The 56,877-nt window shown below is 69.5% G+C and carries 52 protein-coding genes and 9 pseudogenes (2 of these 61 running past the window's edge); 24 read left to right on the plus strand and 37 right to left on the minus strand.

Annotation, left to right across the window (positions count from 1 at the left end):
* Window positions 1-1,008, plus strand: partial view of an FAD-dependent oxidoreductase gene (locus tag B085_RS41145; RefSeq protein WP_018557303.1) — the 3' portion only. The gene continues 390 nt to the left of window position 1, outside the view; 1,008 of the gene's 1,398 nt are visible here — the last part of the coding sequence; its start codon lies beyond the left edge, outside the window; it ends in the stop codon at window positions 1,006-1,008.
* A gap of 107 nt (window positions 1,009-1,115) precedes the next feature.
* On the opposite strand, the gene B085_RS0104190 is transcribed toward B085_RS41145, so the two are convergent.
* From B085_RS0104190 to B085_RS0104200, 3 genes are read right to left on the minus strand one after another with little or no spacing between them, the layout of a single operon-like run.
* Complete coding sequence (locus B085_RS0104190) at window positions 1,116-2,183, minus strand: ArsO family NAD(P)H-dependent flavin-containing monooxygenase (protein WP_026250658.1); 1,068 nt, start codon at window positions 2,181-2,183, stop codon at window positions 1,116-1,118.
* The gene (locus B085_RS0104195) at window positions 2,180-2,929 is read right to left on the minus strand and encodes an aquaporin (RefSeq protein ID WP_018557305.1); all 750 of its coding nucleotides are present in this window, start codon (window positions 2,927-2,929) and stop codon (window positions 2,180-2,182) included. The genes B085_RS0104190 and B085_RS0104195 overlap by 4 nt, the downstream gene beginning before the upstream one ends.
* Before the next feature lie 35 nt (window positions 2,930-2,964).
* Entirely contained in the window at window positions 2,965-3,279 is a 315-nt protein-coding gene (locus tag B085_RS0104200; protein ID WP_018557306.1) for an ArsR/SmtB family transcription factor, read from the minus strand.
* Between the two features lie 71 nt (window positions 3,280-3,350).
* Here B085_RS0104200 and B085_RS0104205 point away from each other — a divergent pair, with 71 nt between their 5' ends.
* Genes B085_RS0104205 through trxA form a run of 3 tightly spaced genes read left to right on the plus strand, consistent with a single transcriptional unit; the run spans window position 3,351 to window position 5,084 of the window.
* Window positions 3,351-3,764: an arsenate reductase ArsC gene (locus tag B085_RS0104205; RefSeq protein ID WP_018557307.1), complete on the plus strand. Its 414-nt coding sequence runs from the start codon at window positions 3,351-3,353 to the stop codon at window positions 3,762-3,764.
* A complete protein-coding gene (trxB, locus tag B085_RS0104210) occupies window positions 3,761-4,711 on the plus strand; it encodes a thioredoxin-disulfide reductase (protein WP_018557308.1) in 951 nt (316 codons plus the stop codon). The genes B085_RS0104205 and trxB overlap by 4 nt, the downstream gene beginning before the upstream one ends.
* Before the next feature lie 43 nt (window positions 4,712-4,754).
* Window positions 4,755-5,084 carry a thioredoxin gene (gene trxA, locus B085_RS0104215; RefSeq protein WP_018557309.1) on the plus strand — a complete coding sequence of 110 codons (330 nt, stop codon included), beginning with the start codon at window positions 4,755-4,757 and terminating at the stop codon, window positions 5,082-5,084.
* A 116-nt stretch (window positions 5,085-5,200) separates the two neighbouring features.
* Here trxA and B085_RS0104220 read toward each other — a convergent pair whose 3' ends face one another.
* On the minus strand, window positions 5,201-5,551 hold the full coding sequence (locus tag B085_RS0104220) for an ArsR/SmtB family transcription factor (RefSeq protein ID WP_018557310.1): 351 nt from the start codon (window positions 5,549-5,551) through the stop codon (window positions 5,201-5,203).
* A gap of 203 nt (window positions 5,552-5,754) precedes the next feature.
* Here B085_RS0104220 and B085_RS0104225 point away from each other — a divergent pair, with 203 nt between their 5' ends.
* Entirely contained in the window at window positions 5,755-6,459 is a 705-nt protein-coding gene (locus B085_RS0104225) for a three-helix bundle dimerization domain-containing protein (RefSeq protein WP_018557311.1), read from the plus strand.
* Window positions 6,460-6,503: 44 nt separating this feature from the next.
* Window positions 6,504-7,208, plus strand: coding sequence for an HNH endonuclease (locus B085_RS0104230; RefSeq protein ID WP_018557312.1), 705 nt, complete (start codon window positions 6,504-6,506; stop codon window positions 7,206-7,208).
* Between the two features lie 259 nt (window positions 7,209-7,467).
* Here B085_RS0104230 and B085_RS0104235 read toward each other — a convergent pair whose 3' ends face one another.
* Both B085_RS0104235 and B085_RS45420 read right to left on the minus strand, forming a co-directional pair.
* Complete coding sequence (locus B085_RS0104235) at window positions 7,468-9,090, minus strand: sugar transferase (RefSeq protein WP_078619786.1); 1,623 nt, start codon at window positions 9,088-9,090, stop codon at window positions 7,468-7,470.
* A gap of 62 nt (window positions 9,091-9,152) precedes the next feature.
* Entirely contained in the window at window positions 9,153-9,722 is a 570-nt protein-coding gene (locus B085_RS45420; RefSeq protein WP_018557314.1) for an RNA polymerase sigma factor, read from the minus strand.
* 756 nt (window positions 9,723-10,478) lie between these two features.
* Here B085_RS45420 and B085_RS51830 point away from each other — a divergent pair.
* A pseudogene (locus B085_RS51830) lies at window positions 10,479-10,640 on the plus strand (IS256 family transposase); the annotation flags it as partial.
* 44 nt (window positions 10,641-10,684) lie between these two features.
* The gene (locus tag B085_RS41160; RefSeq protein ID WP_202470454.1) at window positions 10,685-11,323 is read left to right on the plus strand and encodes a TetR/AcrR family transcriptional regulator; all 639 of its coding nucleotides are present in this window, start codon (window positions 10,685-10,687) and stop codon (window positions 11,321-11,323) included.
* Between the two features lie 37 nt (window positions 11,324-11,360).
* Here the strand turns inward: B085_RS41160 and B085_RS0104255 are convergent, their stop codons facing one another.
* The 7 genes and pseudogenes from B085_RS0104255 to B085_RS41165 form a co-directional block, all read right to left on the minus strand.
* Window positions 11,361-11,747 (minus strand): carboxymuconolactone decarboxylase family protein, encoded by a 387-nt coding sequence (locus B085_RS0104255; RefSeq protein ID WP_018557317.1) that lies wholly within the window; start codon window positions 11,745-11,747, stop codon window positions 11,361-11,363.
* 283 nt (window positions 11,748-12,030) lie between these two features.
* The gene (locus B085_RS49105) at window positions 12,031-12,270 is read right to left on the minus strand and encodes a hypothetical protein (protein ID WP_158689652.1); all 240 of its coding nucleotides are present in this window, start codon (window positions 12,268-12,270) and stop codon (window positions 12,031-12,033) included.
* Window positions 12,271-12,669: 399 nt separating this feature from the next.
* A complete protein-coding gene (locus tag B085_RS0104260) occupies window positions 12,670-14,121 on the minus strand; it encodes an aldehyde dehydrogenase (RefSeq protein WP_018557318.1) in 1,452 nt (483 codons plus the stop codon).
* Window positions 14,122-14,388: 267 nt separating this feature from the next.
* Entirely contained in the window at window positions 14,389-15,270 is an 882-nt protein-coding gene (locus B085_RS0104265) for an SDR family NAD(P)-dependent oxidoreductase (RefSeq protein ID WP_018557319.1), read from the minus strand.
* Window positions 15,271-15,384: 114 nt separating this feature from the next.
* Entirely contained in the window at window positions 15,385-16,224 is an 840-nt protein-coding gene (locus tag B085_RS0104270) for an oxidoreductase (RefSeq protein ID WP_018557320.1), read from the minus strand.
* 154 nt (window positions 16,225-16,378) lie between these two features.
* Window positions 16,379-16,663 (minus strand): annotated as a pseudogene (locus B085_RS50415) (transposase); the annotation flags it as partial.
* Window positions 16,654-17,543, minus strand: a pseudogene (locus B085_RS41165) (phage/plasmid primase, P4 family); the annotation flags it as partial. The pseudogenes B085_RS50415 and B085_RS41165, both read right to left, overlap by 10 nt.
* A 264-nt stretch (window positions 17,544-17,807) precedes the next feature.
* Between B085_RS41165 and B085_RS46485 the strand changes: the two are divergent.
* The 3 genes and pseudogenes from B085_RS46485 to B085_RS0104290 all read left to right on the plus strand — a co-directional run.
* Window positions 17,808-18,522, plus strand: a pseudogene (locus B085_RS46485) (IS110 family transposase); the annotation flags it as partial.
* Between the two features lie 167 nt (window positions 18,523-18,689).
* Window positions 18,690-19,148: a nuclear transport factor 2 family protein gene (locus B085_RS0104285; protein ID WP_018557322.1), complete on the plus strand. Its 459-nt coding sequence runs from the start codon at window positions 18,690-18,692 to the stop codon at window positions 19,146-19,148.
* Between the two features lie 66 nt (window positions 19,149-19,214).
* A complete protein-coding gene (locus tag B085_RS0104290; protein ID WP_018557323.1) occupies window positions 19,215-20,450 on the plus strand; it encodes an epoxide hydrolase family protein in 1,236 nt (411 codons plus the stop codon).
* A gap of 346 nt (window positions 20,451-20,796) precedes the next feature.
* Here B085_RS0104290 and B085_RS0104295 read toward each other — a convergent pair whose 3' ends face one another.
* The 7 genes and pseudogenes from B085_RS0104295 to B085_RS41175 all read right to left on the minus strand — a co-directional run bounded on the left by B085_RS0104295 (window position 20,797) and on the right by B085_RS41175 (window position 23,644).
* Window positions 20,797-21,234, minus strand: coding sequence for a glutaredoxin domain-containing protein (locus tag B085_RS0104295; protein WP_026250660.1), 438 nt, complete (start codon window positions 21,232-21,234; stop codon window positions 20,797-20,799).
* A 154-nt stretch (window positions 21,235-21,388) separates the two neighbouring features.
* A complete protein-coding gene (locus tag B085_RS49900) occupies window positions 21,389-21,592 on the minus strand; it encodes a hypothetical protein (protein ID WP_018557325.1) in 204 nt (67 codons plus the stop codon).
* 27 nt (window positions 21,593-21,619) lie between these two features.
* Window positions 21,620-21,812, minus strand: a pseudogene (locus B085_RS51580) (transposase); the annotation flags it as partial.
* A 67-nt stretch (window positions 21,813-21,879) separates the two neighbouring features.
* A complete protein-coding gene (locus B085_RS0104305) occupies window positions 21,880-22,203 on the minus strand; it encodes a hypothetical protein (RefSeq protein WP_018557327.1) in 324 nt (107 codons plus the stop codon).
* Complete coding sequence (locus B085_RS0104310) at window positions 22,200-22,565, minus strand: DUF6247 family protein (protein WP_018557328.1); 366 nt, start codon at window positions 22,563-22,565, stop codon at window positions 22,200-22,202. Before B085_RS0104310 ends, B085_RS0104305 begins: the two co-directional genes overlap by 4 nt.
* A gap of 34 nt (window positions 22,566-22,599) precedes the next feature.
* Entirely contained in the window at window positions 22,600-22,797 is a 198-nt protein-coding gene (locus B085_RS0104315; protein WP_037731284.1) for a type II toxin-antitoxin system Phd/YefM family antitoxin, read from the minus strand.
* 308 nt (window positions 22,798-23,105) lie between these two features.
* Window positions 23,106-23,644, minus strand: a pseudogene (locus B085_RS41175) (hypothetical protein).
* An 18-nt stretch (window positions 23,645-23,662) separates the two neighbouring features.
* On the opposite strand from B085_RS41175, the gene tgmC reads away from it, so the two are divergent.
* Window positions 23,663-24,610 (plus strand): ATP-grasp peptide maturase system methyltransferase, encoded by a 948-nt coding sequence (gene tgmC / locus B085_RS41180; RefSeq protein WP_018557331.1) that lies wholly within the window; start codon window positions 23,663-23,665, stop codon window positions 24,608-24,610.
* Between the two features lie 62 nt (window positions 24,611-24,672).
* On the opposite strand, the pseudogene B085_RS0104330 reads toward tgmC, so the two are convergent.
* From B085_RS0104330 to B085_RS0104340, 3 genes and pseudogenes are all read right to left on the minus strand, one after another.
* Window positions 24,673-25,329, minus strand: a pseudogene (locus B085_RS0104330) (TerD family protein); the annotation flags it as partial.
* Between the two features lie 327 nt (window positions 25,330-25,656).
* Window positions 25,657-26,460, minus strand: a complete 804-nt coding sequence (locus tag B085_RS0104335; RefSeq protein WP_018557333.1) for a phosphatidate cytidylyltransferase — start codon at window positions 26,458-26,460, stop codon at window positions 25,657-25,659.
* Complete coding sequence (locus B085_RS0104340) at window positions 26,457-28,220, minus strand: pyridoxal phosphate-dependent aminotransferase (RefSeq protein WP_018557334.1); 1,764 nt, start codon at window positions 28,218-28,220, stop codon at window positions 26,457-26,459. The genes B085_RS0104335 and B085_RS0104340 overlap by 4 nt, the downstream gene beginning before the upstream one ends.
* A 684-nt stretch (window positions 28,221-28,904) precedes the next feature.
* Between B085_RS0104340 and B085_RS0104350 the strand changes: the two genes are divergently transcribed.
* Genes B085_RS0104350 through B085_RS0104365 form a run of 4 tightly spaced genes read left to right on the plus strand, consistent with a single transcriptional unit; the run spans window position 28,905 to window position 33,737 of the window.
* Window positions 28,905-31,217 carry a xanthine dehydrogenase family protein molybdopterin-binding subunit gene (locus tag B085_RS0104350; RefSeq protein WP_086020666.1) on the plus strand — a complete coding sequence of 771 codons (2,313 nt, stop codon included), beginning with the start codon at window positions 28,905-28,907 and terminating at the stop codon, window positions 31,215-31,217.
* Window positions 31,214-32,146, plus strand: coding sequence for an FAD binding domain-containing protein (locus B085_RS0104355; RefSeq protein ID WP_018557337.1), 933 nt, complete (start codon window positions 31,214-31,216; stop codon window positions 32,144-32,146). Before B085_RS0104350 ends, B085_RS0104355 begins: the two co-directional genes overlap by 4 nt.
* On the plus strand, window positions 32,143-32,625 hold the full coding sequence (locus B085_RS0104360) for a (2Fe-2S)-binding protein (protein ID WP_018557338.1): 483 nt from the start codon (window positions 32,143-32,145) through the stop codon (window positions 32,623-32,625). The genes B085_RS0104355 and B085_RS0104360 overlap by 4 nt, the downstream gene beginning before the upstream one ends.
* Before the next feature lie 38 nt (window positions 32,626-32,663).
* Window positions 32,664-33,737: an amidohydrolase family protein gene (locus B085_RS0104365; RefSeq protein WP_018557339.1), complete on the plus strand. Its 1,074-nt coding sequence runs from the start codon at window positions 32,664-32,666 to the stop codon at window positions 33,735-33,737.
* Here the strand turns inward: B085_RS0104365 and B085_RS46495 are convergent.
* Window positions 33,650-34,141: pseudogene (locus B085_RS46495) on the minus strand (sigma factor-like helix-turn-helix DNA-binding protein); the annotation flags it as partial. The gene B085_RS0104365 and the pseudogene B085_RS46495 sit on opposite strands and share 88 nt — an antisense overlap.
* 494 nt (window positions 34,142-34,635) lie before the next feature.
* Between B085_RS46495 and B085_RS49110 the strand changes: the two are divergent.
* Entirely contained in the window at window positions 34,636-35,013 is a 378-nt protein-coding gene (locus B085_RS49110) for a hypothetical protein (protein WP_158689653.1), read from the plus strand.
* Window positions 35,014-35,179: 166 nt separating this feature from the next.
* Here the strand turns inward: B085_RS49110 and B085_RS0104380 are convergent, their stop codons facing one another.
* From B085_RS0104380 to B085_RS51840, 3 genes and pseudogenes are all read right to left on the minus strand, one after another.
* Window positions 35,180-35,611 (minus strand): FAD-dependent oxidoreductase, encoded by a 432-nt coding sequence (locus tag B085_RS0104380; protein ID WP_018557342.1) that lies wholly within the window; start codon window positions 35,609-35,611, stop codon window positions 35,180-35,182.
* 165 nt (window positions 35,612-35,776) lie between these two features.
* A complete protein-coding gene (locus B085_RS51835; RefSeq protein ID WP_420706582.1) occupies window positions 35,777-36,844 on the minus strand; it encodes a GlxA family transcriptional regulator in 1,068 nt (355 codons plus the stop codon).
* A gap of 63 nt (window positions 36,845-36,907) precedes the next feature.
* Window positions 36,908-38,065: pseudogene (locus tag B085_RS51840) on the minus strand (PP2C family protein-serine/threonine phosphatase); the annotation flags it as partial.
* 641 nt (window positions 38,066-38,706) lie between these two features.
* Here B085_RS51840 and B085_RS0104390 point away from each other — a divergent pair.
* Window positions 38,707-38,949: a hypothetical protein gene (locus B085_RS0104390; protein WP_018557344.1), complete on the plus strand. Its 243-nt coding sequence runs from the start codon at window positions 38,707-38,709 to the stop codon at window positions 38,947-38,949.
* Between the two features lie 2 nt (window positions 38,950-38,951).
* Window positions 38,952-39,338, plus strand: coding sequence for a hypothetical protein (locus B085_RS0104395; protein WP_018557345.1), 387 nt, complete (start codon window positions 38,952-38,954; stop codon window positions 39,336-39,338).
* A gap of 227 nt (window positions 39,339-39,565) precedes the next feature.
* On the opposite strand, the gene B085_RS0104400 is transcribed toward B085_RS0104395, so the two are convergent.
* Complete coding sequence (locus tag B085_RS0104400) at window positions 39,566-39,817, minus strand: hypothetical protein (RefSeq protein WP_018557346.1); 252 nt, start codon at window positions 39,815-39,817, stop codon at window positions 39,566-39,568.
* Window positions 39,818-40,214: 397 nt separating this feature from the next.
* Between B085_RS0104400 and B085_RS41190 the strand changes: the two genes are divergently transcribed.
* Window positions 40,215-42,941 carry a carbohydrate-binding protein gene (locus B085_RS41190; RefSeq protein WP_158689654.1) on the plus strand — a complete coding sequence of 909 codons (2,727 nt, stop codon included), beginning with the start codon at window positions 40,215-40,217 and terminating at the stop codon, window positions 42,939-42,941.
* Between the two features lie 416 nt (window positions 42,942-43,357).
* On the opposite strand, the gene B085_RS0104415 is transcribed toward B085_RS41190, so the two are convergent.
* From B085_RS0104415 to B085_RS0104450, 8 genes are all read right to left on the minus strand, one after another.
* Window positions 43,358-43,675, minus strand: coding sequence for a hypothetical protein (locus tag B085_RS0104415; RefSeq protein ID WP_018557349.1), 318 nt, complete (start codon window positions 43,673-43,675; stop codon window positions 43,358-43,360).
* Window positions 43,676-43,743: 68 nt separating this feature from the next.
* A complete protein-coding gene (locus B085_RS45435; RefSeq protein ID WP_018557350.1) occupies window positions 43,744-44,580 on the minus strand; it encodes an amidohydrolase family protein in 837 nt (278 codons plus the stop codon).
* Complete coding sequence (locus B085_RS0104425) at window positions 44,577-45,497, minus strand: aldo/keto reductase (RefSeq protein WP_051101970.1); 921 nt, start codon at window positions 45,495-45,497, stop codon at window positions 44,577-44,579. Before B085_RS0104425 ends, B085_RS45435 begins: the two co-directional genes overlap by 4 nt.
* A complete protein-coding gene (locus B085_RS0104430) occupies window positions 45,494-46,330 on the minus strand; it encodes a demethylmenaquinone methyltransferase (RefSeq protein ID WP_018557352.1) in 837 nt (278 codons plus the stop codon). Before B085_RS0104430 ends, B085_RS0104425 begins: the two co-directional genes overlap by 4 nt.
* Complete coding sequence (locus B085_RS0104435) at window positions 46,327-48,312, minus strand: hypothetical protein (RefSeq protein ID WP_051101947.1); 1,986 nt, start codon at window positions 48,310-48,312, stop codon at window positions 46,327-46,329. The genes B085_RS0104430 and B085_RS0104435 overlap by 4 nt, the downstream gene beginning before the upstream one ends.
* Before the next feature lies 1 nt (window position 48,313).
* Entirely contained in the window at window positions 48,314-49,090 is a 777-nt protein-coding gene (locus B085_RS0104440) for a carbohydrate ABC transporter permease (RefSeq protein WP_202470458.1), read from the minus strand.
* A gap of 194 nt (window positions 49,091-49,284) precedes the next feature.
* The gene (locus tag B085_RS0104445; RefSeq protein WP_018557355.1) at window positions 49,285-50,217 is read right to left on the minus strand and encodes a carbohydrate ABC transporter permease; all 933 of its coding nucleotides are present in this window, start codon (window positions 50,215-50,217) and stop codon (window positions 49,285-49,287) included.
* The gene (locus tag B085_RS0104450) at window positions 50,214-51,515 is read right to left on the minus strand and encodes an ABC transporter substrate-binding protein (RefSeq protein ID WP_086020667.1); all 1,302 of its coding nucleotides are present in this window, start codon (window positions 51,513-51,515) and stop codon (window positions 50,214-50,216) included. Before B085_RS0104450 ends, B085_RS0104445 begins: the two co-directional genes overlap by 4 nt.
* Before the next feature lie 129 nt (window positions 51,516-51,644).
* Here B085_RS0104450 and B085_RS0104455 point away from each other — a divergent pair, with 129 nt between their 5' ends.
* Window positions 51,645-52,301: a GntR family transcriptional regulator gene (locus B085_RS0104455; RefSeq protein ID WP_018557357.1), complete on the plus strand. Its 657-nt coding sequence runs from the start codon at window positions 51,645-51,647 to the stop codon at window positions 52,299-52,301.
* 90 nt (window positions 52,302-52,391) lie between these two features.
* On the opposite strand, the gene B085_RS0104460 is transcribed toward B085_RS0104455, so the two are convergent.
* On the minus strand, window positions 52,392-53,330 hold the full coding sequence (locus tag B085_RS0104460) for an SDR family oxidoreductase (protein ID WP_018557358.1): 939 nt from the start codon (window positions 53,328-53,330) through the stop codon (window positions 52,392-52,394).
* A 424-nt stretch (window positions 53,331-53,754) separates the two neighbouring features.
* On the opposite strand from B085_RS0104460, the gene B085_RS0104470 reads away from it, so the two are divergent.
* The 3 genes from B085_RS0104470 to B085_RS0104480 all read left to right on the plus strand — a co-directional run.
* Window positions 53,755-54,771 (plus strand): LacI family DNA-binding transcriptional regulator, encoded by a 1,017-nt coding sequence (locus B085_RS0104470; RefSeq protein ID WP_018557359.1) that lies wholly within the window; start codon window positions 53,755-53,757, stop codon window positions 54,769-54,771.
* Window positions 54,772-54,963: 192 nt separating this feature from the next.
* Complete coding sequence (locus B085_RS0104475; protein ID WP_018557360.1) at window positions 54,964-56,211, plus strand: sugar ABC transporter substrate-binding protein; 1,248 nt, start codon at window positions 54,964-54,966, stop codon at window positions 56,209-56,211.
* 21 nt (window positions 56,212-56,232) lie between these two features.
* Window positions 56,233-56,877: the 5' portion of a carbohydrate ABC transporter permease gene (locus B085_RS0104480; protein WP_018557361.1), read on the plus strand. The gene runs 333 nt beyond the window's last position; the window shows 645 of its 978 coding nt (coding positions 1-645); its start codon is at window positions 56,233-56,235; its stop codon lies off the right edge, out of view.

A 56,877-nucleotide genomic window follows, 5' to 3' on the forward strand; every position in this document is an offset into this window, starting at 1 on the left:
GATGGGGTGCACCTGCTGCACACCATGGACGACACGTTCGCGCTGACCTCGACCCTCGAGCGCGCGCCGGCGTCCGCGGTGATCGTCGGAGCCGGTTACATCGGTCTGGAGATGGTCGAGGGCCTGACCACGCGGGGCGTTGACGTCACTCTGGTCGAGCAGTTGCCGCAGGTGCTGCCCACCGTGGACCCCGAACTCGGCGCCCTGGTCGCCGACGAACTGCTCGCTCGCGGCGTGTCGGTGCGCACCGGCACCCTGGTACAGCGCATTGAGCGCACCGGCGACCGGCTGACCGTCATCGGCAGCGACGGTTTCAAGCAGACCACCGACCTGGTGCTGGTGGTCGTCGGTGTGCGTCCCGACACCGCCTTGGCCGAGACCGCCGGGGTGAAGCTGGGGGCCCGGGGCGCGATCGCCGTGGACCGGGGCATGCGTACCAGCGTGGACGGCATCTTCGCCGCCGGGGACTGCGTGCAGACCTATCACCGGGTGCTGGACACCGACACGTATCTGCCGCTTGGCACCACCGCGCACAAGCAGGGCCGCGTCGCCGGCGAGAACGCCCTCGGCGGGTCGCGGGAGTTCGCCGGGTCGCTGGGCACGCAGGTGCTGAAGGTGTTCGACCTGGTCATCGCCCGCGCCGGGCTGCGCGACCACGAAGCAGTCGCCGGGGGCTTCACCCCGGTCACGGTGGCGACGGCCGCCGACGACCACAAGGCGTACTACCCGGGCTCCCGCACGATCCGCTCACGGATCACCGGCGACGCCGCTACCGGGCGGCTACTGGGCGCGCAGCTCGTCGGCCACCTGGACAGTGCCGTGCACAAGCGGGTCGACGTCTTGGCCACCGCCCTGTTCCACGGCATGGCCGTGGACGAGGTCGAGGACCTCGACCTGTCCTACACGCCTCCGCTGGGCAGCCCCTTCGACGCCGTGCAGGTGGCCACCCAGACCTGGGCACGCAGTCGTCACCTTTCTGACAGGCCAAGGACACCTGACGGGCATTGAAGGCTGGGGTTGCCGCCGATACGTTCACGATTAATAGACGGGCATCGATCTTTGGCTGTTCTGGCCCGCAGCCTCCACGTGAGATCGGCGCCCGTCTATTGCCGTCTTCAGGCGCTTGCGGGGCGCACCAGGGCGGCGATCTCGTGTGCCGCCTCGCGGGCGGGGCGTCCGACACCGATGAGGGTGGCGGAGGCGGGGCCGGTCCAGTCTCCGTAGCCGAGCAGGTGCAGGCGGGGTTCGGCCAGTGCGCGGGTGCCGGTGGTGGCGATGCGGCCTCGACGGTCGCGCAGCCGCAGGGGGGCGAGGTGTGCGAGGGCGGCGCGGAAGCCGGTGCACCAGATGACCGCGTCGGCGTGGGTGATGGTGCCGTCGGGCCACTGGGGTCCGGGGGCGGTGAGCCGGGTGAACATGGGTACCGCGTTGAGCAGGCGGGCGCCCCGGGCTGCGCGGACCGGGGGCACGGCGACGATGTCCCCGAGGGCGGCCACGCCGGCGGTGTCGGCCTGTCCGGTGTCGAGCGCGCGGCGGCGGGCGGTGGCCGCATCGAACAGGGCCCGGCCGTCGATGTCGTCGGCCAGGAAGCGCGGCGGGCGGGCAGTGGCCCAGGTGACGTCGGCATGGCCGGTGAGGTCCGCTGCGATCTGGGCTCCGGAGTTGCCGCCGCCGACCACGACGACGCGCCGACCGGCGAACTCGTTCGGAGCGCGGTAGTTGACCGTGTGGAACTGGCGACCGGTGAAAGCCCGGCGGCCGGGGACGGCGGGCACGAAGGGCCGCCTCCAGGTGCCGGTCGCGCTGATGACGGCCTGCGCAGGCCAGGTACCGGCGTCGGTGTGCACCTGCAGCAGCGGGCCGGCCCGGTGTACGCCGCGGACGTTCACGGGGCGGATGACCGGCAGCTCGTAGCGCTTCTCGTACTCGCTCAGGTACGCCACCACGTGGGCGGCGCCTGGGTAGATGGCGCCGGGCTGGTGCGGCATCGGCCGGCCGGGAAGGGAGGAGTACGGGGCGGGAGAGAACAGTTGGAGGGAGTCCCAGGCGTGCTGCCAGGCCCCTCCGGGGCTGTTCTGCGCGTCGAGGATGACGAAGTCCAGGCCAAGGCGGCGCAGGTGGTAGCCCGCGGCGAGGCCTGATTGGCCCCCGCCGATGACCACCACCTGCGTCGGTCGGTTCACTTCTCGGTGCGGGCGAAGATCAGCGCGACCAGGGCCAGGCCCACGACCCCGCCGACGAGTTGCATGCCGATGAAGCCTGGTACCGAACCGGGGGCGATGCCCGCGAAGGTGTCGGAGAAGGCCCGGCCGATGGTGACCGCGGGGTTCGCGAAGGAGGTGGAGGAAGTGAACCAGTAGGCGGCGCCGATGTAGGAGGCGACGGCGACTGGTGCGAAGTGCAGCCGCTGTGTGCGGGCCAGGCCGAAGATCAGCAGCACCAGGCCCGCGGTGGCGACGACCTCGCCGAGCAGCAGGTGCCCGGCCGAGCGGTCGTGGGTGGACCACTTCACCAGTGGCTCGGCGAACATGGCGTCGGCCAGGATCGCGCCGGCGATCGCCCCGGCGATCTGAGCCGGTATGTAGGCGGCGGCTTCGCGGGCCGTGACGCCGTCCCCGCCCTCACGGCGGGAGGTCCACCATTCGGCGAGGGTGACGACGGGGTTGAAGTGGGCGCCGGAGACCGGGCCGAGCAGGGCGATGAGCACGCCCAGGCCGAAGACGGTGGCGATGGCGTTGGCGAGCAGCTGGATGCCGACGTCCTTGCTGAGCTCGGTGGCCTGGATGCCGGAGCCGATCACCACGGCGACCAGCGCGGCGGTGCCGACCAGTTCGGCGGCGGCCTTGCGGGTCAGTGGGACACGCGGCGCGGGGACGACGGCGGGGGCGGATTCCGCCGTGATCTCGGGGGCGGTCTCGGTGGCGCTCAACGGGACTCCTGTCGGCGAAGCGCGAGGGGCGGGGATCAGGGGCAGGCGCGTTTGGTGTTGTTCTCGGCGGTGGTCCGGGCGGTGGCGGCCAGATCGGCAAAAGACCCGGCCAGGCTCTCGATGACTTCCGGCCGCAGCCGGTAGTACGTGAACCGGCCGCACGGCTCGGTCTCGACAACACCGGCTTCTCTGAGCACCTTCAGGTGGTTGGAGAGGTTGGTCTGACGGGCGCCCGTCTCCTCCACGAGATGCGTGGTGCACAGCGTCTCGCGGGCGAGCAGGCTCACGATCTGGAGCCTGAGCGGGTCCGCCAGAACCCGGATCAGATCAGTGTCGACTGACGTCAGCATGGGCTGATACTGTCACATCAGCCGGGGCTGATGCCAGCCCGGGCATTCCGTCGTAGACAAGAGAGACCACCATGTCCGACAAGCCCTCCGTGCTCTTCGTCTGTGTCCACAACGCCGGCCGCTCCCAGATGGCCGCCGCGTGGCTGACCCACCTCGCCGGGGACCGCGTGGAGGTCCGCTCGGCTGGCTCTGCCCCTGCCGACCAGGTCAACCCGGCCGTCGTCGAGGCGATGAAGGAGGTCGGCATCGACGTGTCGGCCGAGATCCCGAAGGTGCTGACCGTCGAGGCGGTCCAGGCCTCGGACGTGTGCATCACCATGGGCTGCGGCGACGCCTGCCCCGTCTTCCCCGGCAAGCGCTACCTGGACTGGACGCTGGAGGACCCGGCCGGTCAGGGCGTGGAGGCCGTCCGCCCGATCCGTGACGAGATCAAGGCCCGGATCGAGGGCCTGATCGCCGAGATCGCCCCGGAGCCGAAGGCATGAGCGGGCAGGTCCGCGACGTCATCGTCATCGGCTCCGGACCCGCCGGGTACACCGCCGCGCTCTACACCGCCCGCGCTTCGCTGAAGCCGCTGGTCTTCGAGGGCTCGGTCACCGCCGGCGGCGCGCTGATGCAGACCACCGAGGTCGAGAACTTCCCCGGCTTCCGCGACGGCATCATGGGCCCGGACCTGATGGACAACATGCGGGCCCAGGCCGAGCGATTCGGGGCCGAACTCGTCCCCGACGACGTAACCGCGGTCGACTTCAGCGAAAACATCAAGACCGTCACCGACTCCGAGGGCACCGTCCACCGGGCCAAGGCCGTGATCGTCGCCACCGGCTCCCAGCACCGCAAGCTCGGCCTGCCGAACGAGGACGAACTGTCCGGCCGGGGCGTGTCGTACTGCGCCACCTGCGACGGCTTCTTCTTCCGCGAGCACGACATCGCCGTCATCGGCGGCGGCGACACCGCCATCGAAGAAGCGACATTCCTGTCCCGCTTCGCCAAGACCGTCACCATCGTCCACCGCCGCGACACCCTGCGAGCCTCCAAGGCCATGCAAGCACGAGCCTTCGCCGACCCGAAGATCTCCTTCGCCTGGGACAGCGAGGTCGCCGCCATCCACGGCACCGACGGCAAGCTGTCGGGCCTGACGCTGAAGGACACCAAGACCGGCGACACCCGCGAACTGCCCGTGACCGGCCTGTTCGTGGCCATCGGCCACGACCCGCGCACCGAACTGTTCAAGGGCGTCCTCGACCTGGACGACGAGGGCTACCTCAAGGTCGCCTCCCCCAGCACCCGCACCACCATCCCCGGCATCTTCGCGGCCGGCGACGTGGTCGACCACACCTACCGCCAGGCCATCACCGCCGCCGGCACCGGCTGCGCGTCTGCCCTGGACGCCGAGCGCTACCTCGCAGGCCTGAACGACACCACCGCCTAGCAGACCGCGGCCGCCCGGCCGCAACCATCCCAAGGAGACTGCCGTGGCCGGCAACACCAAGCCCGTGACCGATGCGACCTTCGACGAGGAGGTCCTGTCCAGCGACAAGCCCGTCCTCGTCGACTTCTGGGCCGAGTGGTGCGGTCCGTGCCGCCAGATCGCCCCCTCCCTGGAGGCGATCGCCGCGGAGCACGGCGACCAGATCACCATCGTCAAGCTGAACATCGACGAGAACCCGGTCACCGCCGCCAAGTACGGCGTCATGTCGATCCCGACCATGAACGTCTACAAGGACGGCGAAGTCGTGAAGAGCATCGTCGGCGCCAAGCCGAAGGCCGCCATCGAGCGCGACCTGGCCGACTTCATCGGCTGAGGCCCGCGCAGCAGCACGCAGGCACACAAGGGTCCGCTCCCGAAAAGGAAGCGGACCCTACGGTCTGCCGCGCAGGCGCCGAGCCCTGCTTCCCCGCCCCGGGGAGTCAGTGAGGCTCAGCCGATGATCCGGCGTACGCGGTCGAGCCCCTCCTGGTTGACTGCGTACCAGACCCAGGTGCCCCGCCGCTCGCGGCTGAGCAGGCCCGCTGCCGTCATCGTCTTCAGGTGGTGGCTGATCGTGGGCTGCCGCAGCCCCAGGCACTCGGTGAGATCACACACGCAGGCCTCACCGCCGGGCGCGGACTGGATGAGTCGCAGCAGTTGGAGCCGGGTGGGGTCGGCGATGGCCTTGAGCATGCTGGCCAGCCGTTCGGCTTCCTGTCGTTCGATCAGCGAGCACGCCAGGGTCGGAGTGCAGGTCGGCGCCTCTTCCGCGATCGTCTCCGGGGAGGATGCGATGCTCATCCATCCAGCATACGAAGCGCATCTTCCCGGCTCCCGTTCGAAGAGGACAGACGGCTTCTGTTCATGTGCAGTTCGCTTGTGACCGCCGGACGCGATCCATGGCCCATTGATAGATGCAGATCTATACTTGCTGGGCGAGGTAGGCCCCGAGCATTCTCCTGCCGCGTGTCACCGCGTATGCCAAGCAGTTGCTTGGAGGTCTCATGCCGCCCGTGCCGCTCGGTCCCTCCACCCCGCCCCTGCGGAACACCGACCCTGTCCTGGTACGCATCACCCGCGACATGGCCCAGCGGTACACGGGCGTTTTCGCCCCTGAGACCGTGGCGTACTTCCTCGAGGAATCCCTCGAGTTGCTCTCCGCCCGGGCCGCCATCACGATCTACCTGCCGGTCATCGCCGAGCGCTTCGCCACCGAACGCCTGGACGCACTGGCGCGCAGCGAAGGCTTGGCTCTGAAGAGCGTGCCGGAGGTGCTCTTCGTCTGCACCGAGAACTCAGGCCGTTCCCAGTTGGCAGCAGCACTGTTGCGGCGCGGGGCCGCTGGCGCTGTATGCGTACACAGTGCCGGCACACTGCCCAGCGCCTGGATCGATCCCGTGGCACAGCGCCTACTCGATGAACTCGGCCTCTCCCCCGACGAGGAATTCCCCAAGCCCCTGACCCGCGAGGTCATCCGTGCCGCCGACATCGTGATCACCCTGGGCTGCGGCGACGCCTGCCCCGTGATCTCCGGCCGCCGTTACGTCGACTGGAACCTGCCTGACCTCAAAGGCCTCGATCTCGAGTCCGCACGCGCTGTGCGTGATGCACTCGCCCAGCGCATCGCCCGGCTGGCACAGTCTCTCGCTGAGGCTACTGGCATAACAGCCCCTCCTGCGGTGAGAGGGCTCAGTGAGCCACCGCCGTAACGCCCCGCCGACCGGTGAGATCACGCACGTCTTAGGATCGGCGGGTGCCTGAGAAGTTGTCCGCCGCGGAGCGGCTTGCCCTGTTCACTCACTGGGGTGAGCAGTGCGCTTGGTGCACAAGGCCGCTCTTCTTCAGCGAGTACGAGGTCGAGCACGTCATCCCCAAACATCTCAGGGCCAAGGCGGACGAGCGCGCTCGTGTCCTGAGGCACCACGGCCTTCCTGAGGACTTCGATCTCTACGGCTTTGAGAATCTCGTGCCGAGCTGCGGGCCGTGCAACCGCGGCAAGGGAACTCGACCGCCCGTACTCGCCCCAGCTATTGCATTGCTACTCGACAGAGCACGCAAGCGGGCACCACTCGTCCAGGCCTCGGCGGCCCGATACCTCCAGCGCAGTCAGCTGGAGAAGGCGATCACCGTCGTCGAGGCGGTTGCCGGCCAAGGTGACCTCGAGCCCGTTGTTCGGCAGCGGCTGGAGGAAGCAGCTGCGGTGATCACTCAGGCCGTTCAGCAGACCACGGGAAGCACCATCGTCAATGTCCACCGCGCGCTCGCCGGCTTGTACGACCGGGACCGCTGGCGCGAGGTTCATGCTCTGTCGGATGAAGTCGCCTTCGTCACCGACGGGAAGGGCGGGGGCGCAATCGGCACGCACTGGAGCTGGCTCTGCGATCACTGTGGGTCGAACGGCCCGTGGAATGGGGACGTCTGCCAAACCTGCCATCGGCGCAGCGTCCCGGATTGGTGATCCGCCGCAGAAGCGGCGGCGGATAGGCTCTAGGCCTCCACGCGAGCAGCGCGCTCGCCCTGCATCTCAGCTCACGGCCTGCAGAACCAAGCACCTGGTGGTTCAGCCGGGGCAGGTGGCGAGGTGCCGGCCCGGACTCCGTCAGTCGACTCACGGACCTTTCGCGACACCACAGCGGCCGTCCCCTTCCTGCAGGGACGGCCGCCGTTCCTCTCCGCGTGTGGGCTTCACTGAGGTCAGGTGCTCAGTTGCGCACCGCTCAATAGGCTCCGCGGCCGTCCACGACGGCCCGGGGCGTACGTGCCATGAGGTTGATGTCCCTGGCTAGGGTCCAGTTGTCGATGTATCGCAGATCAAGCTGGATGCTTTCGTCCCACGACAGGTCCGAGCGGCCGCTGACCTGCCACAGCCCGGTCAGTCCCGGCTTTACCGACAGTCGGCGTAGCTCGACTTCGTTGTAACGGGCTACCTCTTCCGGCAGTGGGGGACGCGGTCCGACCAGTGACATCTCACCACGCAGGATGTTGATGAGTTGGGGCAGCTCGTCCAGGGACCAGCGTCGCAGGAATCTGCCGACGCGGGTGACGCGTGGGTCGCGGCGCATCTTGAACATGAGGCCGTCGTTCTCGTTTGCTGATGCCAGCCCGGGCTTCCTGGCGTCCGCGTCAATCCTCATCGTGCGGAACTTCCACATGGTGAAGGGCGCGCCGTCCAGCCCGTGTCGGATCTGCTGATAGAAGGTGGGTCCCTTGGCCTCGATGCGGATGGCGGCCGCAATGAGCGCGAACAACGGGGCGAGCAGCAGCAGTCCGAGGGCTGCTCCCACGCGGTCCACAATCAACTTCAGGATCAGCTGAAAGCCGCGCCGCAGCGGTGGGCGGATGTTCAGTAGTGTCAGTCCTGCGGCAGAGGCGACTTCGACCCGGCTTGTAGAGACTTCGGTGATGCCGGGCATGACGGCCACCGGCGTTCCGCCGTCGTGCAGCGTCCAGGTCAGTCTGCGCAGCCGCTCTCCGGCCATGCCGGGGCTGGGGATGACGAGCACCAGGTCGGCGTCGAGCTGGCCGATCGCGGTCAGCACCGCGGCTGAATCGTCGCTTGGCCGCGTGGGAGTCATCGCCTTGAGGCGGGCGGCTACCGGGGCCCCGCATTCAAGGCGGCCGGGGCCGACCGGGACGGTGCCGACCACCGCGTAGTCGTGGTCGGTCCTGGCGGCCAGGTGTCTGACGACGTAGTCGGTCGCGTTCGGCTCGCCGACCACCAGGACCCGGCGGACCGAGCGGGCTTCGCGCTGGGAGCCGACCAGGTGGCGGTAGGTCAGTTTGTGGCAAGCGGTGGTCAAGAGCAGGCTCGGTGTGAGGGCGAGCAGCGCCGACCATGGATCCCCCGCATAGTCGAGCAGGGCACGTGCGATAGCGAGCACGCCAAGAAGGGCCATCCAGTCGTGCAGGACGGACATCGCGCTGTATGTCTTGCCCAAGGCGCTCTCGGTGTACCTGCGGCGGGTAGTCCGGACGGTCAGCCACGCGGTCGCGGCGGCGGCGGCACTCAGCACTGGGTGCTGCTGCAATGTCGCGTCGAGGACGAGGCCGACGGGCAGCGCAGCCCCGACCGCGTCTGTGGTCAGTGCGGCCGGCAGGTACCAGCGCGGCTTCACCGGCCTGGGCTGTCGGCGCGGAAGCGGCTTGAGTGCCGGTGCAGGGGCCTCGTCGTGATCCTCCTCAAGGAGGCTTGCGCCATGGCTTCCGACCAGAACGTGAACGGTGGCTTTGGCCGGTGCGGGCTGTCCCCCGGCGCGGCGTTGGACTTCTGCCAGGACGGCAGCGCGATGGGATCCGTCCGGGTCGGCAAGGCGCACCCGCAGGGCGTCCTCGGCGTGCATGAGGCGGGCCGTGATCCGCGTGTCGGGCTCGGTTGTTTCGTCTCGCCGGATTCGGAAGTACCTCACAGCGCCTCCCCTTCGTCGACGCTATCAAGATCGAAAATGTTCAGGGTTTCGCCGCGGACTCCGAAGACGCGGCGCATCGTGTTCTCCGCTCGCCTGATCTGTGTGCCCACGGTGCTGCACCTGATCTGCAGGTGCTCGGCGATGTCCTGCTGGGACCAGTCATGCAGCCACCACAGCACCGCGATCACGCGTTGCCGTGGCGGGAGCACCGTCAGCTGTCGCAGCACGCGGGCGGTGTCCTCCCGGCGCTCGGCCAGCAGCACCGGGTCAGCAATGCCATGACGATCCATTGCCCACAGCTGCCTGAGCCTGGTCTGATTTCTCCGGTGGGTCTTCCCTGCTTTGATGACCCGGCGCGAGATGACCGCCTTCATCCAGGTGTGCGGGTTCTCCACGTGCTCCCACCTCTTCAGGAGGACCACAAAGACGTCCGCGACGAGGTCGTCGGCCTGATGGACGTCCCCGGCCAGCATCATGGCCGTCATCCTCCGGAGCCGGTCGTACTCGGCATGGAAGAACTCCTCGAAGCTCGCTGGTGAGCCCGCTGGGGCAGGCGCCGTGGTCACGGGCGGGTTCCCGACCTGCGAGACTGCCCGCGGCGGCCCGATGGTCGCGGCGGCGATCCGCCGGCCGGGCGGACTCCCGCGCCGGAGCGGCGTCGTCGCGCGGGCGGTCGCGCAGGCTCTTCGCTCTGCTCGGGCGGGCCCGGGATGTGGACTTGCCAGCTCACCCGGCCGGCCCACCGGCGTTCGGTGACCGTGCCGCCGCTGGACAAGGCGTTCACCAGTGCACAGTGCAGGCGTTCACGGGAGCGGTCACGTACCCACTGCCCCACGAGGCCGATCACGGCTGTAGCTGCCGTGCACGTCAACGAGATATAGAGCGCCTGCACAGTAGTACCGCCTGGCCTAGTTCCGGTGATGCCCTGTCACATGTCCCGAAGCCGGACGGCACCCCTACAACGACACGCAAGCCAAAAATGTGATGCAGGTCTCACTAAACACCCCATGCCCGACAGAAACAGCTGAACCTGCAACTGGCGGGCGGGGGACTGTACAAAGAACGGCTCTGTCTCACATCCGGTGGTGACGCCTTGTGATATCGAATGCGCAAAGTAATAACCGCAGGTCGAACCGTAGGAGACACCCATGAGCCGCACGGAGCAGCTTCATGGTGGACGTCGCCCAGGACACTGGGAATGTCTCCTCCGGTCTGCAAGAGAGCACTTCAGGGTAGTCTCCGGCAGTATGACTCTGCGTTACCACCGAATGTGAGACAGAGCCCAAAGAACGGTGTAACTCCCGATCAAGGAAGAACACCTGATGAGCGACGTGACTGCCCGTGTTGAGGCGGTTGAAGAGGTCCGTCCGGTCGAGCTGTCGGCGGACGTCTTGGACGACCGGTTGATCGGACAGCTGGTCGACCGGGCCCGTGCGAGCGGGCTGCAGCTGACCGGTGAGGGCGGGCTGCTGCAGCAGCTGAGCGCGCCCGCCGGCCCGAGCAGAGAGAACAGCGGCGCCGCGTCATCCTGGACGCGACCGAGGAACTGCTGGGCGAGATCCCGATCGACGAGGTCAGCCTCCGTGAGCTGAGCAGGCGGCTGGGCACGTCGAAGACCAATGTGATCCGCTACTTCGAGACCCGTGAAGGCGTCCTGCTCGCGCTGCTCAACCGCAGCCGGGAGGCCTGGCTCGACACGCTGGAGGAACGGCTGTCGGCCGACGCCCCGACCGGTGAGGACGCGCTGCGCGTACTGGCCGAGTCCCTCGCCGAGCAGCCCCTGCTGTGCCAACTCTGGAGCCAGCTCCCCACCGTGCTGGAGCGGAACGTGTCCGCCGAGACCGTCCTGCCCTACAAGCTCGTGGACCTCGAGCACCGCAGGCGGCTTGCCCGGCTGATCAGACTCCGACTCCCGGCGCTCGGTGAGGACGCGGCCCTGCACCTCACCCGGCTGGCCGTGGTGGGGCTGGTCGGTCTCTGGCCCTTCTCCCACCCCTCGCCGAGCGTGGTCGAGGTGCTGTCCGACCCGCGTCTCGTCGATGCCGACATCGACTTCGCCACCGTGTACACCGACTTCCTGCGGATCTCGGCCGCCGGTCTGCTCGCCGGCGCCGGGGACCCCCTGAACACCGTACGGCCGCCCCGGGACAGGGGGCGGCCGGAGTGACGTTGCCGCCCGCCCGGGGCCGGCGGGCGGCACGGACTCAGGAGCCGGAGGGGTGCTCCGCGAACACCGCGACGGCCACCTGGTACATCTCGAAGGCGCGGGCGACTCCCGCGTAGACGGCCAGATGGATGAACAGGTCGACGACCTCTTCCTTGGTCACCCCGTTGTTGAGCGCGATGCGCAACTGGCCGCGCAGCGGCTCCTCCGCGCCCAGCGTCGCGGCGATCGCGACCGACACCAGCGACCGGTCATGCGTGGACAGTGCGGTGCGCGTCCAGGAGTCGGCGAAGGCGTGCACCGTCGCCACCTTGCGGAAGTCGGCCCCCGCCGCGGGCTCACCCGGTGCCAGCGGCAACTCGAGCCGCTGCCCCAGAAGTTCCCCGGCGGTCGCGAGCGCGGTCTCGTACTCCTCGTCGGCATTCATCCCGTACCTCTCCTCGATCGGGTTCTCCGGTGGGCCGTGCGGAAGCGGGTGCCCCGGCGTCCGGTACCGCCCGCACTCGCGATCGTTACCGCACCGAAGCCGCGCGCAACCGTCGCTCCGGGCCTCGGTGACTCCCGGCCTTCCGGGTGCCGGAAGGCCGGATCCGCAGTGCTGACACGCAGCGACGGCTCGGCTCTTGGTGCGCCACATCCCTCCCCCTCCCCCTCCCCCTCCCGGATGTCCGACGGAGCGCATCCGCTGCACGCCGCCTGCCTGGAGAGCCTCACCCGATCGAAGAAGCCTCGGGGAACGGCTGAGGTCCGTCGGGGAACGGGTCGGGGGTCGACAGCCCCGCCCGGCATGCGTGGCGTACGTCCGTCCCGCCCGCCGTGCCGCGCGTGGGCTTGTCACCGGCGCGGTGCCCGGAGTGCGGGTCGCCGGTGCGCGGGAGCGCCGGCAGGGACACGGTGCCGGGAAGACGAACGCGGCGCAGCCGTGGACGGCCGGGGGGTACGGACTGCATGGGGGTGGAATCCTCAGTCAGGGCCGCCCGGTGGACAGGGCGGTACGGTGGCGGGGCAACGGTCATGCGACAAGGCGTCAGCTGTTCGGGTGAGGCCGGCGGATCCTGTGGCGGACGGGGTGGTGACGGTCCGGCCGGCCGGGCGGGGCCGCCGGCCGGCGGCTCGGTGCCGCGTGCCAGGAGCGGCTCGTCCCATCGCATGCCCAGGGCGTGGAACCGCAGCTCACCGAGGACCCTCCGGCAGAGGAACCTCCCTCGGTCGGACACGGTCGTCTCCTTCGGGGGTAAGAGAGGCCTCCCGCGCACGCTGCGGCACGCGCGGGACGCCTTGGAGGGGTGGGGAGGGGCACCCGAGCCCCTCCCGGCGGACGCCGCCGCTCGACGTGGACGGCGCCGGTGTCACCGGTTGCGGGTGATGGTCTTGTGCTCGACGTAGCCGGTCAGGCCGACCTTGCCGTACTCACGGCCCAGACCGCTGGCCTTGAAGCCGCCGAAGGGACCGTCGAAGCTCATGGACGAGCCGTTGATGGTGACGGTGCCGGTGCGCAGGCGGCGGGCAACGGCCAGGGCGTGGTCCGGGTCGGCGCTCCAGACACCGCCGGAAAGGCCGTACTCCGAGTCGTTGGCGATACGGACGGCGTCGTCCTCGTCCTCGTAGGCGATGACCACGAGGACCGGGCCGAAGATCTCCTCCTGCGCGATGCGCATGGAGTTGTCGACATCGGCGAAGACGGTCGGGGTGACGTAGTTGCCCTTCTCCAGGCCCTCGGGGATCTGCGGGCCGCCGGTGACCAGGCGGGCGCCTTCCTCGATGCCGATGTTGATGTAGTCGATGACGCGCTGCTGCTGGTCGCGGCGGATCATCGGGCCGATGAAGGTGTCCGCGGCGGCCGGGTCGCCGACCTTGAGGGACTCGACCATCGTCTTGACGGCCTCGACGACCTCCTCGTACCGGCTGCGCGGGGCGAGGATGCGTGTCTGCAGGATGCAGGCCTCGCCGTTGTTGCCGAGCGAGCCGAAGCGCAGGCCGCCCATGGCGGCCTCCAAGTCGGCGTCCTCGAGGATGACGGCGGCGGACTTGCCGCCCAGCTCCAGGCCGACCCGCTTGAGGTGGTCACCGGCGATGGAACCGATGCGGCGGCCGGCGCCGGTGGAGCCGGTGAAGGAGATCTTGTCGATGCCGGGGTGGGAGACGAGGTACTCGCTGGTCTCACGGTCGGCGGGCAGGACGGAAAGGACGCCCTCGGGCAGACCGGCCTCGTGCCACAGGTCGGCGAGCAGCGCCATGCTGAGGGAGTTCTCCGGGGAGACCTTCAGCACCACGGTGTTGCCAGCCAGCAGGGCCGGGACCAACTTCGCGGTGGCGGCGGAGAACGGGGAGTTCCACGGGATGACGGCGGCGACGACGCCGATCGCCTCGCGGCGCACGATGGTGTCGAAGGCGACGGAGTCGTCGGAGGGCTCGACGATCTCCTCCCAGCCGAACTCCTCGGCCGCCTTCAGGTACGCCTTGACCTGGCGGCTCAGGAAGGGCTGGCCGACCTTGGTGAACCAGTGGGCCGAGCCGTTCTCGACGGAGATGGCGAGAGCGACCTCGTCGGCGCGGGCGGCGCGCAGCTCGTCGTAGCGGCGGACGATCGCCTGGCGCTCCTCGGGGGTGGTGTGCGGCCAGGGGCCGTGGTCGAAGGCCTTGCGGGCGGCGGCGACGGCCGCGTCGACGTCGGCGGGCGCGGCCTGGGCCACGCTGCCCAGCACGGACTGGTCGTGCGGTGAGCGGATGTCGAGCAGCATGTCGGGGTTGCTGGGGGCGAGCCAGGCTCCGCCGATGTAGAGCTTGTCGCGAACAGACATGTCTTTGCGGTTCCTTCGTGTGAAACGTGGGGGGTGAGGATGTGGAGGGGTGATATCGGGGGGCGCGCACCCCGTGAGATGCGCGCCCCGGCCGGAGTCTCACCGGCTGGAGGGGGGTCTGCCGGTGCGACCAGGTGTCTGCGCCGCGGTCCGGGTCCGTGGTCGCACGCGCTGAGGCGCACGCCCGGACGCACGCAGAAGTCCGTGAAGGGGGCGGGCGGGCCGTCCGCCGTGCGGCGTGACCGGCTCACCCGTGCGGGGCGGGGCTCAGTTCCCGGCGGGGCGGACCATCCGCGCGACCTCGGTGTCGGCGAAGTCGCCGAGTCCGTCCAGGTCGGTGGAGGCGCTGACCTCGCGCCAGGCCGCGTCCTCCGCGGCCCGCGCCTCGGTGATCTGCGGGGCGATCCAGGCGGCGTCGGAGCCGAGCAGGAGCCGCACCGGCGGCTTGGGTTCCTCGGTGAGCCGCAGGATGACGGCGGCCATCTTTGCCGGGTCGCCGCGCTGCACGTCGGGGTTGTTGCTGTAGGTACGGGCGAACCTGCCGACCGTCTCCTCGTACTCCGCGTGGATGTCCGGCACCGGCATCGGTGCGGCCGCCCAGGGGGTCCGAATGCCTCCGGGCTCGACCAGGGTGGCGCGGATACCGATGGGGGCCACCTCGCGGGCGAGGATCTCGGTGAAGCCGCCCAGCGCCCACTTGGCCGACTGGTAGGCGCCGAGCCCGGGCTGGTTGCGGCGGCCGCCGATGGTGGAGACGTTCACGATGCTGCCGGAACGGCGGGGCCGCATCACCGGGAGCACCGCCCTCACGGTGTTCACCGCGCCGAAGAAGTTGACCTCGACGTTGCGGCGGAACTCGTCCTCGGACATGTCCTCGATCGAGCCGACGCCACGGGTGCCGGCGCTGTTCACCAGCACGTCGATCGTGCCGAACTCCGCCACCGCGTGGGCGACCGCGTCACGTACGGCTGCCAGGGCGGTCACGTCCATGGCCCGCACCAGCAGTCGGTCGCGGTGCTCGGCGGGAACGGTGACGGCGTCCGGCGCGAGATCTGTCGCCACCACGTTGTGGCCCGCGGCCAGAGCCGCTTCCACGACCCGGCCGCCGAGGCCGCCGGCCGCGCCGGATATCAGAAAGGTCTTGGTCATTGCTTCCTGTCCTCAGACTCAGGGGCTCCGGTCGCCCGCGAGCCGCGGGCCGCGGGTCCGGCGCCGGTCGGTCCGGCGAGCGTTCCGACCGGCGCCGTGCTCGTGACGGGTGTGTCAGGCCTTCGGGAAGTCCGTGGAACGGCTGACCTCGGCCCACTCGTTGGCCTCGGCGAGGCGGCCTTCCTCGGAGGTGATCGCGATGCCCAGGGCGTCGCTGCCGAGCAGCAGGCGGCGCGGCGGCTTCGGGGCCTCGACCGCTTCGATGATCGCCTGGGCCATGCGGGCCGGGTCGCCGGGCTCGTTGCCCGCGTACTCGGCGAAGATGCCCAGCCAGGCACCGACCGTCTGCTCGTAGTCGGGGGTGATGGGACCGGACGGCTCGGCGGCGCCTGCCGCCCATCCGGTGCGGATGCCGCCCGGCTCGACGATGGTGACCTTCACGCCGAAGGGAGCCACTTCGCTGGCCAGCACCTCGGAGAAGCCCTCCACCGCGAACTTTGCGGTCTGGTAGGCGCTGAGGCCCGGCGTTCCGCCGACGCGGCCGCCGATGGAGGAGATCTGCACGATGTGGCCGGAGCGCTGGCCGCGCATCACCGGAAGCACGGCGCGGGTCACGTTGATCACGCCCCACATGTTGGCGTCGATCTGGGCGCGGAACTCGTCCTCGAGGAAGTCCTCGATGGAACCGCTGGTGGCGTAGCCGGCGTTGTTGACCACGACGTCGATCGAGCCGAAGCGCTCGACCGCGGCGGCCACCACGTCCTTGGCCTGGGCCGGGGAGGTGACGTCCAGGGCGACGGCCGACAGGCGCTCGGGGTACTCGGCCTGGAGGTCGGCCAGGGAGCCGGGCTTGCGGGAGGTCACCACGACCCGGTCGCCGGCATCGAGGGCCGCGAGAACCAGAGCCTTGCCCAGCCCCTGCGAGCCACCGGTGATCAGCCAAGTCCGTGACATTGAGTGTTCCTCGTTTCGTCGTTTCGCGCGCCGCCCGATTGGGATGGCAACTCCACTGTAGACAAAGTCTCTGGAAATACAACACCGGTGTTGCATTGAAGTGGTGTACTGCATCTCACATTGCAGTTAAGAGGCCGCGCGGATAGGCGTGCGGTCATGGTCGGCGGTTCGGGCGTTCGTCCCAGCGGTGAGTTGTCCATGCCCGTCGGATCAGGCCACGTACGGTGATGATGGTGTCGGCGAGGTCGAAGAAGGCGTCGATGACGGTGGCGCGCCGTTCGTAGCAGCGGGCGAGCCGGGAGAAGGCGTTCTGCCAGGCGTGGGTGCGTTCGACATGCCAGCGCTGGCTGGCCTGGATAGGCGCCTTCTCGCCCTTGTGGGCGATGCGGCCGTGGAGGCCACGTTCGTTGAGCAGCGCGCGGGTCTTGTCCGAGTCGTGAGCTTGTCTCCGCCGGTCAGGAGCTTGACGCGGGCCTCGTCGAAGCGGTCGCCGGGCTTGAGTTCGGAGCAGACGATGATGCGGCGGCCGTGGAGCTCGGCGAGGTCGGTGGGGTGGCCTTCGAAGACCTTGGCCATCAGGAATCCGGGCGGGGCGGCGTCGGCGTAGTCGCCCATCAGCTGCAGCATCACGTCCAGAAGCACGCTCTTGCCGTTCTTGCCCAGCCCGTACAGGAACGGCATGACCTGGGCGCCTACGTCACCGGAGATGGAGGAGCCGAGCAATAAGTGGAGGAAGTCGGCGGTGCGCCGGCCTTCGGTGTCGGTGCCGAAGGTGTCGTCGAGGAACCTTTGCCAGCGTGGGGTGGGCATCGTCTGGGGGGCGACGGTGGTGGAGCGGGAGTGGTGCTGGGTGGCTGGGTCTGGCGGGGTCAGAGCGCCGGTCCTCAGGTCGACGACGCCTTCGGGGGTGCACAAGGCGTAGGGGTCAGCGTCGAGGAGGGCAGCGTTCATGACCATGCCCGGGGATGCCTTGGCCTGCATCAGGAGGGCGTTCATGCCTGAGGTGGACAGGGCGCGGCGGCGGTGCCGGCGCAGGTCGGTGCTGGTGTAGGTGCCTGTAGGGTCGTTGGTGGCGATGGCTCGGCCATCTCTCCGACGGCCCAGAGGACGGTGTCTTCTTCGTCGAGCTGCCAGCGGTGTCCGGCCCAGCGGTACCAGCCCAGGCCGGGGACGTGCCGGTAATCGCGGCCGTAGAGGTGAACGAAGAGTTTGGCGTTGCCGCGGTCGCTGAGGGAGTCCGGTAGCAGGCCGTGAGCAGTGGCTGGCTGCGGTGCCACAGGCACTGGTGTCGCCTGTGCTGGGAAGCCGGGGATGGCCAGCGCTTCCTGAACGGGGCCGGCGAGGATCTGCTGGGCCGCGGCCGCCGCATCGAATCCGCCTGTCCCTGGCTCGGTCGGCGTCACCGGGCCCGAGGGGTGCCGTCGGAGACGCTGATAAGAGGCCCGGCCGTCACCCGGTCCGGCGCAATGCCGGACAGCTCGCGGATGGCAGGTCTGCATAACGTGGATGCGCGAATACGACACCGACGCCGAGGCCGGCACCGCCAACACCCCTGGAAGGGCGCTAAGTTCGACACCGAAGACGTGGGGGTGTTCCTCGGCCTGGACGTCGGCAAGAGCGCCCATCACGGCCACGGACTCACCCCGGCCGGCAAGAAGGTCTTCGACAAGCAACTACCCAACAGCGAACCGAAGCTGCGGGCGGTGTTCGACAAGCTGCGCGACAAGTTCGGCACCGTCCTGGTGATCGCGGACCAGCCCGCATCCATCGGCGCCCTGCCACTGACCGTGGCCCGGGACGCGGGCTGCCAAGTCGCCTACCTGCCCGGACTCGCGATGCGCCGGATCGCCGACCTCTACCCGGGCGAGGCGAAGACCGACGCCAAGGACGCGGCCGTGATCGCGGACGCGGCCCGCACCATGCCGCACACCCTGCGCTCGCTGGAGCTGACTGACCGACGAGATCACCGCCGAGCTCACCGTCCTGGTCGGCTTCGACCAGGACCTCGCCGCCGAGGTCACCCGCACCAGCAATCGGATACGCGGCCTGCTCACCCAGTTCCACCCCAGCCTGGAACGCGTCCTCGGCCCCCGCCTCGACCACCAGGCCGTCACCTGGCTCCTCGAACGCCACGGCTCCCCGGCCGCCCTGCGCAGAGCTGGCCGCCGCAGACTCATCGAACTGATCCGGCCCAAGGCCCCACGGATGGCCCAGCGGCTGATCGACGACGTCTTCGACGCGCTCGACGAACAGACCGTCGTCGTCCCGGGTGCCGGAGGTAGGTCGTCCTGTCGACCGGGGTCGAGCCATTCCGGGAGACGCTCACCTAATTTTGGACTTGCTGGTCCAATTTTTGGCGCTCATGCTGGCCTGGTAGCACCTGGACCGAAAGTCCAGAGTGCACCGCTGCCCAAGCGACCGCAGGAGGCCCTCGGGCGTATATCCCGACCCGCAAGGAGGAACTTATGAACGACGTCGAGCGTCTGACCGCGATCGAGGAGCTCCGCCGGTTGATGGCGCGTTACGTTCGCTACGCCGATCACAAGCGGTGGCAGGACCTGGCTGGCCTGTTCACCCCAGACGGCACCTTCACCCCGCACAAGCCCGACGGCTCCGTCTGGCTGCGGATGAAAGGCCGCGCAGACATCGCCGCCACAATCGGCGGCAGTAACGGCCCCGACGACGTCCTCATCCACCACCTCTTCTCCAACGAGATCGACATCCAGTCCGCGACCACCGCCCGCGGCACCTGGTCGATGGAAGACATCATCACCCGGCCTGATGACGTCAAGGTCAACCTCGACTTCCCGTTCAAGGGCATGCACGGCTACGGCCACTATCACGCCCGTTTCGTCAAGGCCGACGGCGCCTGGTATATCGCCGAACTCGAGCAAACCCGCCTGCGGCTGGACTTCAGCTACTGACCATGCCTCCAGCGCAGGACACCTTCTTTCAGCACTTCCCCACCTACGCGAGAAATCAGTGCACTCATGACTGACGCCAACGCGGTTCCCACGCCGGAACGCTTCACCATCGATGTCGCACAGGACGTTCTGGACGATCTCAGAGAGCGCCTGGCCAAGACCCGCTTCTTCGACGACCTGGACAACGAGGAGGAGTACTACGGTGTCAGCACCGCCCGCCTCAAGCCTCTGGTCGAGTACTGGGCCGACGGGTTCGACTGGCGCGCCGCCGAGAGGCGCCTGAACGGCTACGAGCAATTCAAGGTGGCGATCGACGGCACCCCGGTCCACTTTGTCCGCAAGCCCGGCAGAGGTCCGAACCCGACCCCGCTGCTGATCTTGCACGGCTGGCCGTGGCCCGGCGAGTTCAGCTACCCGCTCATCGACCCGCTGGCCGACCCCGCCGCCCACGGCGGTGACCCGGCCGACGCCTTCGACGTCATCGTGCCGACCCTGCCCGGCTTCGCATGGTCCACACCCGTCACCCGCGGCGACCTCAACTACTGGAAGATCGCCGACATCCTCCACACCCTCATGACCGATGTGCTCGGCTACGAGAAATACGGCTCACTCGGCAGCGACTACGGCGCCCTGGTCAACAGCGCCCTGGGCCACAAGTACGCCGACAGCCTCATCGCCCTGCACTACGGCCACGACCTTCCCCCAGGCATGTTCCAGCACGACCGCTACTGGGACCTCACCGGCGGAGAGCCCATCCCGGCCGATGCCTCGCAAGAACTGCGCGCCGACATCATGAAGTTCCACTCCACCTACGCCTCCCACGTCGCCGTGCACATGCTGGACGCCTCAACCCTCAGCCACGGCCTGAACGACTCGCCGATCGGCATGCTCGCCTGGCTGCTGCAGCGGTGGAAGAAGTGGAGCGACAAGAACGCTGATTTCGACAGCGTCTTCACCCGCGACTTCGTCCTCACCCAGGCCACCATCTTCTGGGTGACCCAGTCCATCGGTACCTCCATCCGCATGTACCGCAACACCATCCGCCACCCCTGGACGCCCTCCCACAACCGCCAGCCGATCGTCGAGCCTCCCGCAGGCTTCACTTTCCTGCTCGGCGACGTCTACCCGCCCGGCGTCACCACCGTCGAAGGCCGGATCGCCGCCTTCGAAAACGGTCCCACCCGCAACTTGTTCAACGTGGTGAACGTCAACGCCCACCCCAAGGGCGGTCACTTCGGACACTACGAGAACCCCGACGCCTACATCACAGACGTCCGCGAAACCTTCCGCAAGGTCCGCTGACCAGGACCCAAGACCCAGGCCCCACCCACGGCGAGTGGGGCCTGGGCGGGGGCGTACCGGCACTTCGCGACTTCGGACACCGGAGGAGGGCACGCGCCGCCTACACGGTAATGGCCGGCGAGGTCCACGCACATGCCGACGCGAACGGCGGCGGCCACGGCCGCTGACGGCCAGTGCCGTCCGCGGGCGCCCCCTCAGGCGGAGCGGCGCCGCAGGCGACGGGCACCGAGCACGGCTCCCGAACCAGCGGCTAACATGCCTGTAAGGCCGTAAGTGTCATGGAGCGCGGGCCTGAGAGGACGGTTCGTGACTTGATGTCCGTTTCCGAGTGAGGCGGGGACACCACTCACGTGGATGTAGAGAGCTGCGCGCGCACCCATTCGGGATCGGGATTGACGTGCGGTTGGCCCGCGACCACGACAGTCGGCACGGTCTCGTCACCGTCGTTGGCTGCCCTCACCGCCGTGGCCCCAGCCGGGTCGCGCCAGATATCGACCCAATGCAACTGGCGGGCGCTGCGCCCCAACCGGATCCGCAGGCGCAGACAGTACTTGCAGCCAGCCCTCCAATAGACGATCGGTCGGCCGTCGACCGCGCTCCGTCGTCGTGCCTCCACCGCACTGATCGACCGCGGGAACGCCAGCGGCGAGTTCAGCCCCGCGAGCAGGACAAACATCACCAGAAGTGGAACGGCGGTGCCGGAAATCCCCCTGACCACCAACGCGGTCGCAACGAGCGACCCGCAGCCCAGAAGCACCATCGGCAAGATCCATGCGCGCGTCATGACGACGCAGGCTATCGGTGCCGCAGATTCGGCGGAAACGGCCCGCACGTCAGGGCCACATCGCGCACTCGTCATGGCAGAGAGAGACAGAGCGTCAGTTGATGTCCATCCCCGGCGGGTCAGGCGCAGGACCACCGGTCGCGGTACTCGACCGCTACTGCTTCCTGATAAAGCCGCCGACGTCAACCTCGGCGACGATGTCGAGCTTGACCAGGCATTTCAGCTCGGCGCGGGTACCCTCGAAACTCTTCGGCAGCAGTTCGTGGTCCAGGGCCTGGCACACGTCGCGGGCCCGGACGAGGCCGGTGGCCTTGTTGAAGACGGTGAGGATGCGGGGGTAGTCCGGGTGCTCGGGCAAGTCGGGTGAGTCGGCCTGGACGGGTATCGCCGTGCAGGACCACCTGGCTCTTGAAGCCCTGGTCAACCAGTGCCTTGGGGAGGGTTCCGCCGGCGTGCTCGGCGACCTGGTCCAGCAGGACGATGCCCGCGGCGTTGTCGTGCGTGTTCTCGGCAAGGACGACCACCGCGATGACCAGGCCAAGGACGTCCACGGCCAGCCCGCGCTTGCAGCCCGGCACGCTACAGACCGCCCGATGAACCCATAGAACCCCGCAAGGCCGGACTCGTGCTCCGGAGCATGACCGATCAAGTCCAGAAAGCCTCAATGACAGTGATCTGGGGAACGGCATGGCGGCGGATGAAAGTGTAGATAAGCCATCCGCGGCCGCCCGCGAGATCGGCGATGTGGGGTCCGCCGGGCTTAGTCGAGGTCAGGGGGCGGACGGTGATCCAGTGCGGCAGGCAAGCGTCGGCGTCGATGCCACGGTAGTAGGGATCCGGGGCCGTGATCAGTTCCGCACGGGCGGCCAGGACGAGCTGTCTGCCGTCGGCGGGCATGGCGTCGAAGTCCTGACGCGCTTCTGCCGTCCAGTCCATCTGCCAGGGCGGGTGGGGAAGATCGTCCGTCACTGGCCGGGCTTCACCGTGGCTGCTTCGCGCCGCAGGCGGCTGTACTCAGCCAGGAGACCGGCCGACTCCTCGGGGTCCTCGCACTTCGCGGCGCGGGCTTCGAGGTCGTGCAGGTGTGCGGCAATACGGGGGTCGCGGGCGATGGCGTACTCGGTCCACCACAGGCGCATGAAGGCGGGCACAGGGGTGAGGTTGAAAGCGTCCCCGATCGCCCGGCGCCAGTGGGCCTCGAAGTCCGGCAGGAGGTGCGGGGCGTGTTCCTGAATGGCCAGACGCAGAGCTTGCGGAGTCTGTTCGGGCATCGGTGGCACCCGGGGCTTGTCTCCCCCGGATCCGTCGACATGCACAGGCTGGGCCGTCATGGTGTGGAGGCTCCTGGTCTTCCTGCCCGGCGCTTCAGGCCGCGTCCTGGCCGACGTCGGAGGCCGGCTGCTGTGCGGCCCGCTGCTGCTCAAACCACTCGGCGGGCACCAGGTAGGCAACCGTCTTGCCCTTGCGGGTGATCGCGGCGGCCTCACCTGCAATACGGGTGCGGTCGAGGATCTCGCCCATGGCCTTGCGGAGGTCGATTGTCGTGTACGTCCTCGTCTCCATGCCCACCACACTACCCGAACTATCATAGTTGCGATACTTGCCGCTTCCGGACTCGCCAGCCTCCCACCCCGCCGTGACCAACGCTGGTTGCATCCAGCGACGACAGCCGCGCCGCCCGGACGCGGTGATCTACACGGTGGGGGCGCCGGCTGCCGCGCCAATACGCCGACCAAGATCCCGAATCCGCCAGTAAACAAGCCAGCTGCAGTTACCGCACCTGCCGCCCCCCACCGCCGTGTCGGCGCCATGGCCGCCCCTGCCATCGCCCGTGTGACCGGAACGCGTGGTGCCACGCAGGCCGGGGATGCTCAGGCCTCGGCCAGGGTCGCTGCGGCATCCAACGCCCGATGCCAGGGATAGTCGGCGGGCTTCCCGGTGCCGGGCTGGTTCGGGACGAAGCCGCCGTCGCCATACAGCACGGCCACGCCCATCGCCCGCAGCTTCGCGACGCTCTCCTCGAACTGGTGGTGCCGCACATAGGCCGCGTTCACACACGGCATCGCCACGATCGGGATGCCCTTGCCGATGCCTTCGGCGACCACCCCCACCACGAAGTGGTGCGTGGGCCCCAGCGCCCAGGAGTTCACCGAGTTGAACGTGACCGGCGCGAAGACAATGACGTCGGCCGGCGGCCAGACGTCCGGCTCGCCGGGCCGCTTGTACCGCGACCGCACGGGATGCCCGGTCAGCGCCGCCAGCCCTACCAGACTGTCCTCCAGCCAGTCCACCGCGGTCGGCGTGAGCCCCAGGCACACGTCCCAGCCACGCCGCTGCGCTCATCGATCACCCCGGCGATGTCGAAAACCGGAGGCGCAGCGCTGGCGAACAAGTACATGGTGCGCGTCATACCCCCACCCAACCCCTCGTGATCCACTACGCGCAAAGCATCTGGCAGTCCAACGCCGCGGCCAGGCTACTTCAGATCGCCGGGACCATCGCGCCGGGCGACATCCGTGGCCGGATCTTCCGCGAGCCGACCAGCTCCAGCACGGTCCCGGGTCTGGTGCTGCGGATGCTGGAGGACCTGGAGGTCGAGGACGGCATGCGCGTCCTGGAGGTCGGCACCGGCACGGGCTACTCCACGGCGCTGCTCTGCCACCGCCTCGGGGACGACCTGGTCACCTCCGTGGAGGTCGATCCTGACGTTGCTGCCAGGGCCGCAACCTCGCTCGCCCAGCTCGGGTACGTCCCCCACCTGGTGGCCGGCGACGGCCTGGCCGGGCATCCGGACAACGCGCCGTACGACCGGATCATCGCCACATGCGGCGTGCACACCATCCCCGCGGCGTGGCTCGCCCAGACCCGGCCCGGCGGCCAGATCCTCGCCACACTGAGCGGCTGGATGGGCTCCTCCGAGCTGGCCCGACTCACCGTCCACGAGGACGGCACCGCCTCCGGACGACTACTCGGCGGACAGGTGTCGTTCATGCTCGCCCGCCCCCACCTGCCCCCGGCTCTCGGCATGCTGCCCGACACCCGCGACGGCTACGAGCGAGGGGCCGTCGTGGGCGCCGACATCCTGGACGACTGGACGGCCCGGTTCATCGCGCAGATCGCAGCACCGCGGGGACAGCGACTCCAGTTCGGCGACGAAGACCACCTCCTCGTGGACGTCAAAGTCGGCACGTGGGCGCTGCTCCGCCGCACCGGGGATAAGTGGCGGGTGCGCCAGGGCGGGCCCGCCCGGCTGTGGGACGACATCGAGGAACACATCGTGCAATGGCGGCACGACTGCACCCCCGGACTGGAGAAGCTCCGGGTAACCGTGACACCCGACAGGCCCCAGCACATGACGTGGAGCACAAGGAGTTAGACACCCCGTCGCAGGGAACATCCCGGACGGGTGCCCGCAGCGTGCGCAGGCGGTGCTGGACGCTAGGACACCTCGATGCCGTGCTCCTGCACCAGGGCTTCCAGGCCGCCGGGGTATCCCTTGCCTCCGATGACGAAGTCCCAGTCGCCGCTGGCGCGGCGGCGGAGGCCGCGGCCAGGACAAGCCGGTCTGCCATCTCCGGCAGGGCCTCGAAGGCCACGCGGATGGCAGCCTTGTCCGGAGGAGCCGAGGACCAGGGCTGTTTCTCCGCGGCGGCCGTCGGAGACCTCCAAGCGGCCGAGTTCCTCACCCAAGGGACCCAGGAGCCGGATGAAGGCGTCGGTGAATCCGGAAAGGTCTGCCTCGGGGTTGGTGACGGGGTCGACGGCGGTTGCAGTCACCGACCGTACGCTTCCCTCCGGAGTCCGGGGGTTGTTGAAAAAGACGAGGTGGTCGTCGCTCAGCACCCGGGATCCCTGGCACACCAGGGCGCACACGTCCAGGGCGACGCTGTCCGACCACGACATTCCCAGCACGTTGTGGTCCTGGCCGGGGCCGGCGTCAGTCTCATCGGGGGCAGGCCGCTGCTGCGGGACACCGACCTGCGTGTCGCCGAGCCTGCCCGGCAGTCCGTGGCGGTGCAGGAGGTCCACCAGTTCCGCACCCGAGATCAGTTCCAGCGGTTTTCCGTTCGCGAAAGTGTGCGAGCCCGGCCCGAACTCTGCTGCTGCACCCGGGCCCGCTGCTCGGCCTCCACCTGCCGCTGCTGCTGACGCTGCGCCTCAGCCCACATCCCAATCAACCCACCAGAGCGACGACTCATGACGCGACAGGCCCTCCCCAGGGACACCGTTGTCCCACCCCACCCCCACGCCGGCCCCCCGACCAGCAACAACCAGACAACTCCAATCCGTAACCAGCCAGTCACCCACCCCACAACACCGGATCCCACCACCACCAGCACCAGCACCACATCGGAGCGCCACCGGCCCTCAGAACACCCTCCCGCGCACCGCTTGCCGCGTATGAAGCCACCACCTCGTGGCTCACTCCAGCACCAACAGCACCGCCAGAGCGACGAGGAGGGAGTCGATCCGGTCGAGGATGCCGCCGGAGCCGGGCAGCCACCGGCCGGCGTCCTTGGCGCGGGCGCCCCGCTTGACCATCGACTCCAGCAGGTCCCCGAGCGGGCCGCCGACCGCCACGGCCACCGCCGTCTGCCATGTCAGGGAGGACAGCACGGCCAGCGTGAGGAGACCGGCCGCGGCCCCGGCCAGCGTGCCGCTCCACCGTTTGGCGGGCGACAGCGGGGAGAGCCGGGGGCCGCCGAGACGGCGACCCGCCGCGTACGCGACGATGTCGGCGATCGACACGGCCACGAACAGGACGAGGCCGAGGGCGCCGGACGATACGAGGCCGGCCAGGGCGCCCAGCCACACGAGCCCCAGCAGGCCCGCCCCCAGGCGGCGGAGCCCGTGCTCCACGTCGCCCGAGAGCAACGGAACCCCGGCAATCGCAAGCGCCCCGGCCGCCGCCACCCGGAGCACCTCCGCGGGGGCCAGCCAGGCGGTGAGGACGAGTCCGACGAGCGCCGCGTCCAGCACCGCCCGGTCCACCGGACCCAGCCGGAGCAGCCCGCCGAACTCCGCCACCGCGACCACACCGACCACGGCCGCGAGCACCGCGATCCCCGGTGGACCGAGCCAGAACGCGGCGGTCACCAGGGGCACTCCGAGCGCCCACACGCACCAGCGGACCATCAGTTCACGGCGCTGGGTCGCCGCCACCGCGACGCCTCCGACCGCCAGTGCCCCGCCGAGGTACGGCACGAGACCGGCGACCGTCGTCACCGGGAGGCCTGTCCCGGCGCGCCCGACACCACTGGGGCCAGCGTGCGAAGTGCGTCCAGGGCGCTCTGGCACGCAGCCACGATGCGCGCGTTCTCCGCCGTGTCGCGGACGGCGATCCGGACGGTCCGCCCCTCGTACGCCGGGGACATCGGCGACAGGTCACGCAGGAACACGTCGTGCCGCCGGCACTCGCGCACCAGCCGCGCTGCGCTCGGTCCGTCCGGCGGCAGGGTCACCGTGAGGAAGTTCGCCACCCCCTCGTCGACCGAGGAGAACCCGTCCAACTGCTCGAGGTCGTGCGCCAGTCCCCGGCGCAGCACATGGGTGCGGGCCCAGTGCTCCGCGTAGTACGCGGGGTCGCGCAGCGCCGTCACGGCAGCCAGTTGGGCCGGCAGGCTCACGGGCCACGGCGGCGTCCAGCGCCGCAGCTCCGCGGCCGTATCCGGACCGGCCACCAGGTACGCTGCCCGCATCCCCGACAGCGCGTACATCTTCGACAGCGAGGTGCAGACCACGACCCGGGCGTCGACCGAGGCGAGCCCGGCAAGCGAGTCCGCCGGATCGACGTACCCGAGGTACGCCTCGTCGATCCACCACCGGGTCCGCGCGGGCGATGCCTCGATCACCGCGCGCAGCGCGTCGGCCGGGGCGTGGCGGCCGGTCGGGTTGTTCGGGTTGACCACGACCACGAGGTCGTACCGTCCGTCGCCGGTCGTGGTGGCGAGCCGGGCCGGGTCGAGCAGCCAGCCGTCCTCCCGGCGCAGCTGGAGCCGGTCGACCCGGCAGCCGATCACCCGCTCGGTGACATGGGCGTACTCCCCATAGCCCGGATCGAGCAGGAGCACCCGGCTCCCCGGCGTCAGCCACCGGCCGAACGCGCGGAAGATCAGATCGGACGAGCCCGCCCCGACGACCAGCGACTCCACCGGCAGCCCGCGGACCCCGGCGATCTCCGCGAGCAGTCCCTCCGCGCCCGTCGGCGGCGAGGTCCGGGCCGCCCACCCCGGATCCTCCGAGAGGACCGCGCGGACCCGTGGGGACGGCGGGAACCAGGCGTCCAGCACATCCGCCGCGACCACCTCGTGACGGCGGGTCAGGGTCCGGAAGTCGGTGCCGATCGCCGAGAAGAACGCCCCGCCGTGCTCACAGCCGTCCGCACGCGGCGCGAACGGCACGTCGAGCCGCCAGTCGAGGCCCGTCCGCAGCCGCTCCAGGATCCGGCCGTGGCGCTCCGCGACCGTCCTCGTCAGCTCGGCCACGGAACCGCTGAGGACCTCGAACGAGACTGCGCCCGAGCGGACCGTGCGCCCCACCGGCCGCAGCCCGGCGGCGAGGTACATGTCGAGCAGCTCCGTGCGTCCCATCGCCACCACCCGGCGGCCGCCCCGCGCCGCGACCCAGCGCAGCGCCGCGTACATAAGGAGTGGCGCCGCCGCGGTGGACCGCCAGTGCTCCTCGACGGTCAGGACGCGGATCTCGAACGGCGCCTGGTCGGTCAGGACCGGCAGCTCCTGGCGCGTCAGGTACTTGTCAAGTGAGTAGCGGCCGACCCACGGCGGGGTGAGGCTGACGAAGCCGATCCGCGTCTGGCCGCGCGCGGCCACGAGATAGACGTTGTCGCCGTCGAGTCCGTCACTCAGCCTTCCCGACGGATCCACCGGATGCTGGCCGAGCTCCTCCGCGTACACGCGGTGGCGCAGTTCGTGGATCCAGTCGTGATCCCGAGGAGTGGCAGTGCGCAGCTGCAGGGCGTGGTCCATGCGTATGTCCCCCTGAGAAGGTCCGTCGATCGCGCCCCAGCATGGAGGAGTCCGGCAGCCGGCACCTGAGTACGCGTACTCAGCCGGAGGCGAGTTCGCCTGCACTCGATGACCAGCTTGCGAACCCACAACGGCTACCACGCAGGCGGCTGAGTGCCGCGATGACGTCACTGGCCGGGCGGGCACTCACCGACCCCGGTTCCATACGAATGACCGATGGGCTGGTGGCCGGAGAGCGGTGACACTTCCCTACGTGCCTGCGCCGTCCCATGTGGACTCACCGACCCCGGCCCGCCGGCGCTGACCGAGCCGGCCACAGATCCGGCGCATCCTGGAACGTGCCGAGGCGCGGTCATCGGACAATGGGGCATCTCTTTCGCTGGCTTTGGCCTGCGGTGATGCCCTCGAAAGTGTCGCCGACGGCCGGGCAGGAAGCGGGGCTGTCCGCGCTGGCGGACGCGGTGGCCGACATCGGGCCTCGTTCGACGGACTTCTGAAGAGCGATGCGGCGCGTTGGCCCGAACGCTCGACATGCGCGGACTCGGACGGGGTGCTTAAGCTCCACTTCAAGCGCTTTGACGCGTATTCGGTCTGTCGCGATACGGGACCCGGGGTGTGAGGGTCGATGGGGACCGGGTGGCGTCGTACCAGGAACCTGAGCCAGTACCAGTGAGAGGTGTGGTTGTGCATCATTGGTCACGGCGCGAGGACGAGCGGCTGCTCACGGGTAAGGGCCAATACGTCGCCGACATCGATGTGCCGGGCTGTCTTGACGCTGTGTTCGTGAGGAGCAAGGTCGGTCACGGTCTGCTGCGTGTGGTCGATTGCAGTGCGGCTCGTGAGGTGCCTGGTGTGGTGGGCGCCTGGTCCGCCGCGGATCTCGCGGACTTGCCGGCGTGTGCGCACACGGCCGCGGACCTGCAGGACCTACCTCCGGTGCCGCACACCGTGCTCGCCAGGCTGTCCTCGGACGAGGCGGTTGCCGGCCGGGAGTGGCCGGCGTTGGTGAAGAATCGGGTGCGTTACGCGGGCGAGGCGGTCGCGGTCGTTCTCGGTGAGGACCGCTACCGGGCCGAGGACGGGGCGGCCGAGGTGACCTTCCAGGTCGACCCGCTGCCCGCCGTAGTGACACCATCCGAGGCCGCCAAGGATGCAACCCGGCTGTTTGAAGGCTTGAGCAACATCGCCCTGCGGGGCGAGACCGGTATTCCCGTCGAGGACGAGGTGTGGCGGGAAGCGGCCGCCGTGGTGGAGGGCCGGTACCGCCAGAACCTCCTGATGCCCACGCCGATGGAGTGCAGGACGATCCTCGCCGTCCCTGAGGGCGACCGTCTGACGATCTGGTCGGGGCACCAGATGCCGCACCGGCTGCGCCGTGAGACGGCGGCACTGCTCGGCTGGTCGCAGGAGCAGATCCGGGTGGTGGTGCCGGACACCGGTGGAGCATTCGGCGGCAAGAGCGCCTCGTTCCCGGAGTTCGTCGTGGCTGTCTTCTTGGCGGTCGAGCTCCAGCGACCGGTCCGGTGGATCGAGGACCGTCTGGAATCGATGATGGCCGCCACGCGCGGCCGCGGGCAGGACCAGCGCGCCCGCCTGGCCGCCGACGCCGACGGACGGCTTCTCGCCTACGAGCTCCACATCGACGCCGACGTCGGCGCCTACCCTCACCTCGGGGTGGGGCTGCCGATGCAGACGGCCTGGATGGCGACCGGCGCGTACACCACCCCGCGGGTCCACGCGACCGTCCGCTCGGTCCTGACCAACACCATGCTCACCTACCCCTACCGGGGTGCCGGGCGGCCCGAGGCGGTGATGGCGCTGGAACGGTGCATGGACATGATGGCCCGCCGGCTGGGGCTCGACCCCGCGGAGCTGCGGCGCCGGAACTTCGTCCCGCCCGAGAGCTTCCCCTACACGACCCCCACCGGGCGGACCTACGACAGCGGCGAGTACGCCCGCGCTCTCGACTTGGCGCTGGAGACCGTCGGGTACGACGCGTGGCGGGCCGAGCAGGCCCGGCGCAGGACGGATCCGGCCGCCAAGCCCCTGGGAATCGGCCTGTCCTGCTATGTCGAGCGCTCCGGCGGGGAGGCGGGCGGCCTGCACGAGTTCGGCAGCATCGAGGTTGCCGCGGATGGCACGATCACCGCGCGGTGCGGCGCCGCCTCCAGCGGCCAGAGCCACGAAACGGTGTTCCCCGCGCTGGTCGCCAAGACCCTGGGGGTGGATGAGCAGCGCGTCCGGCTGATCGAGGGCGACACCGACGAACAGCCCCAGGGCCTGGGTTCGTTCGCCAGCCGCACGGCCCAGGTCGCCGGTGCGATGCTGCAGCACGCCGCCGAACTGGTCATCACGGAGGCCCGGCAGCGAGCCGCAGACCTGTGGGATCTGCCCCTGGAGCAGGTCGAATGGACCGATGGCGCGGTGCACGCCGCCCACGACGGCGCGGCGGCCATGGACGTCAGCGAGCTGGTCAAGGCCACCGGCCCGATGCGCGTGGAGGACCGCTTCGAGACGGGCATGGCTTTCCCCTTCGGCGCCCACGTGGCGGTCGCCGAGGTCGACCCAGAACTCGGCACCGTGGAACTGGTGAAGGTGGTGACGGTCGACGACTGCGGGGTCCAACTCGATCCCGAGATCGTCCGCGCTCAGGCCTTCGGCTCTGCGCTGCAGGGCATCGGCCAGGCCCTGTACGAGGCCATCCCCTACGACGACGCCGGCACCCCGATGCTGAGCAGCGGCCTCCTGGACTATCTCCTGCCGACCTACACCGAGGTTCCGCCCATCGAGGTCAAGGACACCTGCACGCCCAGCCCCAACTCACCACTGGGCGCCAAGGGCGCCGGCGAGTCCGGCTGCATCGGCCTGCCGGCCGCGATCGTCAACGCCGTGGTCGACGCACTGCGTCCGGCCGACCCCGACCTGCTGCAGATGCCGCTCACCCCGGACGTGATCTGGCGAGCCGCCAGGGCACCGAAGCAGGAGGATACCCGGTGAAGCCCGCCGCCTTCGACTACGTCGCCCCCCGCACCGTGCCTGAGGCCCTCGACGCCCTCGCAGACGGGGACCGCACGACCCAGGTCCTGGCCGGCGGCCAGAGCCTGCTCCTGGAGATGCACCTGGAGCGCATCCGCCCCGACCTGGTCGTCGACATCAACCGCATCCCGGAACTCGACCACATGCGCGTCATCGACAACACACTTCAGGTCGGCGCCCTGATCAGGCACCGGGTCTTCGAGTCCGCGCAGGCCGTACCAGGTCCCCTCGGCTCGCTGTTCGCCCTCGCCGTCGTCAACATCGCCCACCCGCCCATCCGGTCACGCGGGACCATGGTGGGCAGCTTCGGATGGGGACACCCCGCCTCCGAATGGTGCGCCATCGCCATGGCTCTGGACGCCGACATCCAACTGCAAGGACGCCAGGGCGCCCGAACGGTCGCGGCCCGCGACTACTTCCATGGCCCGCTCACAACGGAACGCCGACCCGGAGAACTGATCACCTCTGTGACGTATCCGCTGCTCACCGAGGACACCAGCGTCGGGTTCATCGAGCACCGGCGCACCCACTTCTGCTTCGCCCAGGTCGCCGTCGCGGCCGTCCTCACCGTGCAGGACGGAGTGATCCGCGAAGCACGCATCGGACTGGTCAACTGCGCCGACCGCCCCCTGCGCGCCCACGCCGCCGAGCAAGCCCTCACCGGCGTCGAGATCGGTCCACCCGCGGACGGCTACCAGCTGCCGGAAAGCCACCCCTTCGCCCGTGCGGGCCGCATCGCAGCCGAGCAGGACGCCGACCCGATCGCCGAACCGTACGCGGACCTCGAATACCGGCGGCACGCCATCGCCGTCGTGACCGCCAGGACCCTGTGCCAGGCGGCAAACGACCACCGGTCCCGCAGCGGCAAGTCCCAGGGAGACGGCCAATGAAGATCACCCTCACCGTGAACGGCGAGAAGTTCCCCCTCGACGTCGAGCCCCGGCGCATCCTGGCCGACGTGCTGAGGGAGGACTGCCAGCTCACCGGCACCCACCTGGGTTGCGAGCACGGCGTGTGCGGGGCCTGCACCGTGCTCGTGGACAGCGAGGCCGTGCGCTCCTGCCTCATGCTCGCCGTGCAGTGCGACGGCAGCGCGGTCCGGACCGTGGAGGGACTGGCCGCAGCGGACGGCGAGCCCAGCGCCCTGCAGCGGGCCTTCTCCGCCGAGCACGCCCTGCAGTGCGGCTTCTGCACGCCCGGCTTCCTGATGGTGGCCGCGGGGGCGCTGGAAGCCGACCCGGACCTGGCCGACCACCCCGAGCGCGTCGACCACATCGTCGGATCCAACGTCTGCCGCTGCACCGGCTATGAACCCATCCGCCGAGCGATCACGCGTGCAGCGCGGGAACAGCGGCAGCCCGCGACCTGACCTGCCTCGGGCCAACCCCGACCGGTTGAGGAGGAGACATGGCCGTAACGGGACGCATCCGCGCGGGCATCATCGACGTCCACGCCCACTGGCTGCCCCGGGAACTGCTCTCCCTCCCACCGGGCTTCCCCCTGGGCGGCATGAACGACCGCGGCGGAGAGCTGTACCTCGGCGACAGCCCGCTGTTCTTCCCCACCACGGCGATGACCGACATCGAGGCGGTCATCGCCGATACGTTGAAAGCGGGCCTGGGCGCACGCGTTGTCTCGGCGCCGCCCTTTGCCTTCCCCGTCTTCGCGCCCAGCGACGCAGACGAATACGTCGCGGCCTACAACGACCAACTCGCGGAGGCAGTCGCGTCCTCAGACGGCACCCTGGTCGGGCTCGGACTGGTCCGTGTCGATGACGTGCATGCCGCCCGTCACGAGATGACGCGCCTGAAAAACATGGAGGGCATCGCAGGCATCGCCGTCCCACCTCTGCGCCAGGGGCAATCCTACGGATCGGGCACCATGCGCGAAGTGCTGGCCGTCGCCGCCGAAACAGGTCTGGCCGTCCTCGTCCACCCGATGCAGCTGCCGCGCCCGGAGTGGGAAGGCCACTACCTGGTCAACCTGATCGGCAACCCGGTGGAGACCACCACCGCTGTGGCGTCCGTGCTCTTGACGGGAGTCATGGAAGAACTGCCGGACCTTCGCATCTGCTTCGTCCACGGCGGAGGCTGCGCCCCAGCACTGCTCGGACGATGGGGACACGGATGGCGTTCAAGGGCGGACGTACGGCACGGCAGCGGCCGACCTCCGGCCGATTCCTTCGCCAAGCTGTACTTCGACACAGTCACCCACGATCCCGAAGTACTGAGACTGCTGTCGGCCCACGCCGCACCGGACCGGATCCTGTGCGGGAGCGACTACCCCTTCGACATGGCGCAGCCCGAACCGGTCCGCTACCTGCTGGACCACGGCCTCGACGCCAATGGACTCGAAATCAACGGTCGGGCATTCCTCGGCATCCGCAGCCCGGAGTCAGCCAGGAGATGCCCGCGGGCGCGACTCACGATCTTCCGCGCATTGACAACGCTGAGCTGCGGGATCTCGGCGATCTCGGGATAGCCGTAGTCGAACGCCTCACGCAGTATGTAGGCCGCACGCCCAGTGGGCCCCAGCTTCTCCAGCAGCAGCGCCAGCTCCACGGCTTCCGCGCGCTGGGCGCCCACCGCCGGGTCCACGCTCGTGTCGACGGTCTCGGGCAGCCACGGCCCGATGTACGCCTCCCGGCGCAACCGTGCGGACTGCGCGAAGCTGATGGCCAGCCGGGTCGTCGTCGTCACGAGAAAGGCCACCGGGCCGACCACCGCGGAGCGGTCGGTCCGCTGCCAGCGCAGCCACACCTCCTGGACCACGTCCTCAGTCTCGACCACACGGTACGCGATGCCGAAAAGACGTGGCCGCAGCTCCACGAAGACAGACACCGCCTGGTCGAGGTCACTTCCAGCAGGGGACGGCTCGAAATGCATGAGTCTGGGGTCCCCGATCCTCCGTCCCGCTGTCAGCACCGCGGCCATACGGCCGACGCGTGATCGCGGGCGGCACCCGCAACCGCACCCGGGAGGCGGCGGCGCTGGTCGGCACTGTGCGTCCTACGGCGTACCTGGCAGCGGAAACGGCTGTGGTCGCTCAACGTCACCACTGCTTCCATCGCTGCCGTACAGACCGGGAACGACCCGCTTCTGTGACAGGGCCAGTGGCTCGCGGCCAGCCACCGGCGAAGCAACGGGGCCAAGGATGGAGCCCGAGGTATTGCGCCCGCCTGACTCGGGAGCAAGGCCGTTCGTCGGGCTTCAATTGCCCCCCGGAGGAGCCCCTGGCCATGCGGGCCCTCCTCGATGTCACGAACAGCCGGGCAACCCGGTCGAGAAGAAAAGAGATAAAGACCACAATCTCGGCACACCCGGATGAATACTCGTCACCCCGGTGGGGTCGCAGGAATCGAGGACGGAGATGAGTGGCCATGCTGCTCGAGATGACCATGTGCGACGGCCGGGACACCTTCACGAACAGCCACGGCGTCGCAGCAGGTTCCCACACTTCACGGCGTACACCCCGCGCGAACCGTTCCCCTCGTCGTAAAGGGGCCCATGAGCCCGAGCACGGCAAGTGGCTGGTGGGTCTGAAGACCCCGACCACGGATCTTCGTAACGTCTGGCTCTTCTACGTCGTGCACAGGGCTTTCGACGCCGACCACGCGGTGAGCCTCGCACTGGCCCGCGCCAACAGCGTGCCGGAGCTCGCGACCCGCAACGGTGCCCGCCTCAGCGGCGGGCACGTGGAAGTGCATGAGATACATCAGGACGCGCTGGGGCGCCTCTTCCTGGTGCGGAGCCTCTGACTCGTCCACCGGAACTGCCCGGCGGCGGATACCGCCGGGCGCCGCAGGGCTGCCTGGGCGTCAGCTGTCGGAGAAGCTGCCGGCCTGGGCGAGGATCAGCTCGGCGTCGTCGACCGCCGGGTAGATCCACACCTCGTTGATGTTCCGCTTGAGGGCCTTGGCGTCCTCACCGGTCATCTGGACCGTGCGGTCCCAGCCCGCCGTGACGAGCGCACCGGCCGGCGGGGATGACCTCGCCGTCCGAGAAGGTCACCTCGTCGGCGGTGACCGACGTCACCGTCTTCCCCGGGCGCCGCTCGATCTTCAGCTCGTCCACCGCCTCGTCGATGTTCGGACGCGGGCCTTCGCCGAGCTCCGGCCCGATCACGTCGGCGCGATCGACGAGGGTCACGCGCACCTCGCCGCCGGCGTCGTGCGTGTCCGCAATCGTCCGGAGCCGCTCGCCGAGCGCGGTGGAGATCTCCAGGCCGGTGAAACCGGCCCCGACCGCCACCGCCGTGTAGCGGCCCGCGGACGACATCCGCTGCGGCGGCCGCCGCAGATGGTGGTCGAAGGCGGCCGCGGCGGGCAGCGTGTCGATGTCGAATACATACTGCACGCCGGGGAATGCCCACGTCTTCGCACCGTAGACAGGACAGGAGCCCGCTCCGTGAGGGGAGGCCAGTGTGACGTGGGTCTTGTGCGACGCACCGTCACCTGCCGGGTATGACAGAGGGGTTCGGTGCTGAGCGGCCCGTCTCCGCACTACCGGCGACCCTGCTGCTCAGCTGCGTCTCGGAACGGCTTCGGGGCGCGTCGTGCGAAAGCGGGCGCGATAGAGTCCGGGACTCACACCGAGGTGGCTGCCGAAGGCCCGCCGCATGGCCTCCTGCGAACCGAATCCGCTGCGGCGTGCGACCACCTCCAGGGCGTCGTCGCCGCCCTCGAGCAGCGCTTGGGCCATCTCGACGCGAAGGCGTCCGGTGAAGTCTGCGGTCGTGCTCCCGGTCTCCGTGGGGAACAGCCTGGTGAGTTGCTCCGGATCACCTCCGGCCCGGGCCTCAAGTGCCCGCAGGCCGTGGTTTCCACCAGGGTCCGTGACCACGCCGTCCGTGACGTCGCGAGGCGGGGAGTGCCGGGGGACGCGGGCATGCGTGCGGAAGGCGAACTGGGACTGTCCACCGGGCCGGGCCATGAACACCACGAGGTATTTGGCGGCTGCCCGGGCGACGTCCGCACCCAGGTCGGACTCGACGAGAGAGAGTGTCAGATCGATACCGGCGGTGACCCCTGCAGAGGTGACGAATCTGCCTTCCCTCACGAAGATCGCCTCGGAGTCCACCTGGATCCGGGGGAAGCCGGCGGCGAGTTCCGCGGCAAGCCTCCAGTGCGTCGCCACCCGGCGTCCGTCCAGCAGACCTGTGGCAGCCAGGGGGAACGCCCCGGCGCAGACGGCAGCGACAGTGCGGGAGCGGGCGGCGAGACGCCTGATGGCGTCGATCAGCGCCCGGTCCGCGACGGGCACCCGCCACTCGGGCCCTCCGGGGACGACAAGGGTGTCAATGGGAAAGTCGGCGTCGTCGAGCGCAAGGTCCGGTACGAGCCGCAGGCCGGCCGTGGTGCGCACCGGCTTGCCGTCCGGCGAGGCGGTGGTCAGCCGGTAGTCGCCGCCGTGCTGATTGGCCGCGGCGTACACATCCAACGGGCCTGTCACGTCGAGGAGTTGTACGCCGTCGAACATCACGACGAGGACGTGGTGACCCGCATCGGCCCGCCCGTCACCCGAGGACTGCGGAAGGAAGGAGGATGCCGCCTTCCCCGTGGCGGCGGTCCGCGGCGGAAAGGGGGACATCGCCCCAGAGCCCGCACCGGGGCGCACCGCTCCAGCGCGCGGCAGATCGCTCCGCCGCAGAGCGACCATGGCGGCGTCGTCGCCCAGCGGACCGCCGAGATGTCGGGAGACGTCCGCTTGAACGTAACGAAGGAGCCTGCCGGGATCCGTGCCCGTCCAGGAGGCGACTCGCTCCTCCAGGGGATAGAAAGTGCCGGCACTGTTGCGGGCTTCGGTGATGCCGTCGGTGTAGAGCATCAGGACGTCATCGGCTGAAAAGGGGAACGTGTCCTGGTGGTAGTCGCGGGGGGCCAGACTGCCCAAGCCCAGGGGTGGGCAGTAACGGCCTGGCTCCAGGAGTGTCACCCGGCCTCTGCTCGCCACGAGGGGCGCGGGATGGCCGCAGTTCACCGTGGAGACCACCCGGCGGTCGTCGGGGACCTCCAGAACCACAGCCGTGATGAAGCGTTCACCGGCGTCGTCCGCCTCGGAGATCTCCTCCAGATGGACACGGATGCTTCCTTCGAGGTGAGCGGCCACTTCAGGGAGGCTGTCGCACAGACGAGCGGCTTCCCTGAAGGCGCCGACCACGGCAGCCACCTCATGAAGGGCCTCCAGACCCTTGCCGCGTACATCGCCGATGAGGATCCTTGTGGCACCGGGCACGCGGGCAGCCGCGTACAGATCGCCTCCGACTGTCGCGTGCGCGTCCGACGCTTGATAGGTGGCGGCGATCCGCAGCGGGCCGAGTTGATCCGGGAGCGGCCGCAGGACGACCCCCTGCGTCAGTTCGGATATCGCGCGGACGGCGGTGAGCTCCATGCGATGGTGCTCCCGCAGGGCACAGAACACCGTGATGATCGCGCACACGAGGAGTTTGACGGCAACGTTCGTGGCGCTGACACAGGCGGAGCCGCTGCCGTTGAGGGCAAGGCTGACGTCGACTGCGCCCAGGACGAGGAGGACTCCCCCGGTCACCGCGGCACCTGCCAAGGTCGCCGCCGCCGTCGCGGCGACGAGCAGGGCCACCCAGCCCACAGGCGGTGCGCAGACCCCGTCGACAACGCTCGCGCCCACCAGCAGCAGGACCGCGCCCACAGGACGCAGGGGCGAGGACAGGAACTCATCGAAAGGCGTGCGGCCCTGTCGCACCCCACGGGTGGAAAGCCGGCTTCCGGGTCGGGCGCCGGCCCTCGGTCCGCGATTCGTCACGGGGTGGCGGATGGGCAGAGATGAGGTCATGTGCGTCGCCTATCGGATGCTCAGGCCACTGCGTGGCGAGTCGGTACGGTCACGGCCGGACCGCTGATGTGAGACGTCCGGACTCACATCGCCGCCCGGTACAGAGCGAGTTGTCGGGGAATCGGCGCCGTGGGCACGTCCCGCGCGGGACGGCCGGCACTCACGGGCGGCATGAAGGTCCCCGCCGGCCCCCTACGGGAGGAACGGCCCGCGGCACGGCACACAACAGGCCTCACCGGCTCGGCGGGTGACGTTTGTCGCGGCTAGCGCGACGATCTGCGCCGCCTGCGCCGTTGCGACACACGCCGCTCACGGCCGTACATACCCTGGCCGCCGGATGCCGCGATCACCGCCGGGGCGGTGCCCGTCGTGGTGATCACGAAGGCCGTGGAGATGGCCCATTTCGTGGCCGTGGACGCCTCCCTTGGTGGTCGCATCGGCGCTTTCCAGATACGACCGACGATTCACCCCCTTTGTGACACCCGTCGCATACCGGTCCGGAATTCTCCTACAGGAAGATTTCGTGCATACGTTCCCTTACTGCGACTCCGACACGCGGCAGACGCGCTCCATCCACCCAGAGCGCCCCTACCGAGGGACTTGTGTATTCACAAAGGTATACCGCGGGGTATACTCACGGTATGGCTGATACCACTGTCAAGATCGACACCGAGACGCGGGACCGCTTCGCGGCGCTGGCCTCGGCGCGCGGGATGAGCGTGCGTGCATACCTGGCCGCGCTGGCCCTGGAAGAGGAGAACCAGGCCAGGCTGGGCAAGGCCACCGAGGCCTTCCGTGCGGCCGTCACCCGGCCGGGCTTCGCCGAGGGCTTCGACCGTGACTTCGGCGGCGCACCCGCGCGGGCCACCTACCGGGTGGCCTGATCTTGGAACTGCAGATCGACCACCGCTGGCTCCTGGACCGCCAGGAGGACCTCCTCGGCAAGGAACTCTCGGTCCGCGACTACTCCGGACTCGTCGCCGCTGTAGCACGGCACCGGGTCAACACCCCCAGCCTGGAAGTCGACAACCCGGACACCTGCTGGCGGGCCGCCGCGTTGCTCGACACGATCGTGCTCCAGCGGCCACTCCCGGCCCGCAACGAGCTCTACGGCTACGGCGTCGCCGTCGCCTACATCGAAGCCTCCGGGGAGGCAGTCAACGCCTCCTACGACCAGTGGCGCGACCTGATCGCCGACATCAGAGCACTGCGGCTGACCATTTTCGACATCGCCGACCGTCTCCGCTCCTGGCAGGCCCCGCCACTGGCGTGATCCGTCACCCCACCCGACGTATGCCCCGCAGGCCCATGGCGTGTCGCCGGACCGCGTGGCCCGTCAGGCGCCCGGGGCGGGGCGGCGGAAGGCCCCTCCCCCCAGGACCGGCTGCGGACGTCAGAATGCGTGGCCCGTGGGTGCGGCGGGGCTCGCGGGGCTGGCGGGGCCGCGACGAATCCGGTGACAGCGGCGGCGAACTCCCGTGGACCAGAAGTCCTCACCCGTCACCGGCGACGTGTCGTGAAGGAGTCGGCGCGCCCCCACTGCGGACCGCAGATGAAGTCCCCCGCTCCCGCGAGCACCAAGGTCGGCGCCGTGATGGTGGACCGCCGCTCCCGGACGTCGAAGGCGGTGCCCTCTCCAAGAGACGGCTCCGCGTACATGCGCAGGGACTGACGTGCGGGACCGAACTCGTGCTCGCGACCCCAGTAGTCGAACACGTACGCGGGGGCATGCCGCCGGGCGAACCGCTCCATGTCGGCGATGGCGATCGCGCTCTCCTTCCTGCGCTCGCACGGCGCGCCGAACGGATGTCAACGCTCCCGCCTACGTTCCAGGGCCTCGGCGTGGCCGTGGGCCCCGGTTTCGCCGCGCTGACCGACGACCCCCTGCTGCGGGTACTGAGGATCGCCGGCTAGCCGCCGTCCTGGGAACTGAGCCTGGCCACCGCGTCGCACGGCAGACCCAGCCCCGCCCTGCGGGCCCTGGCTGACGCGGCGCTCACCGCGTAGGGATCACGCCCCGGACGATGCCGCTCCCGCGTCGAGCCTGCCGCGGGCATGGCGCGTCGAGGGCTGCCGCCCCGGGCACCGCGCGGTCTCTTGACGACCTCACAAGGGCGCCACTACTTTCCGATTATCGATAGGCGATTGGATGGGAATGATCTTCAAGCGCAGCGCGCTCGCCTTGATGACGGCGACGGCATCCATAGCACTCACCGTCACACTCCCGGCACCCGCCCAGGCGGCCGGATCCACCCACTACGTGAGTCCCGCCGGTTCGGACACCAATCCGGGCACGTCGGGCTCTCCCTTCCGGACCGTGCAGAAGTGCGCGGCGACCGCGGTCGCCGGCGACACCTGCGTGATCGCCTCGGGGACCTACCGAGAAGCCGTCACCCCGGCCCACAGCGGAACCCCTTCGGCGAGGATCACCTTCCGCGCCGCCGATGGCGCGAACGTCGTCATCGACGGCAGTGACCCGGTGACGAACTGGTCGGCGGTCTCCGCGTCGGACCTCTCCGCACTGCAGGCGGCCGATCCCTTCCTGACGGGAACGGAGTTCTCGTCCGCCGCCGCCTCCGGAAGAATCTTCCGGGCGAGTGTCGTGCTGAACGCCTCCCTCCCCGGGAACCAGGTCTTCGTCGACGGAGACATGCTCGGCGAGGCCCAGTGGCCGTACCCGGGCAACAACCCGACCCGGCCCGTTCACCACTCGGCGGACTCCGGCACCACAACGACGCTGTACGACTCGGAACTCACCCAGCCCGCGGGCTTCTGGACCGGCGCGAGACTCACCTCGCACAACTGGTTCGTCAGTGAGACCGGCACAGTGACCGCTTCCGGCCCCGGCTCCGTGACGGCGGCCGGACTGCCGTCGTGCGTCGGGCTCAGCCCCAACCAGCAGAACTTGTACTCCCTCTCGGGCAAACTCGAGGCCCTCAGCCACCCTGGTCAGTGGTTCTACGACGCGACCGCCCACCAGCTGTACCTGTGGACCGCCGACGGCGACAACCCCGGCTCTCACGCCGTCGAGGCCAAACAGCGCAACGTGGCCATCAACTTGTCCGGGCGCTCCTACATCTCGGTAGTCGGCCTCGGAATCCGCGCCGCGACCGCGCAGACCTCGGCCACCTCCACCGGAGACGTGTTCGACGGGATACGGGCCGACTACGTCTCCCACTCCATGGACCTCGACGTCGACCCGAACAAGGTCACCCCACCGGACGCCTGCGATGTCCTGACCGCCGGCGAGACCACCACCGGCATCCTGCTGCGTGGCACTTCCAACACGCTCCGCAACAGCACCGTCGACCACAGCTCCGGCAACGGTGTCCTGATCGCCGGATCCGGCAACGTCGTGACCAACAACCGCATCACGAACGTCGATTACCGCGGCAGCTACGCCGCCGGGATCAACATCCTCGGCACCGATCAGACCGTCACGCACAACACCGTGGCCAACAGCGGACGCAGCGACATCAACATCGACAACAAAGTCGCAGGCACCATCGCCTCAGGTCACGACATCAGCTACAACGACCTGTCCGACTACGGCAATCTCGTCGTCGACGTCGGAGCGATCTACATCTGCTGCAACGTCAACCTCGAAGGCACCACGATCCACCACAACCTGCTCCACGACGCTGCGCCGCTCGCAGCCAGCGCCCCGGCACCCGGCGTGTACCTGGACCTGTCCACTTACAACGCGACCGTCCACAACAACGTCGCGTGGAACGGCACCACCTACGGTGTCGTGCTGATCAACCCGAACGGCGGGAGCACCTCGGGCAACAAGATCTACAACAACACCAGCGGAACCGACCCGAAATCCGTCAGCCTGTTCGGCGGCACCTACACGACCACGGAAGTGGCCAACAACATCGGCGACGCCGACACAGCGGCAGGTGTCACCTCGTCCAGCAATCTCGCACACACCACCAATCCGTTGTTCACCAACCCCACAGCGCTCGACTTCAGTCTCACCTCGGCCTCGCCGGCACGCGGTGCCGCAGTGGTGCGACCGCCGGCCACGGACGGGTACACCGATCCCGCACCGAGCATCGGCGCCTACCAGTACGGCGTGCCCACGTGGCAAGGCGGGACCCGCATGGCGCGGACGATCGTCCAGGGCGAGTCCTACACCAGCAGCAGTGGCGTCTCCACGCACAGCGCGGGCACCGGCACCGTGATGGGCAGTTTCGACGGAGGCGACTGGGCCAAGTACGGCGGCGTCGACTTCGGCAGCGGCCGTAACCTGTTCTCGGCGAATATCGGCAGTGAACTGCCCTACTCAGGGGGCCGGTTCGAGATCCGGATCGACTCACCGACCGGACCCGTCATCGGTACCGTCACCGTCGAGAACACCGGCGGCTTCGACACCTTCCTGACCAAGACGGTCCCCATCACCCTCACCAGTGGCACGCACGACGTGTACCTCAAGGCACTCGGGACCGGGCCCGGGGTCGCCAACGTCGACCACTTCTCGGTGGAACGGATCGCCTCGCAGGTGGAGGCGGAGGCAGCCAACGCCTCGTCGGGCACCACGGTCGCCACCGGGGGGACCGGCAAGGTCGCGGGATCCTTCGACGGCGGTGACTCCCTCACCTTCCGCTCGGTCGACTTCGGCACCGGCCGGACCGCCTTCGCGGCCCACCTTGCCGTCGACCCGGCCTACGCCGGGCAGTCCTTCGCCGTCCGCCTCGGCAGCTGCTCCGGCACGACCATCGGAACGATGAAGGTCGCGTCCACCGGCAGCTGGTCGGCGTACCGAACCCAGTCCGCCCCGATCGCACCCACCAGCGGAGTCCACGACGTGGTCCTCGTCGCTCTCGGCGACAGGGCAGGAGTGGCGAACGTGGACTGGTTCTCCTTCGAGTGACCCCGATGCCTGCGAGCCCGGCCCCGAGGGGCCGGGCTCGCAGGCAGGGGACGGCCTCGGCCCCGAACGCGCTGATCGGTGGCCCGGGTCGCAATTCCGATAACAGCAGGACACTCCAGGGCGCGATCGCCTCCTGGAAGACGAAGCGGCCCGTGCCGTCGGCGTACCGGACCGTGTGACCGGTCGCGCGCGCGGCATCGCGGAGCGCCTGGGTCTGCTTTCTGGTGACGGATTCCGGGGCGCCCATGGCCTTCCACACGGCGGAGGGCGTTGCCGTAATCCTGGTCCAGCGCGGTGATGGCGCCGGCAGGCAGTCCGGTCAGTTCGATGCTCAGGAGCCGGGGCACGCGGGTGGCCGGTGGCCGGCGTCCGTTCCGCGACTTCGCGGCTTCCGAACGACCCCGGTGGCGCCTGGCTCACCTCTGGCGGGTAGTGGTGGACGAGCGTGGACAGCCGGCCATCGAGCTGTCCCGGGTGACGACAGCGCCCCCGGTCCGGGCGAGCAGTTCACCGCCCAGCCGGTTCTGCATCCCGGTGGAAGAACATGTCGTCGTCCAGCAGGCCGTGGAGCGGGCGTGACGGAAGCCGGCGGCGTCGGCCACGGTGCGCAGATGCTCATGCCAGGTTGCCCGGAGCCCCTCGGCAGCGCGGCCCGATCCGACGCGGGTGCTCCAGAAGCGGGTGAAGGGGCGTCCCGGGACCTGCCGGTCCGCGATGTTCAGGGGTGTCGTCATGGTCCCGCTGGTCCGACCTCTGTACAAGCAAGGAAGTCGCCGGGCCGGTGCTGGGGGCCGCCGACGGGTCACAGCCCGTAGGCGGTGAGGGCCGTCCGGTGCCAGAAATCGTCGCGCTCGGCATCCGTCAGATCGCCGAGGTGCTCGCCGAGCGTTTGCACGCTCGCGCCGAGGGCGCGGCCGGCCGTCGAGACCGGCCAGTCGGATCCGTACATCAGCCTGCGGGATCCGAAGAACTCGAAGGCGATCCGGAGCAGGCGCCGCAGGGGTTCGCCAGGGCTGTCTTCCATCCGCAGCCCGGAGACCTTGACGGTCAGGTTCGGCAGTTCCGCCAGGACGCCCATGGCGGCGCGATGGGCGGCCGCCGACCGCCCTGGGGGACACACCTGTGGCAGATGGTCGAGTACGAAGCGGTTGGCGGGATACGCCGCGACCAGGTGAACGACCGCGGCCAGCCGTCCGGGGTCCGGAACAAGCAGGTCCACGGTGAGGCCTCGCTCGGCGAGCAGCGCCATCGCCGCCGGATCCGGTCCCGGTCCCGGTGCGTCGAGCATGCGTGCGTCGCGAACACCGACCACCGGAGCGATGGCTGTCGCTCTGTCAGGAGTCCGGTCCCCGCACATCGCGACGTGACGGCTGATTCGTGGGCCGCTCAGGTCGACGGCCGCCACCACGCCCAGGGTCGGTATGCCGGCGGAGGTCCCCGCCCGGCGCAGCCAGGCGAGTTCGGCCGCCGATTCCTCCGCCTGGACACAGACCGCTCCGCCCAGCGGCAGGCCGTGTGCCGCGGCACAATGGTCGGGGCGGTCGAAGGTGCGGCGCAGTGGAGCGGCGCCCGGGTCGTCGAGCCACGCGTGGCGGGTCAGCGCGAGGTTCCACTGGTGACAGTGGGCGTCGATGATCACGGCAGCGGGGCCAGCGGGTCGAGCAGCCCGGCCGCCCGCAGGTCCTCCCACAACCGGCCGGGCAGCGGAAGCCGGACCAGGTCCAGGTTCTCGGCGACCTCCGCGGGCGTCGCGGCACCGACCAGGACGGTCGTCACCGCGGGATGGCCCAGGGGGAACTGCAGGGCGGCCGCCCTCAGCGGCACGGCGTGACGCGTGCAGATCTCCTTGATCCTCAGGGCGCGCGCGAGGATGTCGTCGGGCACGGGGCGGTAGTTGTACGGAGCGCCGGGCCGGGGGTCGGCGAGCAACCCGGAGTTGTACACCCCGGCGGCGATGACGTCGACCCCGCGCCGGAAGCACAGAGGCAGCAGGTCGTCCAGTGCGGGCTGTTCCAGCAGGGTGTAGCGACCGGCGACCAGGACGCAGTCCAGATCCGCCCGCCGCACCAGTTCGGACAGCAGTCCGCTGCTGTTCATGCCCGCGCCGACAGCCTTGATCACGCCCTCGTCCCGCAGCCTCACCAGGGCCGGCACGGCCTGCGTGACGGCCTCGTCCAGGTGGTCGTCCGGGTCATGCACATGGACGATGTCGAGGTGGTCGACGCCGAGCCGCCGCATGGAGGTTTCCAGGCTCCGCCGGACGTCGTCCGCACTGAATGCCGGCCGGGGAGGACTTCCTCCGCCGATCGACCACCCCACCTTGGTCGACAGCCGGAACGTGCGGCGGCCGGTCGCGGCGAGGGCCTGGCCGACCCGTCGTTCGGACAGTCCGTCACCGTACTTGGGGGCCGTGTCCAGCAGCCCGGCTCCCGCCTCGATGCCGGCGACCACCGTGGCGACGGCCGTGCCGGGGTCGACCGGCCCGTACAGGTCCCCGATGGGGGCGCAGCCCAGCCCGAACGCGTTCCGCCGCGGGGCCGGCGTGTCACCGGTCATGAGGGCCGGGCCGCCCGCCACTGCTCGTACTCGGCACGGCTGTCCGGGCTGAGGGGGTAGTAGTCGGACAGGCGCGCCCCGGCGTCGATCCGCATACGGCTGAAGACCTCCCACTCCTCATGGTCCGAGGCGCTCCGCACGACCTGCTCGGACTTGGCCCGGGGGACGACCACGGCGCCGTCGTCGTCCGCCACGACCATGTCGCCGGGCAGACACAGCACGCCGCCGGCCGCGACGGGTACGTCGTAGGCCCACGGGAACAGTTCGGACTGGGAGGCGTAGTGCGGTGTCGTACCCGTGCACCAGATGGGAACGCCGAGGCGGCGCACTCGCTCGGAGTCGCGGATGCGGCCGTCGACGACGATTCCGGCGCCGCCCTTCTTCTTGAAATAGCGCACGAGCATGTCACCGAAGCAGCCGGTGAAGGCGCTGCCGTAGGCCTGCACGACGAGCACGTCGCCGGGGCGGACGGCCTCCAGTACCGCCCACAGCGCCGTGTTGCGTTCGACGTACTCCTGACCGAGTCCGCTGGCCACGTCTTCGCGCTGGGGCATGAACTGCAGGGTGAGCGCGGGGCCGGTGATCTTCGTCCCGGGCTCCATCGCCGTGGGTCCCTCCACGAAGGAGCGCCGGATGCCGAGTTCGTGGAGTTTGGCACATGCCGTGGCGGAACTCACCCGGCTCAGGCCGTCGACGAGAGTGCGGTCGGGGCGGGCCCAGGGCTCCCCGCGGACGGGCAGCGGCCACACCGAGGGCGCCTCCTCGATGGCGGTCCCGTGTCGTGCGGTGTCGGATGCGGTGTCGAGGGGGACTGCGGCGGACCGGTCGGTCACAGGTGGCTCCGGGAAGTGTGTGTGGGGGAGGGCAGGCGATGATGGGTGGGAGTGAGAGCGTTCAGGCGCATGTCGAGGACGAGCCGGATCTCGCGTCCGGGCGGCAGGACGATGTCGATGCGGTTGCTCTGTACGTCCAGGCTGTGATCCGTGTGCGGCGGTGCGGGGATGCGGTAGTCGTGCGGGTCACCGGGATAGCTGTCGGCGGCCTCGGCCGCCGACCAGTGCACGGCGGTGACGAGGTGTTCGCCGAACGTCCCGGCGAGCAGGCCGAGCCGACGGGTCCGCAGGACACCGAGGTTGACCAGCCGGACGGTGGCGGAGTCCGGGCCGATGTACTCGACCAGCGCCGCGACGTCGGCGGGCAGGCCGGGGCGCTGGCTGTCGAGGTCCGACCATCGCAGGCGGGCCAGGGGCAGACCCCCGTTGTAGATGGTCTGCGGGGCCCCGGTGGTCAGCTGGGTGAGGATCTCGGTCACGACGGGGTTGAGGCGCTGCCAGTGGTGCAGATCGGTCTTCTCCGGCGGGGTGTCGTCGGCGGCGATCAGCGCCATCCGGCGGGAGACCTGGGCCAGTGCCAGACGCAGTGCCGCCTCGGGGTAGCCGGGGTTGTCCCCCGCGAGGTAGGCGAACCACGGTGGTTCGTGCCCGGCTTCCTCCTTGCCGCGGAACGCGCGTACGGCGGTCCAGTCGTAGCCGGCGGCGTCGCGCACCGCGTCCAGGCGGGCCCGGTCCTGGTCCTGCATGCCGAACCACCACAGCCAGGTCCAGTAGGCGACTTGGGCGGGCTGGTGGTCGAACCACCCCTGGAGTCCGACGCGGGTGGGCAGCAGGCCGACGGGGCGCTCGGCGTCGTCCTGGAGGACCGGCTTCCAGGTGTGGTCCTGGCTGGCCGGCTCCTCGCCGATCAGGCCGGTGCGGCGTTGTTCCCAGACCTGGTCGAGCGGACGGCGGGCCAGGTCCAGGGGTGCGAGGTCACCTCCGACAAGGGAGGCGCTGATGGCACCGACCAGGGCCGCCGCGCCGACCGAGTGGACGCCGTGCGGCCAGGTCCAGCCGTAGTGGCCGCCGAACCAACGGCCGCCGTGGTACTCCCCCACGGTGCCCGTCAGCCCGACGTTGTCGGGCATCGCGTCACAGGCGTCGGCTCGTTCGCGCCACGCGTCGACGTACTCGGTCACCCAGGAGGAGAAGCGGGGGTCGTGGTCGTAGAGCCAGGCGTTGACCGCGAGCGCGGTCGCGGCCAGGTTGACGGCGGTGTCGCCGCGACCGAGACGGTCGCGCATGGCATGCCCCATCCGCACGGCGAGGACGGGGTCGTCGAGGTCCTCCCAGTTCTCGATGCCGGGGACGTCCTGCAGGGGCAGCCCATAGACGCGCATACTGGGCTGGTCGGCGACGAAGGCGTCGTCCCACTGCGGGCCGAGGCCCGGCCTGGGGCCGTCCGCGCCGTTGTGCGGCGCCCGGACGACGCGGGCGTGCGGGTCGTAGGTGCCGATTTCGCTGCCGGGCAGGTACTGCTCGGCGAAACGCACGGCGCGGCGCCGGAACTCCTCGTCCGCGGGGTCGGCGGCGCAGATGCCGTAGAACATCAGCAGCGCCTCACCCTGGTGAAACCAGTCGTAGCCGCGCTCGAACTCATGCTTGAGCAGGCCGAGTTCGGTGAGCTGTGCGGTGACGCCCTCCCAGTGCCGCTTGACTGCCGGCAGTAGGTCGTCCGCGCCGCCGAGCAGGTAGAGCGCGGGCCAGTTGAAGAACGCCTCGTAGAAGTCGTCGGCGCCGTCGCGGTCCTCGATCGTTCCCTGGTGGCGCAGGCGGCCGTCGGCTTCGGTGTAGCGGTCACGGAAGGCCCGCCAGGCGGTGTCGAGATCGTCGAACAGCCGTCGCTGGAGGACCGCCCAGGCAGGCGGGGGGCCGGTGGGGGTGGTCGCGGTGATCACGGGCACCGCTTGTGCGGGGCCGGTCTTCGGGTCGGGAGTCACGTCACCCCTTTGTCGCGCCGGCCGTGAGGCCGCTGATGATGTGCCGCTGCATGATCACGAAGAAGGCGAGCGCGGGGGCGATGGCGAGCAGCAGGTTGGGGAAGACCACCGCGTAGTGGGTGGAGTACTTGCCGACGGCCGCGTACACGCCGGTGGTGACGGTGTAGAGGCCGCTGCCCGGACCGAGGATGATCTGCGGGTTCGCGAAGTCGTTCCAGACGCCGAGCGTGTGCAGGATGACCGCGGTCGCCACGATGGGCCGCATCAGCGGGAACACGATCAGCCAGAAGGTCCGCAGCCGCCCAGCGCCGTCGACCGCGGCGGCCTGGTCGAGCTCGCGGGGCACGGTGCGGATGTACGCGCTGTACAGGAACACCGAGACCGGCAGGGTCAGAGCGGTCTCGAACAGCACGAAGCCGGGGACCGTGCCCATCAGGCCGAGGTACTTCAGCACGTAGACGACGGGGATGAGCAGCACCTGGCTGGGCACGAAGGTTCCGGCGACGAACAACAGCAGCAGCCCCGTGTGCCATCGGGACGTCCCCCGGGCGATCACGTACGAGACGGGCGCCGCCACCAGCAGCGACAGCACGTTGACCAGGACGACGAACAGCGCCGTGATGCCGTACGCCTTCACCACGTTGAAGTCGGGGTTGTGCAGGGCGTCGGCCAGGTGGGACAGGCTGAGCCGCGACAGCGGCAGCCCGAACGGGGAGGTGCGGATGTCCTGTTCGGACTTGAACGCGTTGACCACCAGGACCCACAGCGGCACCAGCATCACGAGGGCCCCGACGCCCAGCACCGCGGCCCGCACCACCGGCACTCCGCGGCCCGGTCCACGGGGACGGTCCGGCCGCCCCGCGGCTTGACCACCGGGTCCGGTTCCTGGAGCAGGGGCAGGCGGCGGCCCGGCGGCGGCCGTCATGGTGGCAGTGCCGGAGGATCCGGTCAGGGCGGGCGGTGACGGGTGGGTCATGCCGAGACTCCCGTGTCGGCGCGGCGGCGCAGCATGGTGACGGCCAGGGCGGCGATACCGGTGACCACGGTCAGCACCACCGACTGGGCGGAGCCGTACCCCAGCATGTTGTTCTGGAAGGACTCCGACAGGATCAGGTAGGCCGCGGTCTGCGTGGTCCCCGCCGGTCCGCCGCCGGTCAGGGAGAGGACCAGGTCGTACGTGCGCAGCAGCGAGACCAGCGTGAGGACGAGGTTCACGGTGACGATCGGGGCGATCATCGGCAGGGTGACGCTTCGCAGCGTCCGCCACCTGCCGGCCCCGTCGATGCGCGCGGCCTCGATGAGCGAGGCGGGGACGGTCTGGAGTCCCGCGATGTATAGCACGAGGGTGAAGCCAAACCCGGACCAGACGATGACGGTGATCAAACTGACCAGCGCCCAGCCGGGCATGGACAGGAACGGCAGTCCGGCGTGGCCGACGGCCTGAAGGACCGTGTTGACGGCGCCGTTGGTCGAGAGCAGCGCGGACCACAGGAACCCGATGATCAGTGCGCTGATGACGTACGGATAGAAGAACACGGTCCGCAGCAGCGTGTTGAGGCGTCCCGGGGTGGAGATGGCCAGTGCCGTGCCGAGACCGGCGAGATTGATCGCGACGGTACCGACCACGGCGATGACCGCCGTGGTGACCGCCGCATGCCTGACCTCGGGATCGTCCAGCAGCGCGCGGTAGTTGTGCAGGCCGATCATGGCGGGCCGGGCGGTGTAGCCGTCCCAGTCGGTCAGGCTCAGGTAGCCCGACAGCACCAGCGGGACCAGCATCATGACGGTGAACAGCACGATCGCGGGAGCGGTCATCACCACGCCGGCCAGCCGCTCGCGGGTGCGCGCGGAAACCTGCCGGACCCGGCGCGGTGCGACCGCGGACTGTGTGGTGTGACTGGTCACTTGGGCTGCGCCTTGAGCCAGGCATCGACGTTCTTCAGCGCCGAGGCCGGGTCCGCCCCAGTGTACAGGCTCTGGATCTCCTTGTTCGCCGCGTCCTCGAAGCCCGCGGGCATCTGGTACTCACCGCTGCCGACGATCGCCTGGTTGTCCGTCGAGGCGTCGAAGAGCTTCTGTACCTCGTCGGCCAGCGGGGAGAGCTGGTACGGGTAGCCTGTGCGGAAGGAGGAGTCCTGCTTGAGCTGGCTCTCCACCGCCGCGTGGTCGGTGGTGAGGAACTCCACCAGCTTGGCTGCGGCGCTCTGGTGCTTGCTCGCCTTGAAGATCCGGTAGTTGGCCCCCGGGGTGACCGCGAGACGCGCGGGGCCGGAGCTGTTGAGCTGGGGGGCGGCGAACACCCCGACCTCGAAGTTCTTCTTGGCCTGGGCCTCAGCGGCTACGAACCAGCACCCCATCGGGTACAGCGCCGATGTGCCGGACAGGAACTCGGACTCGCCCTCGGGGTACTTCACCCCCAGCGCGTTCTTGTCCACGTAGCCCTTGTCCAGCCAGGACTTGTACAGGGCCAGCGACGGTCCCAGGTCCTTGCTCAACGTCCGCTCCCCGGCGGCCGCCTTACGGAACCAGTCGGCGTCGTCGGCCGTGAGGGTGGGGTCGAAGAGCATCATGACCTGCGCCTGGGTGACCCACTCCCCCGCCGTCTGCATGGGCAGGTAGCCGGCCTTCTTGAGCTTGGCCATGTCGGCGGTGAGTTCCTGCATGCTTGTCGGCGGCTCGGTGATGCCCGCCTTGGTGAAGGCCGTCTTGTTGTAGAAGACCAACGACTGGGCCTGCTGACCGATCGACACGTCGTACAGGTGGCCGTCGCGGCGCTGGGCGTCCGCCATGGGGGCCGAGGCGGCCCAGGGCAGGTCGGACAGGTCGCGCAGCTGCGGCAGGACCTTGACACTGTGAGAGCCCTCGACCACGTCCGGGGGGTTGCCTGCGGCGAGCAGCTGGGGAAGCGTGGTGTCGACTCCGCCGTCCGACGAGGTGGGGGCGTCGATCTGGACCTTGATCCCGGGGTTCGCCTTCTCGAAGGGGGCGACCAGACCCCTCCAGTAGGACTTGGTCAGGTTGGGCGTGATGTTCACCAGCATCCGCACCGTGCCCGTGGCTCCCGACTTCGGGTCGCTGGAGTCGGTGGATGCGAAGCCGCCGCCCCCGCATCCGGCGACCAGGCTGACGACGACCATGGTCGCCCCCGCCACACCCAGGAACCTGCTGGGTCTGTTCCCCTCGCTGGACCTGCTGCGTCTCATGACACCCTCCCGGCCGATTCGCGACTATCGATAGACGATATGATGGAGCCCGTCATCCAGATGTCAAGAGCCGGTAATGAAATCAAAGCGATCATCGATAGAATCAAGCGGTCTAACGAGGGAGGCATCATGGCGAGCGCCATCGGACAGCCGCTGACGCGGGTCTTGCTGTCCGACCAGGTGTACACAAGGGTCCGCGGCCTGATCATCAGCGGTGAACTGGAGCCAGGCGACCGGCTGGTGGAGTCCGCGATCGCCCGCCAGCTCGCCGTCAGCCAGGCGCCCGTGCGGGAGGCCGTACGGCGCCTGGTGCACGAGGGCCTCGCCGAGCACGTCCCCCGCCGCGGCAGCTTTGTCGCCTCGGTGTCGCAGACCGACGCCGACTCGGCCCGGTCCGTCCGGGTGGTCATCGAGGAACTCGCCGCCCGCACCGTGGCCGAGGCCCCGTCGGAGGCCGCGATGGAAGGGCTTCGCGCGCAGGTCGAGGCCATGCGGGAGGCCGCGAGGGAAGGCGACGTCGGACGCTTCCGGGACGCCGACATCAGCTTCCACCGGCTCGTCTGCGAAGCCAGCGGCAATCCGTTCCTCCCCAAGGTCTGGGCTGTGATGGAACCCAGCCTGCGCGCCTTGCGCGTAGTGTCGGACCCGCTGTTCACCGGGGACTGGGGCAGGATGGCCGACCACCACGCCGACCTGCTCTCGGCTCTCGAGTCCGCCGATCCGGACAGCGCCGCAGCCCAGTTCGCCGCCCACGCCCGCGGTGACGACGGCATCGCCGGCGCCTGACACGGCGGCCGGCGCCGGGGGCGCAGACACGACGCCACGACCCTCCCGGACCAAGGCCGGCCGCCAGCACCACCATCGATACGTATCGCACTACAGAGAAGCGGTCGTGTACGACACACCCGTCAAACGCTCGGACACACCCCACAGGCGCGCGGCGTCCTCCTCGCTGCGAGCCGACTTGTAGATCGTCAGCTCGGCCGGATCACCCGTGAACTGGCCGATGCCGTCGGGGCCGTACAAACGGCCGCCCTCGGCGTCAGGGCTGGTCGCCGCGTACAGGGGAGGAAGCAGCCCGGCGTCCACGGTCTGCGCGAAGAGTCCCCAGCGAGCGAGGCGCCGCATGATCGCCTCGTGCGGCGCCGGCCGGGAACGGCCGAGATTGGGACCGGACGCGTACAGGTTCGTCAGGGTCGTGCCGGGGTGGGCGGCGTTGCTGAGCACGCCCCAGCCACCGGCGGCGCTGAGACGTTGCAGTTGCAGGGCGAACAGCAGATCGGCGAGCTTGGACAGACCGTACGCCCGGATCGGGGCGTAGCGCCTCTCGCTCTGCAGGTCGTCCCAAGGAATCCGGATACCGCGCGCCGCGCTGCTGGTCATGGTGGTGACCCGGGCCCGGCCGGCCTGCAGCAGTGGCATCAGCCGTCCGGTGAGAGCGAAGTGGCCGAGGTAGTTGGTTCCGAACTGCAATTCGAATCCGTCCGCGGTGCTGTGCCGAGTGGGCGGTGTCATCACACCGGCGTTGTTGACCAGCAGATGGATGGGCCGGCCGCCCGCGATCAAGGCGTCCGCCAGACGTGCGACCGATTCCAGGGACGCCAGATCGAGATCGCGGGTGGAGACCGCCGCCTCGGGAGAGCTCGTCTTGATCCGCTGGACCGCCGCAGCACCCTTGGACGGATTGCGCACCGGAAGGATCAATTCGGCGCCCGCGCCGGCAAGGCGCTCGGCCAGACCGAGGCCCACTCCGTCGCTGGCCCCTGTCACGACGGCGAGCTTTCCCCGCAGATCCGGCACGGCGATGTCCTTCATCGAATGCTCCCTGTCATGAGGTCTCGGCTGCATTGCCACGTTCCTGGTCCCAGGGTGAATGCACGTCCCCCTGACAGCCATGCTCTGAGGGAACATGGCTGTCAGGGGGCGTCCTCCGGCTCTGCCCGCCCCTCCCTTCCGAAGGTGGCCTCGGCCGGTTCGTCGGCCACGGCGCGCTCACCGCGCACGACGGCGCCTTCATCGAACCGGTTCGCAGGAAGCTCGCACCGAGGAAATCTCGTAGCAATACCTCTGGCGCAAGCGAAGTCCGGCAATCCCGTGGAGCGTTGGGGTTTCATGATCTTTATGAGAAGTGTCGTTCCCGGTGTTGACAGCGCTCCCGCTTGTTCCTAACTTCACTTCACGCGAACCGGTTCGACGACCGGGCTGGTTCTCTCGGTCTGGTTCGAAGAAGGAGCTCTTCGTGAACATCGGTGAGATCGCCCGGCGTGCCGGTGTCTCGCGGAGCACCGTGTCCTACGCGCTGAGTGGCAAGCGCCCGGTCTCGGACGGTACCCGCCGGAAGATCCAGCAGGTCATCGACGAGTTGGGCTACCGCCCGAACGCCAGTGCCCGCGCTCTGGCCAACGGCCGGACCAGCACGATCGGCCTGGTCTTCCCGCCGGCGGGCAACCACTACACCGGCATGCAGCTGGACTTCATCGGCAGCGTGGTCGAGGCCGCCGCGGCCTACGACTACGACGTACTGCTGTCGCCCAGCGGCGTGGACAGTGACCGTTCCTTCCAGCGGTTGCTGGGGGAACGGCGCGTCGACGGCGCCATCCTCATGGAGATCAGACTCGTGGACGACCGGGTCGACCACCTGGCCGAGCTGGGCTTCCCCTCTGTCGCCATCGGCCGCACCGCCAACCCGGAGAGCGGCTGGTGGGTGAGCCTGGACCACACCGTGCTGGTGGAGGCGTGCGTCCACCACTTGGCGGACCTCGGCCACCGCAGGGTCGCCTTCGTCAACCGTCCCGAGCAGCTGCTGCGGGCCGGATACGAGTCCGCCCACCGCGGCCTGGACGGCTTCACCAAGGCCGCGGCCGAACGCGGGCTGACCGTGCGGACGTACACCTGCGGGGACGACGCCGCCTCGGGGCAAGCGTGCCTGGAACGGATCCTGCGCGACGACCCGGCCACCACGGGGCTGGTCACGTTGAACGAGGCCGCGCTCGGCGGTCTCTACCGAGGGCTCGCCCAGGCGGGCCGCCATGTACCACGGGACTTCTCCGTCACCGGGGTCGTCGCCGGACGGTGGGCGGAGACGGTGACTCCGCAGCTCACCGCCGCCAACGTACCGGCGGAGGAGATGGGCCGTCTCGCTGTCGACCTCCTCGTCGAGCGGCTGGACGACCCCGGAGCTTCGGCCCGGAACCACCTGCTCGCACCGCCGATCTCCCTGCGGGCCAGCACCGGGCCCGTCCTTGGCACCTCCTGAGCCCGAAGGCCCCGCCCCCGACTCCACACACTGCCGACCACGACCCACGGGCGCACAGCCCACCACGGCTCACGGGCACCTCCCTTCCAGCGCACCGAGCATCCGCATCCTTCACAGACGCCTTCAGCCTGCTCCGGCCTTCCCCGTCATCCCTGTCACGGCACATCCGTGCTCACAAGCGAAGGACCTGCCATGCACAGCACCTCCAGACAACGCCGTCTGACCGCCGTGGCCCTGACCATCCTGGTCGTGCACGTCAGCGCCACCGCCTGCTCCTCCGGCTCGGGCAGCTCCGGATCGAAGGACGCCGCCGGCGGCACCTACACGGTCTGGGACCCGTACCCGCAGTTCGCCAAAGGCTCGGACTGGGCGAAGCTGCTGGACCAGTGCGGCACCAAAGCGGGCGTGAAGATCAAGAGGACGGCCTTCGACACCAGCGACCTGGCCAACAAGACCCTGTTGGCGGCCCAGCAGGGCAACTCCCCGGACATCCTCATCGTCGACAATCCGGTGGTGTCGACCCTTGCCGAGGCGGGTGTGCTCACCACGACCGACGACAACAAGCTCGACACCTCCAAGACCGATGCCAACCTGCTCGCGGCCGGCCAGTCCGGTGGCAAGACCTACGGCACACCGATCGGCGCCAACACCCTGGCCCTCTACTACAACAAGGGGGTGCTGAAGAAGGCCGGCGTGGACGCCTCCTCGGTCAAGGACTGGGATTCGCTGACGGCGGCGCTGGCGAAGGTCAAGAAGGCGGGCAAGAAGGGCATCACCTTCTCGGCGATCGGTACCGAGGAGGGCAGCTTCCAGTTCCTGCCGTGGTTCTGGGGCTCGGGCGCGAAGCTCACCGCACTCGACTCCGCGCAGGGCGTCACCGCCCTGTCCCTGTGGAAGGGCTGGATCGACAACGGCTACGCTCCGAACTCGGTGCTCAACAACACCCAGACCACCAGCTGGCAGGAGTTCGCCGGCGGTGACTATGCGTTCGGCGAGAACGGCACCTGGCAGCTCGCCAATGCCAAGAAGGCCGGCTTCGACTACGGGGTGATTCCCATCCCCGCCGCCAAGGGCGGCGCCGCCGCGGCCCCCACCGGTGGCGAGTTCGTGACCATCCCGGTCCAGAAGGGCTCCGCCCGCTACGGCACGTCCCAGAAGCTGGTCACTTGCCTGACCAGTGGCGATGCCCTCTACAAGACCGATGCCACGCTGTCCTACGTGGCCCCCACCGGCGAGGTCCAGGCCAAGCAGGTGGCCGCGGACGCCGACCTGAAGCCGTGGGCCGACGCGGTCCGGGCGGCCAAGGGCCGTACAAGCGACGACCTGGGCACCAAGTACCCGAAGATCTCCGAACAGATGTGGAAGGCCGTCCAGGCCGCTCTCAGCGGCTCCAAGTCGCCCCAGGATGCGCTGTCCGAGGCGCAGTCGGCCGTCAAGTAACCAGGGATTCGCGATCCGTAGATGAACGACACGAAACAGCACTCGGACCGCCGGTCGGCGCTCGACCGGGTCGGGGCCGTCGCCGCCTCGACCCGGGCCGCGCGAGACCGGCGCCGTCCGGCCTCCCCGCAGTGGGCGGCCTGGGGCTTCCTCGCCCCGGTCACCGTCTATCTCTCCCTCTTCTACGCCTATCCGCTCTACCGCAACCTCGACCTGAGTCTGCGCGACTACACCGTCCGCTCCTTCGTCCAGGGTGACGCGCCGTTCACGGGCCTGGCGAACTACCGCAAGGTTTTCGACGACCCGGTCTTCGCCCCGGCCCTGCTGCACACGGCGGTCTTCACCGGCGTATGCCTGGTCTTCCAGTACGCCATCGGGCTCGCCCTCGCGGTCTTCTTCAACCAGAACTTCCGGCTCTCGGCCACCCTCCGAGCTCTGTTCCTGGTCCCCTGGCTGCTGCCGCTGATCGTCTCCGCCTCCACCTGGTCGTGGATGCTCAACAGCGACTCGGGTGTGGTCAACGCGGTTCTGCACGCCGTCGGCATCGGGCCGGTGCACTGGCTGACCTCGCCGTCCTGGTCGCTCATCTCGGTGATCATCGCGAACATCTGGATCGGCGTCCCCTTCAACCTGGTGGTGCTCTACAGCGGTCTGCAGTCCATCCCC

The organism is Streptomyces sp. BoleA5 (genome assembly GCF_000373665.1).
Classification (GTDB): domain Bacteria; phylum Actinomycetota; class Actinomycetes; order Streptomycetales; family Streptomycetaceae; genus Actinacidiphila.

Bases quoted from the DNA above. Each gene is read 5' to 3' on its own strand.
- B085_RS0104315 (WP_037731284.1), bottom strand. From the start codon at position 22,797: ATGGAGACGAGGACGTACACGACAATCGACCTCCGCAAGGCCATGGGC.
- B085_RS0104295 (WP_026250660.1), bottom strand. From the start codon at position 21,234: ATGACGCGCGCATGGATCTTGCCGATGGTGCTTCTGGGCTGCGGGTCG.
- B085_RS0104415 (WP_018557349.1), bottom strand. From the start codon at position 43,675: ATGACGACACCCCTGAACATCGCGGACCGGCAGGTCCCGGGACGCCCC.
- B085_RS0104450 (WP_086020667.1), bottom strand. From the start codon at position 51,515: ATGAGACGCAGCAGGTCCAGCGAGGGGAACAGACCCAGCAGGTTCCTG.
- B085_RS41190 (WP_158689654.1), top strand. From the start codon at position 40,215: ATGGGAATGATCTTCAAGCGCAGCGCGCTCGCCTTGATGACGGCGACG.
- B085_RS0104475 (WP_018557360.1), top strand. From the start codon at position 54,964: ATGCACAGCACCTCCAGACAACGCCGTCTGACCGCCGTGGCCCTGACC.
- B085_RS49105 (WP_158689652.1), bottom strand. From the start codon at position 12,270: ATGCAGTCCGTACCCCCCGGCCGTCCACGGCTGCGCCGCGTTCGTCTT.
- B085_RS0104360 (WP_018557338.1), top strand. From the start codon at position 32,143: ATGAAGATCACCCTCACCGTGAACGGCGAGAAGTTCCCCCTCGACGTC.
- B085_RS0104290 (WP_018557323.1), top strand. From the start codon at position 19,215: ATGACTGACGCCAACGCGGTTCCCACGCCGGAACGCTTCACCATCGAT.
- B085_RS0104260 (WP_018557318.1), bottom strand. From the start codon at position 14,121: ATGTCTGTTCGCGACAAGCTCTACATCGGCGGAGCCTGGCTCGCCCCC.
- B085_RS0104235 (WP_078619786.1), bottom strand. From the start codon at position 9,090: ATGCACGCCGAGGACGCCCTGCGGGTGCGCCTTGCCGACCCGGACGGA.
- B085_RS0104200 (WP_018557306.1), bottom strand. From the start codon at position 3,279: ATGCTGACGTCAGTCGACACTGATCTGATCCGGGTTCTGGCGGACCCG.
- B085_RS0104225 (WP_018557311.1), top strand. From the start codon at position 5,755: ATGCCGCCCGTGCCGCTCGGTCCCTCCACCCCGCCCCTGCGGAACACC.
- B085_RS0104455 (WP_018557357.1), top strand. From the start codon at position 51,645: ATGGCGAGCGCCATCGGACAGCCGCTGACGCGGGTCTTGCTGTCCGAC.
- trxB (WP_018557308.1), top strand. From the start codon at position 3,761: ATGAGCGGGCAGGTCCGCGACGTCATCGTCATCGGCTCCGGACCCGCC.
- B085_RS0104220 (WP_018557310.1), bottom strand. From the start codon at position 5,551: ATGAGCATCGCATCCTCCCCGGAGACGATCGCGGAAGAGGCGCCGACC.
- B085_RS0104460 (WP_018557358.1), bottom strand. From the start codon at position 53,330: ATGAAGGACATCGCCGTGCCGGATCTGCGGGGAAAGCTCGCCGTCGTG.
- B085_RS0104270 (WP_018557320.1), bottom strand. From the start codon at position 16,224: ATGTCACGGACTTGGCTGATCACCGGTGGCTCGCAGGGGCTGGGCAAG.
- B085_RS0104340 (WP_018557334.1), bottom strand. From the start codon at position 28,220: ATGGACCACGCCCTGCAGCTGCGCACTGCCACTCCTCGGGATCACGAC.
- B085_RS0104265 (WP_018557319.1), bottom strand. From the start codon at position 15,270: ATGACCAAGACCTTTCTGATATCCGGCGCGGCCGGCGGCCTCGGCGGC.
- B085_RS0104400 (WP_018557346.1), bottom strand. From the start codon at position 39,817: ATGGAGCGGTTCGCCCGGCGGCATGCCCCCGCGTACGTGTTCGACTAC.
- B085_RS0104285 (WP_018557322.1), top strand. From the start codon at position 18,690: ATGAACGACGTCGAGCGTCTGACCGCGATCGAGGAGCTCCGCCGGTTG.
- B085_RS0104390 (WP_018557344.1), top strand. From the start codon at position 38,707: ATGGCTGATACCACTGTCAAGATCGACACCGAGACGCGGGACCGCTTC.
- B085_RS0104255 (WP_018557317.1), bottom strand. From the start codon at position 11,747: ATGAATGCCGACGAGGAGTACGAGACCGCGCTCGCGACCGCCGGGGAA.
- B085_RS51835 (WP_420706582.1), bottom strand. From the start codon at position 36,844: ATGTCCCCCTTTCCGCCGCGGACCGCCGCCACGGGGAAGGCGGCATCC.
- B085_RS0104310 (WP_018557328.1), bottom strand. From the start codon at position 22,565: ATGACGGCCCAGCCTGTGCATGTCGACGGATCCGGGGGAGACAAGCCC.
- B085_RS0104440 (WP_202470458.1), bottom strand. From the start codon at position 49,090: ATGCTGGTGCCGCTGTGGGTCCTGGTGGTCAACGCGTTCAAGTCCGAA.
- B085_RS49110 (WP_158689653.1), top strand. From the start codon at position 34,636: ATGCTGCTCGAGATGACCATGTGCGACGGCCGGGACACCTTCACGAAC.
- B085_RS0104425 (WP_051101970.1), bottom strand. From the start codon at position 45,497: ATGACCGGTGACACGCCGGCCCCGCGGCGGAACGCGTTCGGGCTGGGC.
- B085_RS0104205 (WP_018557307.1), top strand. From the start codon at position 3,351: ATGTCCGACAAGCCCTCCGTGCTCTTCGTCTGTGTCCACAACGCCGGC.
- B085_RS0104365 (WP_018557339.1), top strand. From the start codon at position 32,664: ATGGCCGTAACGGGACGCATCCGCGCGGGCATCATCGACGTCCACGCC.